This is a genomic window from Paenibacillus maysiensis, from assembly GCF_000520815.1.
Lineage (GTDB): Bacteria > Bacillota > Bacilli > Paenibacillales > Paenibacillaceae > Paenibacillus > Paenibacillus maysiensis.
In genome coordinates this window covers 1-57,671 of record NZ_ASRY01000176.1, presented here as the reverse complement: position 1 = coordinate 57,671, position 57,671 = coordinate 1, and the positions used below count along the sequence as shown (strand labels likewise).

The following is a 57,671-nucleotide window of genomic DNA, read 5'->3' as shown; positions in this document are numbered from 1 at the left end:
CAGGGCCTCGGTTTCCTCCGGGTCGATACCGAGCAGCACTGCGATATGTCTGCCGGTCATTTCGTTCTCGTTCACGCCCAGCATCGCGCTGGCTCGGCGGTTGACCAGAATAACCCGGCCATTGTCATCTGTAGCGACCACACCGTCGCTCATGTTGGTCAAGATGGAGGAGAGCTTCTCCTTCTCCTCTTCATTTTGCGACAACGCCTCGCGCAAGCGGCCTGTCATATAGTTAAAGGCCACACTGAGCCTGCCGATCTCATCGTCGCCAAACACAGGCATCTGCTGGTCGAATTTGCCCTCGGCAACCTCTGTCGCATGACGCGTCATCACCTTGATCGGGTGTGTAATCGTATGCGCCAGCACCACGCCCAGCACAGCCGTCAACGCCAATGCAATAAGCATGCCTGATAGAAACACATTGTTAATGCGTTTCATCGTATCGTACAGCTCGGTCATGGAGGCAGCGATATACACTGCGCCGACAATCTTGCCTTGGCTGATGACGGGCTTGGCAACGACCTTCTTGCGGACATTATCCTCGTCCACCATGTATTCCTCGTTGTCACGGATACCCTGGAGTGCGCGGCTGACCACCGTCTGCGTATTTTTGCGTCCGACATAATCGGCGTGTGAGCCTTGGGACGTAATCAGCACCTTGCCGCTGGCATCCAGCACCTGAATTTCTGCGCCGCTGAAATCAAACAGATTATTCACGCGTGCACGCAAACTTTCTACGCTGTCTTCCTCCATTTTACCGTCACTGCCGCTCAGATCCTGTTCTGCCAGCACGGACAGCATTTCCGCCCGTGCCTGCAAGTCCTGTGTAAAGTTACTCGTCAGAGAGTTCTTCATCGAGCTGACAAAATAGACCCCGATTAGCTGCATCGCCACCAAAATCAACAGCACATAAATAATAATCAGCTTCGCATGAATGGTGCGAAAGAAAGACAGCCATCTCATGCCCGCAGGCCACCTTTGCCCCCGCTAATAATATATCCGAGTCCACGTCGCGTCAGGATCGTCTCCGGCTTGCTCGGGTTTTCCTCAATCTTCTCGCGCAGCCGCCGGATCGTCACATCCACCGTCCGCACATCTCCGTAGTATTCGAAGCCCCATACCGCCTGGAGCAAATGCTCCCGCGTCATGACCTTCCCGGCATTTTTCGCCATATAATACAGTAGCTCATACTCCCGATGCGTCAGATCGAGCGGTGTACCGTTTTTGTAAGCTGTATACATATCCGTATCAAAAAAGAGGTCCGCCACGCGCAGCCCCTGCTTCTCTTCCTGCGAGCGGCTTTCCGACGTGCCTGCCCCGCCGCGCTGCTGTCTACGCATCTGTGCCTTCACCCGCGCCAGCAATTCCCGTGTGCTGAACGGCTTCGTCACATAATCATCTGCGCCCAGTTCCAGCCCCAACACCTTGTCGATTTCGCCGTCTTTGGCAGTCAGCATAATAATCGGCGTCTGTAGCTGATGCCCGCGCACCTCGCGGCACACGTCCATGCCGTCCATGCCCGGCAGCATCAGGTCGAGCAGAATCAGGTCAGGCTGCTGCTTGACCGCGATATCCACCGCGCTGATTCCATCGAAGGCGCAAATCACCTGATAGCCCTCTTTTTCCAAATTAAATTTCAAAATATCAGCGATAGGCTGTTCATCATCCACCACCAGAATCGTTCCCTGCATACAGCGCTCACCTCTTCTCACGGATCGTAATCTATATTGAACTTTCGCTTGTCAGTATCCATAAGATGCTTATTCTATTCTATCACACACACACGCCATTCCATTACTTCTTCGGACCCTTTCTTTACGCAGAAAAAAAACCATGCCTGCACCTGACTTTAAGCATGCAGAAAAACATGGTCTTTCCCCTTGATCCTCATGAATCATGTACATTTCTATATAAACAACAAATCTATCTTAAATACGTCATTGGATTTTGTGCTGTATTGTTTTTACGGATTTCAAAATGCAGATGTGTTCCTGTCGAGCGTCCTGTATTCCCCATAACCCCGATCGACTCGCCTTGTTGAACGACCTGTCCTACATGAACGCCAATGCTGCTCAAATGCCCGTACACCGTTTGGTAGCCGTTGCGATGATCGATCATAATGACATTGCCGTAGCCATTCTGTTGACCCGCAAATGTGACTACGCCTTCATCCGATGCGTGAATGTCAGGACTACCGACCAAATCGACACCCTCATGCATACGCCCCCAGCGTGCGCCAAAACTACTCGACATTGTTGCGCCGGACACCGGCCAAGCGAACTGTCCTGAGCCTTCTCCCACGACCTTCGTTCCTCTCAGAACCACCTCAGTAACAGACGGCTGCAATACCTTTTGACCGAGCCATTCTTCTTGCACAACCTCGCCGTTCTCCTTGGTCAGACGGTAATCCATTTCCTTCAAGCCCGCTTGTCCCGGTCTGACGACCTTGGTGACTCCTGCTTTCAGTTCGTCACTTTGGCGAACCTCAATCTCAGGCTCAATGGCAATCTGCTCGACGACCTTCTCCACCGTCCGGACCGTAACCGGAGCCTTTGGAGCCGTGAGCTTCAGTTCATCCCCGATTTGCAGATACCGCTCACGCGAGCCGGGGTTGTTCTGCTTAATCTCCCAAGCGGTCATATTAAATTTATTCGCAATCGACGACAAGGAATCGCCCTCCTGCACTGTGTACGTTACAGGTGCCTCACGCGCTTCGGTCAGCGCTTTAACCGCTTCCGCCTCTGTCAGCACCTTGTTCGGGTCTGCTTTTACAGGCTCGTATGCAATTTTCTCGCGAATACTGGCAGACTCCAGCCACGCTTTAGGGGTTTTGCTACCGGTACTTGCATGACTGCTGCCCACGGATGTTTTGCGAACCAGTCCCTTGATGCCTGTAGCCATACCTTCACCCGCAGGTGTGTATTTCTTCTGCACTTGCTTTAAAGCTGCCTGCGCAGTCGCTTTATCCTTTACAATACCGACCGTCTGGCCGTTGACCTTTACTTCTACTCCTTTGGCATATGCGGTCAGCAACCCGTCCAGCTTCTTCAGTGTTGCTCCGCTGTCGATATCCACTTTATACGCCTTTTCGATGCCTGTCGTTACCGCGCTCGTATTGAGCACCATGTCCACACCGGGATACTTGTCCTTATATTGCTTGCTCTTCGTTGTATACAATTGCTTTAGCTGTTGCTCATTGAGGATGCTTCCAACCTCGACACCTTTTACATACACTTTATAATAAGGGACCGTATTGGCCCCGACATATTGATTACCCGCAAAAATAAGGCTGCCTGCAATCACCACACCGCCTGCGGTCCAGCTCAACCATTTTCTCCGTCCGCTCCACCACTTTGCTATTTTTCCCGTTTCCCCAGCAGGCTTGTCTTCCATGCTCAAACCTTCATTCCTGCTGTCTGGTGAATGCTTCTCCTTCAAAACCTCCATGATTCTCTCCTTTTCAGCATATCTTATCTCTATATAAATGCGTTCGTTATTGGTCTTTCACCCTATGAATCTAGCCTGTATTTACAAGTATCTATGATATTAGTCGCTATCTCTCATTGCATAGTTGCGTAAAAGGTTTCAAAATTTTAACCTTTTCGCGACACTGTTTACTTTAACATAGCTTTTACAAAGAATTCAACTGCACTCCAGATCCTTCCTGACACGCAAAAAAATCCGCGCCCGGCGCGGATTCCACAGTCCTATTGTGAGCATGTCTATTTAAGCATACCCATCAGCTTGTTGTATTCCTCTTTGGTCAAATATTTGGCAAGCACCTGCTGAATATCCTGAAGCTCTTGCTCGGTCAGGCCGCCTTCCATCGCGGCCGATATTTTCTGCATTTCCTCCGGCGGTAGCTTATTCATCAGAATCGCAAAAATTTCCTGCTTCTGCTCTGCGGGTAAGCTATTCTTCTTTTCCGTCAAATTATCAGGCGTAATGACCAGCTCATGACCTTCAATACTCGTTTCAGGTGTAGTTGTACCTTCTGCCCGTTCCTGTGATGCGTTGCCAGATGCACCAGCCGACGAAGAACCGCCCTCCTGCGGGGTTTTCCCATTCGTTGCCCCACTGGTACCCGTGCCTCCCGTATCGCTCCCGTTCGCTTCCAAGCCCTGTCCCATGACAGGCAAAGCATCATCAGGCGGTTTTACACTTTCCGAACCGCCGCCCGTAGCTTTGTTTTTTCCCGTATCTGTACTTTTATCGGTACCAGAGCTTCCCTTCAGCCAACCCAATCCCCATACCGGCTGATGATCCAGCTGAATGTTAAACTGCCGCAGCAGCGATTGAATATAGGCATTTACGACCACACCTGTTCCCGCCAGCGTTAAAGCACTGACCAGCACCACCGTCATTCCTTTTTTAAGCAGCCATCCAAGCCACCTCATATCCCGTTACCTCCTTATACGCATCTTGCCATGTGTATCATCATGAAGTGCATATAGATCAGTATTGACGAGATATGACGATTTTTAACCCTTGGAATATGTAAAACTAGCACGATTGGATAGTAGATGTGATGCTTCCATGGATCAGCGCGTACGGCGCACCCAAAAATGGAAAATGTCGCTGCGGACATAATCCAGTGAATACAACACCTGTCTGTTCAGCTCATCGTAATGAAGCTGCTTGAGCAGTAACACCGTGGCCTGCGGATGCTTCAACAGACGCGTCATATGGGCATCGTCATGACTCGGGACGGTAAGCTCCGAATACGCGCCAACGATTCGTACCCCGGCTTTAAGTTCCAGGCTTTGAAAAAGCGAACCCGAAAAAGACCCACCCTCCAAAATCGAACCTGCCAATGTCTCCGGCATCCAATTGATAGAATGGGCTACCGCTTCTCCATCGGCTGTGCGAGTCCGCTCCAGAATGATCATGGGCTCATTCTCGGAAAACCTCATTCGTTCGGCAATATCAGGGGGACATACCGTCATCCTCTTGATAGATTCCAACTGCTCATCCTCCCGCAACCCTGCCGAACGGATCATGTCCCCGATGCTGTACAGGCAGTCCAGCGAGCTTGGAATGCTCGGCAGCGGGCAAGTAGCGAACGTACCACTCCCGTGCTTCACCAACAGCTTGCCTTCCGTTTCCAACTGGCGGACGGCTCCCCGTAGCGTCGCACGCGAGACGCAGAACAATCGGGAAAGTTCAGCTTCCGAAGGCAGCCTCTCGCCCGGCTCAATTTGGTTGACCTCTATATATTCCTCTATAAGCTGCTTAATGTTCTCTTGTTTTGTTGACACCGTCCAAAGCCCAGCCTTTCTATTATAGTGACCTGAGTTCAAGTGATATACATCGGATTTGTAAAGGCAATCATCGTGACGCAATCTTCCATATACCCATATAATTCGGCTCGCACCCAGCCTTTTCCTGTTGGATCTTGTAATGATAGCGTATATTCACCTGATTGAGCAGGGATATAAGTTTCGGAGCATACCCCCTGGGCGCTTGTCAGCAGAAGGCGAAGGTTCTGAGGCTCAAGGTTGTAATGGGCCGCTCTCGTTTCCACATCCAATTGAACCGTCACGGACAGTGAATCCTCCACAGCCAGCTCTACACATTCGCCGATACCATACCGTTTATCGCTGTCATTAATTTGTGCCGACATCGTCAGTAACGGCCCCATCGTAACCGACACCGAACCGAGGCGGATCGCCTCCACTGCCTGGTCGGCCAGACTCTCCTGCTGTTCTGTTTCATCATGAACGCCCAGATACGTCACAGCCGGAAGCGCATCATCCGGTTTGGATACATGCCAGTCCCGACCGCTTACCGCAGTGATGCGATACCCCTGATTCAATAAATCCGTCCACATGGCAAACGCCCGCTGGCTATCCCGCTTAATAGACGGCATGAGCGTCGACCAGACCTCAATATAATCGACCTCATGCCAGTCCTGAATGGTGTACTCCCAAAAGCACCCCGTACAGATCGGACTTCCGATCCTGAATGGATGGGCAAGCCCGGCAATGCCTCCCTGCTCATGCACCTGCCAGATTCCCTCATGAATGTCATCCGGTCCCAGCACACGCCAGTCGATAAAGCGCTCTACCCCCAGCGTCAGCATATGCCCGTAAAAGGTCGTCCACTCCATCCCTGAAATGATCGGGACACCGAACTGTCGCTGAACCCGTTCCTGATCCGCAAGTGCCGACTGCGTATTGTGATCCGTTATAGCGATGCATTCAAGCCCGAGATTTTTTGCGCTTTGGGCAAGCTCCTCCAGCGTTTGCTTTCCGTCGCTGTGAAGCGTATGGGTATGAAGCTCAGCCGGAATCCATTTAAACATATACCGCTTCCTCCCCCGATACGTGAATTAGGTAGGCAAGCGTCTCGGTCACAACGGCATGCAAACTGACGGTGATCCGCCACATGCCCGCCGGATTATCTCCTGCAAGGAATCCCGGCGAAGCCGCAGATGAACCGAGCCAATGCTCCTGCTGCATCTCGGGACGGTGCGCATTTCCACGGTGACGGAGAGGGTCATCGACAGACAACGTCAATAAATTTTGCAGCGGTATATACTTCTTCCACAGATCGGATGAATGCCCCGGCTCGTCGTATCCGTATTTGCTCATGCTTTCCTCAATGATTTCTCGCGCTTGCTCTTGATCCTCCAATAACTTGGGCGTGTAAGAGAAGTGAATACGGATCGTTTCAGTCGGCTGTGGAATGTGAAAAGAGTACGTAATATGACTCTGGGTGCAGGTTCTGTCGACCGTTCCTTCCACATACAGTAGTCTGCTCATGACTCTCCATCCTGACTTGTCGGGTCATCCACAGTACGGTTCACCATATGATTCACAGTATGATTGCCAGCACCCGCCCCGTCTTTGCCTGCTGCCCATAAAATACCCGCTGGTTGAAGCCGCGTTAGCTCAATCACCCGGTCCGTACGAATACCAGGAAACTGCGGCAGGTTTTCCTCGTTTAGCGTAAAAGCATACAGTCCAGCCACTTCCATGCTGTCCGCACCGCCCTCCAGCAATACGGCTCTGATTTCAGCTATATCCTCAAGCACAGCCTCTCCAGATAACTTGACCGTTGTAGAAAAATGCGACTCTGCACCCTCATAAGCAGCCCTGAAATCACCCAGTCGCAGATCATGATAGCACGATGAATACCACTGCTCCGAGCCGTGAAGGCGAAGCTCGATATCCACACAGGCATCTTCCTCGCGTCGGTTAAAGCCCGGCTTGGACGCTGGAGACGATTCACTGCTGGAATCCTTTAAGGGGCGTTTTGAAGTCTGGATAAATACATAGCTGCGCTGGTGGGCAAGCATAATGGAAGACGCATTTGACGGCATTTCCAGCTCCTGCTGACGCTCCATCTCCCATTGAGTTACCTGATAGGCAAAAGGAAAACGGCTCATGACTGCTTCACGCGGCTCTTCCTCTGGCTTCCACTGGAAAGCAGGCGGCAGCATAAAACGATAGTCCGATGAAATGTCATCCTTAAAGTTTCCATTGGTTGTTGCGGATTGGAGAACAGGATGCCCGCCCAGATCATAGTTGCCATTAAACGCAGTCGTAATATGATGTGCCCCCTGGAAAACAGCATCCAGAACATTGCCCCCGGCATCCAGCTCGACGCGGTACATCCATTCGATATCTGTGGTTCTCCCCCATTTGCTCATGAGCAGCGGTGCGGGCGTTCCTTCATCCTCATGGCTGTACATCATCTGGTATTCAATGACCGTTTTCCCCTCATTCTCTTCCACGGAGTAGAACAGAACAAGCGGTGTATCCGTAAAGCGGTTCTCATAGGGATGTGCCAGATTGCGACCGTATAAAAGTGGGGTGTGACGATAAATCAGCGATCTTGGAGACGAATCGGCCACACAGCGCAGTTCAACCCCGTCAATCCACGCTCTGGATACAAGCGGAGCCGATTCCAGCTCGCGAAATTCGGCGTACACCTCATAATCGCCTTCTTTTAGATACCCCAACAAACGTGTGTACACTCCCTGACTGCTGCCATAATACAAAATAACATCCTGATTATAGGCTTCGTTCAGGTAGAGGCGCACGAAAGCGGATTCCCGATCTGTAGCAGCCCAATCACTGTCCGATCTGGCGAGCAGATCAAGCTCTGCGAATCCGTCTTCCGGCATGGAAAACGTGAACCGGAATCCATTCCCCGGACTGAGTTCAACCTCCGCTTTGTGTAAGGAAATCCGATACCCGCAATCCAGCAGATCCTTTTCCCACACTCGCCCACTAAACCCGGTAATCTGCACCTCTGCTTGGCTGTTCATCCCTGTAACCTCCTTAGTGTATAGCGGCCGTCTAGCTCGCATCCGCATCCTTCACCATGGTCCGAATATAAAAGTAGCCCATAAAAGAACACAGCAAAAACATAAACACTGCCATTGCGCTGGCTGTATGCGTCTCCTGATAGCTGGAAAATACCTGCTGCATCGCGACACCCAGCACCTGCGGCGAGTTTGCACCAATCAGGAACGGAGCCGTGAAGCTGCCCATAATCCCCATAAAGATGAAGGTCACCGCAACCCACATCGTTTTGTAGGAAAGGGGTAAAATAAAGCGCCCAAACAGTTGCAGCGTGCTGGCTCCCGCGTCTCTGGCACTCTCTACAACAGCGTTTGGAATGCTGGCCAAGGCCGAGCTTAGGAGCATCGTGGCGAACGGAATGTTAAACCACAGATTAGCCAGCACCAGTCCTTTGTAGTCGTAAATAATCCTCGGAATGGTTTCAATACCCAGCGGCAACAAAAGGCGTGCAGCCCAGCCATGATTGCCGTACATCGTAATGATCGCATAGGTTGCAATTACGCCGGGAACGAACATCGGGACAAAATACAATCGGCCGATCCATTTGACGACAAAACCTTTTCCAAATCGCAGATAAATCGCCAAGGCATAGCTGATGACTAAGGTAAGGGCCGTCGAGACCAGCGTGACATTGATCGTATATATCATATTTTTTCGCATCGCAGGCTCCGTGAACAGGCGGATATAGTTCGCCAGCCCGTAGCCTGTTCCATGCTGATCTATCAGGCTTTCCTTTACGGCATAGAGAATCGGAATGATGACGACGACCAGCAAAATGAGAAAAGACGGGATGACCAGGGCAAGCCCCAGCATCCCCCTTTTGGACGATGAACTCATGATCAACCGCCCGCTACTTCACTTTGCCAGCGTTTGTAGATTTCCTGCTGAAGCTCGCCACTGTTGAAGCTGCGGTATCCAGAAGATACACTGTTGAATTTTTCTTGCAGTTCCCTTGGCATCAGATTCCACTTAATCCCTGGATAACCGTACATTTTGTTGATAACAACCGTTTGCGCTTCTGGCGTCAGCACGTAGTTCAGGAATTTTTGTGTTGCTTCTTTTTTGGAGGAAAGCGAAGGAACCATCAGATAAGAGGGACCGCCTGTAAAAGCAGGGTCAATCTGTGTCAGCTTCACCGTGTCTGGAAGCAGACCTTTAGCCAGTTGTTCGAGCGCCATATCGGACCAAGCCGGAACCATGTCCACCTCTCCACTTGCCAAAATATCAAGCGTACCTTGGTTCTTTTTCGGATAGACTCCCTTTTGGTACATCGAAGGGCCCAGGTCTTTGAGCAACGAGAAGCCTTGATCCCATTTCTTCATATTTGCCGGATCATCACTGTTCATCGCCTCTGGAGGAAGGAAATTATAGATAACCGTGTTCACAAACGAGCTACCCGATCCACCCGTGGACGGGTCGTTATAAGCAAATTTTCCCGGGTGCTGACGAATCCACGTATACAGCTCGTCGGCTGTTTTCGGAGGTGTCGCCACTTTTGCGCTGTTGTAGGCAAGGACAACCGAAGAGGCACGGTATGGAATGGCCTGATTGTTTACTTGCTTGAGATACGTTTCATCGACATTCTTCAAATTGGGAACCTTGGCAGTATCGGCTGTTTCCCACAGCTTTTCGCCTACCCCTTTGGTGATGTCGTCCAGACTGCCTTCGTACAGGTCGATATCTGTATCGGTTTGACCGCTTTTCTTGGCTGCGATCAGACGATCCAGCGTAGATGCGCCCCCGGTTCCCGCTGGCAAATACACCAGTTTGACCTTAACGTGATCATTTTTAGCTTCAAAGTCCTTGATTAACGTTTCCCACAGCTCTTTGACGTTCAAAGACCCGCCAGTGTACAAGGAAATTTCCGTCGTTCCCGTAGCTGCTCCCGCTTTTGTATCCTTGGCTTCCCCTGTAGCTGTAGCGGCATTACCACCGTTTCCACATCCAGCCAACAACGATAAGCTAAGCACCCCGGACAAAATCAGACCCATCTTCTTTTTCCCAAACACGTTGTTGCCTCCTTTAGATAGTTGCACAAGTTCGCAGCATCACCAGATGATGCGTTCATGATGGACATTGATGCGATGTAGAGGTTGATCGTGAATCTTCACTGTGCTGCTGGAAAAGTAACAATTTTACTGAAGCTGAATCTGATTTGCTCTCCACTGCGCAGCTCGGCCGCCCGTTCACGCGGCACAAACATTTTCAGATGATCGGTACCGCTATCCAGCGAAACCTCCGCATAATGCCCGAGAATCATCACTTGTCTGATCGTTCCAGCCAGAGAGCCGTTTTCTTCCGTCGTCAGAACAATATCCTCTGGCCTTACACCGACCATGGATTCACCCGTGTATTCATGCTCCTGTGCAAACGGTATTCCGCTCACAGAGACACTGCGACCTGTGCTCACCCCCTTTAATAAATTAATCCGGCCAATAAAGCCTGCTACAAAAAGCGATTGTGGCTTGTCATAAATCTCCTGCGGCGAAGAGAGCTGCTCAATTCGCCCCGCATTCATAACGACGATCCGGTCGGAAATGGACAGCGCCTCCTCCTGATCGTGAGTGACGAACACCATTGTCATTCCCGTCTGGGTCTGGATGTCGCGCAGCTCCTCCCTCATCTCCATGCGCAGCTTCGCATCGAGCGCGGAAAAGGGCTCGTCCAGCAGCAATACATCCGGCTTTAGCAGCAGAGCCCGAGCAAGTGCTACCCGCTGCTGCTGACCGCCCGAGAGCTGCCCCGGCGTTTTACGCTCTGCTGTCTCCAGCCGAACCAGCGCCAGTGCTTCCTTTACCTGACGGTCGATTTCCGCCTTTTTCACCTTGCGAATCTTCAAACCGAAAGCAAGGTTGTCATATACGGTCATATGCGGCCACAAATTATAGCTTTGGAACACCATAGCGGTCGGGCGCTTTTCGGGTGGCAGCTTGAGCACGCTTTTACCCTGAATCTCAATGTCGCCACTGTCCGGGTCCAAAAAGCCGCCAATGGAGCGAAGCACGGTTGTTTTACCACAGCCGGAAGGACCGAGTAGCGTTACAAGTTCCCCTTTCATTACGTCAAGTGAAATGCCCTTGACTCCGTCCCCCGTCTTAAAGCGTTTGGTTAACTCACGAATGGATAATTGAATGGACATTAGATTTGGCTCCTTTTTACCAATTGCGTTATTTCACCTGGAATCCCCCAGCCAGCACGTCCGCACTTACGAAACGCCTTGCTGCAAGCAGTAAGATCACCGTGGGCAAGGTCAAAATGACGGAGAATACTGCACCGGTTGTGCTCGGATAATCCGCAATAATGGAATACATGATGACGGGCATCGTTTTATAGTCCGGTGTCCCGACGAGCAGCGTTCCCTGCGCCTCATCTAATGAAGCGAGAAACGTAAAGATGGAAGCGACCACAATGCCGGGCAGCGCCATGGGGAACGTAATTTTCCAGAAAACCCGTAGCGGTCCCGCCCCGGCATCCCGGGCAGATTCCTCTTGAGCACGATGGACGCTGCGGAACGCAGAGGAAGGAATCCATGTCATGTACATCAGGGTGTTCACCATGTGGATCAATACAATGCCCGTAAAGGTGTTCATCAGCCCGAACTTGTAGAACAACACCGCGATGGACACGTACAATCCCATTTTCGGGAAAGCATGCGTGAGCAAAAATGAAAACAAAAACCACTTACTCAGCGGAAATGAAATCCGCGCGAAGGCGTAGGCAGCGGGAACACATACGATAATCGAGCAGACTGTAACGGTAATGGCGATCAGGAAGGATAGAGATATAGAGCTAAGCACATCATCCTGGGTTAATACAAACTTCCACCATTCCAGTGACAAGCTCTGTGGCAACGGTGCAGGATACTGCCATTTTCCCGAAACCGCCAGCAGCAACAGGTTAGTCAGAGGCCCCAGGAAAAAAATGACGAAAATAACGAGCACGATGAACTCCATAATTTTGCGTGTGCCAAGTGAGCGAAGATACCAGTTCATAATTCATCCCTCTCAAGACGTCTAGACGTCCGAATCTCTTTCTATCTGGATTATAGAGAGGGTTTGTTATCACAAATCGACATGGGCGATAAGATTTTGTAAAAGGGAGGGAAATCAGAGGAACGCTTTTTACATAAAAAAAAGGAGAGGGGGGCTTTTAACAGCCTCTCTCTCCTTGAACGTGCAGGAATAGCTATACAATTGAATAGGCATAACGCCTTAACAGATAAAACGATTCTGCTGGTTACAGGTAAATCGGAAGCACTTGGTTCGTTTGGTCACGGTTACGACCAACAGAGAAGATCGCAATTGGAATACCTGTCAGCTCAGATACGCGTTGTACGTAATTACGAGTAGTCTCAGGCAATTCCTCCAGCGTTTTCACGCCAGTAATGTCTTCGCTCCAGCCTGGCAGTTCCTCGTATACGGCCTCGCACTCCGCCAGCATTTTCAAACTAGCCGGATAATGCGTAATCACCTCACCGCGATACTTGTAGCCTGTGCAAATTTTCACCGTTTTCAGACCTGTCAATACGTCCAGCGAGTTCAAGGACAGACCTGTAAGTCCGCTGACACGACGGGCATGACGTACAACCACACTATCAAACCAGCCAACACGACGAGCACGACCTGTAACGGTACCGTACTCATGACCTGTTTCACGGATGTAATCGCCGATTTCATCATTCAGTTCCGTTGGAAACGGACCGTCACCGACACGAGTTGTGTACGATTTGGCTACACCAATGACCTGTTGGATCTTGGACGGGCCTACACCGGAACCGATACATACGCCGCCAGCCGAAGGGTTGGAGGATGTAACGTACGGATACGTACCTTGGTCGATATCGAGCATAACGCCTTGCGCGCCCTCGAACAGTACCTTTTGATTCGCATCAATCGCATCATTCAGCACAACAGACGTATCCCCTACATAAGGACGAACAAATTCTGCATACTCCAGGTATTGTTTCAGTATATCTTCCACATTCAGCGGCTCGCCGCCGTATACCTGTTCGATCACTTGATTCTTTTCCTTCACTTGAAGGCGCAGCTTCGTTTCGAATTCCTCTGCATCCAGCAAATCAGCAATACGAATACCGTTACGAGCAGCTTTATCCATATAAGCAGGGCCGATCCCTTTACGCGTCGTACCGATTTGGTTAGGTCCTTTGCGGTTTTCTTCCAGCACATCCAACGTGATGTGGTATGGCATAATAACATGTGCACGGTCACTAATGACCAGATTTTTCGTAGAAAAGCCATTATCGTGAATGTAAGTAATTTCTTCAATAAGAGCGGCCGGATTAACTACCATGCCGTTGCCAATGACACACTTTTTATCTTCATAAAAAACGCCGGATGGAATCAGGCTCAGCTTGTACTTTTTACCGTCAATGAGAATCGTATGACCAGCATTGTTTCCGCCTTGGTAACGGGCCACTACTTCAGCGCTTTCCGCCAGATAGTCCGTAATTTTGCCTTTGCCTTCGTCTCCCCATTGTGTTCCCACAACGACTACAGTTGACATGTTTCATTCCTCCGTGGAGTGCCACAGACACTCTGATTTTGAGCTGACGCGCTGCGCATATCCGACTTCAACCGCCTGAGCGGACAGATACGGAGCGTTCTTGGACAGCAGGAAAAAACGTCCGTCGCAGACATTCCGTAGGTACGGAAAGCCCCGGGCGTAATGATCTCCCCACTGCGTTGAAGCAGCACTATAAGTGTAACAGCACCATTTTTCAAAGTCAAATAAAAAGCGAACATTATATCACATGAAAATAGTATTGTTCGTAATTGAGAGTTTCGGCCTTTATATGAAAACTTATGAATATCGTATGTAAAAGGCCCCTTCGACATTGCGAGAACCGCGTCGAAAGAGCCTTTTTTCAAATATATCATTCCGTTATCCAGCGAACGCATCCGAATGAGCACGCTCGTAATTGGCGAATTTATTATAATTTTTGAGAAACACCAGCTCTACCGTACCGACCGGGCCGTTACGTTGCTTGGCAATGATAATCTCGATAATATTTTTCTTTTCCGTTTCCTGATTATAGTAATCATCCCGGTACAGAAACGCGACGATATCAGCATCCTGCTCAATGGAACCGGATTCCCGCAAATCACTCATCATCGGCCGCTTGTCCTGACGCTGCTCCACACCCCGGCTCAACTGGGAAAGGGCGATTACAGGCACTTCCAGCTCACGGGCAATTTGCTTCAAGGTCCGCGAAATTTCGGATACCTCCTGCTGCCGGTTCTCGCCCGACTTCCCCCGCCCATGAATGAGCTGCAAGTAGTCGATCACGATCATACCCAGTCCCTTTTCCGTCTTGAGACGGCGGCACTTGGCACGGATATCCGCAACCGTAATACCCGGCGTATCGTCAATATAGATCTCAGCCTCCGACAAGGCTGCAATGCCCATCGTCAGCTTCGCCCAATCGTCGTCGCCTTTAAAATCACCTGTCCGCATCACGTTTGCATCCAGATTGGCCTCGGCGCAGATCATCCGCTGCACGAGCTGGGCCGCCGACATTTCCAGACTGAAGATAGCAACCGTCTCCTTCGCCCGAACCGCAACGTTTTGCGCAATATTTAGGGCGAACGCCGTTTTACCTACGGATGGACGAGCTGCCACAATGATCAAATCATTGCGCTGGAAACCCGCCGTCATCTTGTCCAAATCAACAAAGCCGGATGGAATCCCGGTCGTATTGCCCTTGTTCTGGTGCAGCAATTCGACCCGGTCGAACACTTCCATCACGACATCGCGGATGGCAATAAAACCGCTGCCCGAACGCCCGTTGGATATCTCCATAATCTTGCGCTCGGCATCGCTCAGCATACCGGCGACGTCCTCGCCACCGCTATAGCCTTCGCTCACAATCTGCGTAGCTGCACGAATCAATCGGCGGAGCATCGCCTTTTCTTCAATAATCTGAGCGTAGTAATCCACGTTGGCCGCTGTCGGTACCCCGTGAGCCAGCTTCGCCAGATAACTGACACCCCCGATATCCTCCAACTGACCCTTGTCCTGAATTTTCGAGGTCAGGGTAACCAAGTCTATCGGCTGTCCGGATTCACCCAGCTCAATCATCGCTTCGTAAATCATCTGGTGAGCCTTATCGTAAAAATCCTCGGTCTGCACCCGCTCCATCGCTGTAATCAGTGCTTCGGACTGGAGCAAAATGGACCCGATAACCGCCTGTTCTGCCTCCAGGTTTTGCGGAGGAATCCGATCGAAAAATTCGCCGCCCATAATTATTCTTCGGTCACCTGTACCTTCAGCGTAGCTTTGACCTCAGGATGAAGCTTAACGGTCATTTGAGTCACGCCCAACGTACGAATCGGTTCTTCCAGCTCGATTTTGCGTTTGTCCAGCTTAATCCCCGTCGCAGCGACCGCTTCCGCGATTTGCTTGCTTGTAATCGCTCCGAACAGTCGACCGCCTTCACCAGCTTTTGCTTTAAGCTGAACAGTTGTGGATTCCAGCTTTTTGCCGAGTGCCTGCGCCTCTTCCTTTTCCTCTTGCTTGCGCTTTTCCTCAGCAGCGTTCTGGTTCTCCAGCGTCTTCATATTCCCTTCCGTTGCCGGGCGGGCAATACCACGCGGCAGCAGGAAATTCGCTGCGTAACCGTCCGATACTTCCTTAATTTGACCCTTCTTGCCTTGGCCCTTCATATCTTTAATAAAAATCACTCTCATTCAAATAACCCCTCTTCCCCATCAATTTCGGCCAGCACGTCGACCACTCTGCGTTTGGCTTCCTCCAGCGGACAATCCAGCTGAACCGCCGCATTCGTCAGATGTCCTCCGCCGCCTAGCCGTTCCATGACGACCTGTACGTTCATGCGTCCGAGTGAACGGGCGCTGATCCCCACCAGGCCGTCAGGACGTTCACTGACCACAAAGGAGGCCAGTACATCCGTCATATTGAGTAATGAATCCGCCACCTGAGCAATCAGGAGCTGCGGTATCTTCTGTCCGGGCTCTGTCACCGCAAGCGCGATGTGCCCATATATCATTTTAGCATGCTTAATAATTTCCGCCTTAGCAATATATTCATCCAGGTCCTCTTTTAACATGCGCTGGATCATGACTGTATCCGCCCCGCTACGCCGCAAAAAACCGGCTGCTTCAAACGTACGTGAGCCTGTATGCAGGGAAAAATGCTTGGTATCCACCGTAATCCCCGCAAGCAACGATGTCGCCTCCAGCGGCGTCAGTTGAACCTTCTCATGAATATATTGCAGCAGCTCTGTCACCAGCTCACATGCCGACGACGCGTACGGCTCCAGATAAATCAAAACAGAGTCGTTAATAAACTCCTCGCCCCGACGATGATGATCTACAACGACCACCCTGCTCGCCGTCTGCACCAATTTCGGCTCAATTGTCATCGAGGCCTTGTGCGTATCCACCACGACCAGCAGGCTATGCTCGGTCATCAGCTGGAGCGACTGCTCCGGCGTCATGAGCGCTTTCGACAGATTCTCGTCCTTGTTCACCTGCTCCATCATCCGGTCGATGGACGGATTAGATTTATCCAGCACGATGTGTGCCTCTACGTTGTAGAGCGCTGCGGCCTTCCATACCCCGATGGCCGCCCCCAGTGCGTCCATGTCCGGTATTTTGTGCCCCATGATCAGCACGCGGTCACTCTCCTGCATCAGATCACGCAGCGCATGCGCAATGACCCGCGCGCGCACCCGTGTACGCTTTTCGACAGCATTGGACTTGCCGCCATAAAAAGATAGACGCTGTCCCGCCTTCACCGCCGCCTGGTCGCCGCCCCGTCCGAGCGCCATATCCAGACTGGACTGAGCCAGCTCGCCCAGCTCCTTGATGCTCTCCGCGCCGAAGGACAAGCCGATGCTCAGTGTCATCGGCACCTTCAAATCGGCCGTCATTTCCCGTACCGTATCCAGAATGACGAATCGACTTTGCTCCAGCTCCTGAAGCGCCTTGTGATTCAGCATGATGAGATAACGCTCGGATGACAAACGACGCAAATAAATATTGTACTGGTTCGCCCATGATGTAATCTCGCTCGACACCTTCGCAATAAGCGCGGTACGCTGCTGATCGTCCATTCCCTGAGCAGCTTCATCCATATTATCAAGCATAACGATGCCGAGCGCCAGCCGCTCGTTCTCATACTGCTTGTGCAGCACCGCCAACTCCGTCACTTCATACAAATAAATCAGACGCTCATCCAGCACGATGAGGAAATGATAATAGCGCTCATCATGCTGTAGCTCTACCATTAGCTCACGAACAGGCTCCTTCGTTTCCTTTTTGGCACCCAAAGCTCCTGCCAGCTGGGGAAAGAGGTCCTGGAGCGGCTCGCCTATCAGTGACTGGTCCTCGAACATTTCCCCAGCGAACCGATTGTGCCATTCTACCGTTCGATTTTCGCTGTATAAAATGATGCCGAACGGCAGTGAGCTGACCGCTTCCCCTTCCACCCGCTTGATGCGAAATGAAAGGCCGCTGATATATTGATTCAGTTCCCGACGGAAATCCAATTCCGTCTTCAGCATCAGCCCGCCGAGCAAGAATGACAGCACCAGTCCCATCACACCCAGTTCCCAGTTATACATGGAAATACATATGACAAGCACCAGCAGCAGTAAAAACGCCCAGACGGTATGATAGCCGTGCCAGCGTTTTTGTAGAAATTTAGGCATGACTGTTCACCCTATTTCTTTGATCTTGTAATAGCTTCACGCAGCGGAAAGGCCAAATCAATAATACCGATAATACGGAGTGGCTGGAACACCAGAACGACGAGCGACAGCAGCACCGCGATCACCGGGCTCATGTTACGGCTATGAGTCCAGAAGTAAATAAATCCGATCGTCTGGATAATAAAGCACGCATGGATCAGCGGCAACATACTAACAGAAACCGCCTGAACCCAACTGCTGTCAGAGGACATGGCCATCCACTCAAACACAATCGCCAGCAGGTAATACCAGATGAGCGCGCGTGGCAGCCTCCATTCTCGGGCAGGCTTCATTTTGCGTACAGGCACATCAAGGCTGCTCAATGCCGGACGCGCCAGAGCATGCGTGATCACAGCCAGTAAAAACGAGGTCAGGATCAGCACATATGGAACTTTGCCGATCATCATCGTACCGAGTCTCTGTGTATCTTCTGCTGTCCATTTCATGCCCGGAAGCATCGGATTATTATTTATAATCTGTTGTACCAGATTTGCCGATATAGCAGCCTGATCACGAAGATATTGCGAAAGATCAAACCCGAAGGCATACGTAGCAATGAGTAGCACAACCAACAACTCGGCTAAAATCACACCCGCTCCGGTCATCAAAGCCTGAAAGGCAGGGGCTCCCTTTTTATATACCCGTCCCATTAGCAAGGCTGGGATCAGAAAATAAATCGCGGGAAGCAGTAAATATACATCTTGTAGCGCTATAATCAACAGCACCGGTATCACATGAATCAGAAATCCTTTGAAAGGCAGCGATGAAAACAATACAACGCCAGGCACAATCAGCAAAAATACGGTAAAGATTCTTAAGGGTGTCAATAGAGACAGCAGCAGCAGCAAATAAATAACGCTCCATGCTACAGTTGCCAAGCGGAATTTCAAAGTTTTCACCTCTTACGCATATGTTCTTCCAGTGCGGAAATGTCCTGATACCAATCCTCCAGCTGGTGTCCTTCTTTTCTGTGCTTTCTTAGCTTGTCAATGAGGAGATCATCCAATTCACGGTAAGACACCCCAAGGCGTCTTCCCAAAATATAGCTGCTCATTATCAGGCTCGCCAGACAATCGCCAATGCGGGCTGTACTACCTTCCCACATCGCTTTAAACAGACGGGATACCTGGTCAAGTACCTCTGTTTTGAGCCATTCAATCACCTTGGCCCGCTTAACTACATCCAGTTCTTTAGGCATATGATGAAGAGTCACACCCCTCTGAAAAAGCTTTATTCTCCATTATAGCATATCCTATGCTGAAAATAATTGTTATCCGTAGGCAAATTATTATTGTTCAGAGCAACTATGCTGCTTGCTTTAAGATGACGAGTTAAGTGATTCTCTCGACACAAATTTTTCACAATATTCAATAATCTGGCTACGGCGGACAATGCCGATAAACCGTTCCATATCATCCACAACAGGGACAAAGTTCTGCACCTTCGCCAAATTAATTAAATCCTCCATATTGGCATCAATGGACACAGGCTTTATCGAAACCCGAAGCGGAACGTCCTTGAGCATGAACTTCGAAGCGTTTTCAAAGGTGATTTTTCCCTCAGATTCCTTCATATGCCACAGCAGATCACCCTCTGTAACCGTGCCGGTATATCTACCTTCCTTATCCAAAATCGGAACCGCCGTGAAACGGTGATACTCCATCCGCTCCAACGTTTGCCGTAAAGTTGCATCCGCCGTGACAAAAGCAACCTCTTGTTTGGGAAGCAAGAAAAAAGCGATATTCATGAGAAACGAATCCCCCTCAAAATCAATTGTAAAATCAAATGATTACTCACTGAATGTCCTGCTTGTCGGGAAGCTTCAGCGTCTGCGGGGTTGTGCCGGAATCCAGCCAGTTTGCGATCATAAGTCTGGCGTATTCGAGTTCCTGTTCATTGGCCCGGTCATAATACAGGCCCTTCTTCTTGAAACCTTCCCCCGTAATCGTAAAACTCGAAATTTGTGGTTGACCCTGCAAAATGGCCTGCTTGCCAAGCCTGGTAATAAAAGTAGGCTCCATATCCGTCTTGAAATTGGCTCCCATAATATCGAGTAGCTCCGGAATCTTGGAAATCCCGTTGATATTCAGCAGCTTATCCGCCATTGCATTCAGAAAAATTTGCTGCCGTTTGGTACGATTAAAGTCGCTGTCTTCCCTATATCTAACATAATACATTGCTTCTTCACCATTATAAAGCGGCTTGCCCGCCTCGATGCGGAACTTGATATGCAGCGGGTTTTTATTCTCAATCGGCTTATCAATAGGAAGTTCAACCCCGCCCACCACATTTACAGCATCCTGAATACCTTGAAAATTAATCGTAGCATAATAATCGGCCTTATGCTCCATCAGCTTCTCTACCGTAGCCATGGACATATCTTCGCCTCCGAATGCATAAGCATGCCCCAACTTATCAAAATCATCCTCACCGTCATGATTTGGATCATGTCCGGCAATCTGGACATACGTATCCCTTGGAAGGGAAACCAGAAGCACACGCGATTCCGCAGGCCGTACAGCCGCATAAATTACCGTGTCCGAGCGGCCACGCGCCTTCTCATTCGGCCTTTGGTCCGTTCCAAGCAGCAGCACCGAAAACGGCTCTTTCCGATAAGCAACCGGCTCTGGCTGCTTCTGTCCCTCCGACTGGCGCGGCTGAAAGGACTTCTCCAGCTTGCTCTCCAACGTCGGAGATACGAACCAGTCAAAGGCCACCAGTGTCAGCTGTTTACGAAACAGATATCCTCCCGCCGCAATCAGAAACAAAACAATACATGAAATATATAGAGCGGTAAACCTTTTTTTCTTCTTAGGCTTTCCGCCTGTCCTTCTCCTATGTCTTCTCTCCATAACAGGTTCCTTCCTTCTTTACTTCAATAAATCCATCTCTTCATTAAACCGAATCAGGCCCTTATGAAGCGGAAACTTCCCCTCACAGCATAAAAGGTCTGCTACCTTGTTGTCAAAAGTGCCATGTCGTAGACAGCCCCTCGCCACCACATTCACGCCAAAAAAGGCTTCGCCCTCACGGTCAAAGCCTTGCTTGATGTTTATAGCCCGTAGTATCCTATGTAGCTTTTAAAGTCGTTCCTTACCTTAGCGCGGAGCCAGCTTCACCAAATTCTGCACCCTTACCGGGAAAGAGGTAGACAGAGCGAAGCCATAATCGAACAGCTTCCGTGTCTGCTCGAACCGTTCCTCCTTACTCGGTGCCCCCAGCACCACAGCTACCAGCCTTCTGCCATGCTGTTCGGCTGTGCCAGTGAAGCAATATCCCGCATCGCTGGTGTATCCCGCTTTCAGCCCATCCGTTCCTGCGTAAGAGTAGGGCCCCGCCAAGGAAGGCAGCATCCAATTCGTATTACTAATATAGATGCCCTTATCCTTCAATTCCATCTGCGTACGGCTGGACGTTCTCAAAATCTCCGGATGCGACGTTATCAGGTAGGAGGCTAGCTTCGCCGTATCGCTTGCCGTCATTTGCGTTTCTCCCCGAATATTCTCGGGATGGTTAGGACCCAGCTCACTCTGTCCCGCTCCTGACGCATTGCTAAATCGGCTGTAGGACGTTAATCCAATCTTAGCCGCCTTGTCGTTCATACGCTTCACAAAAGCCGGTTCATTGCCTGCTGAGCGTTCCGCCAGTGCCACAGCCGCGTCATTAGCCGAATACACAACCATACTCTGGAACAGTTCGGACACCGTCAGCCTTTCACCATACCGAAGTGACAGATTTACTCCACCCACCGTACTTGCATAACGACTAATTTTCACTTCATCATTCCAGCCTAACCGCCCGGCACGAATATCCTCTAGAACCAGCAGCTCGGTCATGAGCTTGGACATATTTGCGGAAGGCATAGGCGTATCGCCATTCACATCCATCAACAATTCTCCCGTCTGCATGTCCATCAGCACCGCAGCTCCTGCGTGCACATCTGGCTTACCGACCAGTAGTCGGGGTCCAAGTGTAATAAAAATCAATATAATAAGTACCGGGACCACAATAGCCCAACGTAACCAGTATTTTTTCATCATCGTAATAACCCCCATACTTTATTAGACGATGAAAAATCCATTTTGTCTGCAACTTTTCGAAAAAAAGATGCAATTTTTTTGTTTTTTCCACTCCACAGCAAAAAATCCGCCATTTCCTGCTTGCAGGCTGACAGATTTTTATAAGTCGAATGATTCAAAAAGGCTTTCTACTATGTTTCTAGGCAAAATGACAGGCTACATAATGCTGATCGCCTGCATCCCGATACGCCGGAATTTCTATTTTACAACGGGCCTCCGCCATAGGACAGCGCGTATGGAACTTGCAGCCTGACGGCGGATTCGCCGGAGAAGGAATGTCCCCTTTTAGCACAATCCGTTGTCTCTTGATCGTCGGATCGGGAATGGGAACCGCCGACAGCAGCGCCTTCGTATACGGATGAAGCGGATTTCGGAACAGCTCTTCCTTGGAAGCCAGTTCCACCATCGAGCCCAGATACATCACACCGATGCGGCTGCACAAATGCTCGACCACACTCAGATCATGCGAGATGAACAGATACGTCAATTGCCGTTCCTGCTGCAAATCACTTAACAAGTTAATAATCTGAGCCTGAATAGACACATCGAGTGCAGATACCGGCTCGTCAGCCACGATAAAATCAGGATTCAAAATCAAAGCCCGTGCAATCCCGATACGCTGGCGCTGACCGCCGGAGAACTCATGTGGATACCGATCATAATGATAAGCAGATAATCCGCAGATATCCAGCGTCTCGTTAACCTTTTTCCGCAGCTTACTATGTTCAATCAATCCGTGATCCAGCAGTGCTTCCCCGATGGCTTCACCCACCTTAATTCTCGGATTCAATGAGCTAAAAGGGTCCTGAAATACAATTTGCAGCTTCGGACGAAGCGCACGGATCTGCTCCTTGCTTAACGCATGCAAGTCCTCTCCCTTGTATCGCACCGATCCCTCGGTCTTATCCATCAGCCTGAGAATCGTACGCCCAATCGTGCTTTTGCCGCAACCGGATTCTCCTACCAGACCAAAGGACTCTCCCTTATGGATGTTAAAAGATACATCATCGACCGCTTTCACATGTCCCACGGTACGCTGAAAAATCCCACCTGTGATCGGGAAATATTTTTTCAGACCTTCCACTTGAATTAAAGGCTCGCTCATCCCCGTTGCCCTCCTTCTTCCTCATATAGCCAGCAGGCAACCTTATGACCGTTCTTCTTTTCACGCAGGGGAGGGGCCTGATCCTTACAGATTTGCATACAATGTGCACACCGATCATGAAAATGACAATTTTCCTCCAGCTCAATCGGGTTGGGAACCTGACCGGGGATCGAATACAGCCGATCAATCTTCTGATTAATGACAGGCTTCGCCTTCAGTAACCCTTGTGTATACGGATGCTGCGGATTTTTGAACAGCTCAATGACCGGAGCCTCTTCAATAACATTCCCGGCATACATAACGACCACGTAATCGGCCATTTCCGCCACGACGCCCAGATCATGCGTAATCAGCATAATGGACGTTTTGAGCTTATCCTTCAAATCCCGCATCAGATCGAGGATTTGCGCCTGAATGGTAACATCCAGCGCCGTTGTCGGCTCATCTGCAATCAGCAGCTTCGGATTACAGCTCAATGCAATAGCAATCATGATTCGCTGACGCATACCGCCGCTCAGTTCATGCGGATACGAATGAAATATTTCCTCCGAACGCGAAATCCCCACCAGATTGATCAGCTCAATCGCCCGGGTACGTGCTTCCTTTTTACTCATTAATGTATGCATCAGTAGCGGTTCCGTAATCTGTTCTCCAATGGTAAGCACGGGATTCAGCGAAGACATCGGCTCCTGAAAAATAATTGAAATGTCATTGCCGCGAATTTGCTGCATTTGACCTTTATTCAGCGTTAACAGGTTTTTGCCCTCAAACCAGATTTCACCGTCTGAGGTGTGTGGGGAATCAATCAGCCGCATCATCGTCATGGCTGTTACACTTTTGCCGCAGCCGGATTCACCTACCACACAGAGCGTTTCACCCTCACGTATTTTAAAACTGACGTCATTGACCGCTTTGACAGTTCCGCTAGAGGTATGAAAGTGGGTTTTCAGGTTACGAAATTCAATCAAAGCATTTTCCATAAACGTTCGTCTCCTACTTCTTCATTTTAGGGTCCAGTGCATCGCGCAAACCGTCGCCAATCAGGTTAATCGCTACAACCGTAATCAGAATACACATTCCCGGTGGAACCCATATCCAGGGCCGCTTGCGAAAGTCGATCAGATTATTCGCAGCCGAAATCATATTTCCCCACGAAGGTGTGGGAGGCACAACGCCGATTCCCAGGTAACTGAGCGCAGACTCCGTTATAATCGCCCCAGCTACTCCAAGCGTAGCCGTTACAATAATAGTAGGAATCGTATTCGGCAGCAGATGGCGGAATATTTTACGACGATCTCTCAAGCCGAGCGCTTCCGTCGCCTGCATGAACTCCTGTTCACGCAGCGTAAGAATTTGCCCCCTGACCAGACGGGACAAGCTCGTCCAGCTCAAGATCCCGATAATGAGCATTAGAAAATAAATCCGGTTCTTTGGATCAACCTTCAAATCTGACAGAACGGCACCTAAAATAATCAACAGCGGCAATGTAGGCAATGCCATAAAAATATCGGCAATCCGCATAATGATCGTATCCACGCCTTTACGATAGAATCCTGCCAGTGCACCCAACGTCGCACCGATCACGACCGAAATAAACGTGGCCACCAGCCCCACCGTCAAAGAAATACGGCCAGCCAGCATTGTACGCAGCAAAATATCTCTGCCAAACTTATCCGTACCAAGCCAGTACTGGGCATTCGGAGCTAAATTTTTATCAGATAGCTTATAATCATCCAGATGATAAGGTGAAATCATCGGTCCAAATATACAAATGACAACCATAAGAATCAATATAATGAGTCCGGCCAAAGCCAAATGATTCTGGTTAAAACGGCGAACGGCGATTCTCCACGGAGACGCTTCAGGACGGATCGCCGCCTTTGGACTGGTTTCAATCGTGACTGTTTCTGCGGGCAATAGTATCCCTCCTACTTCAAGCGAATTCTTGGATCTGCCATACCATACAATACATCCGAGAGCAAATTACCGATGAGCGTAAGGACCGCCAGAAAAATAGTGAAGCCCAGCATAAACGGATAATCCCGCATACTGATCGACTCCAGATAGACCTGACCCACACCCGGCCACACAAATACCTTTTCCAGAATCATTGCCCCGCCAAATAAAGCCGGAAGCTCAAAGCCAAGCAGCGTGATGGCTGGAATCAGTGCGTTGCGCAGAGCATGCTTGAAAATAACCGTCCGTTCCTTCAAGCCCTTAGCGCGTGCGGTGCGAATATAATCCTGACGAATAACCTCCAGCATACCTGTACGGAAATACCGGGTCAGACTGCCTGTGCTCAGCATCGTGAGAACGAGCGTTGGCAGGAACATATGCTTGAGAACATCCACGATATAAGCCCATGAGCCCGGCTCCATCCCCGCTGTTGTCATGCCGCCAACTGGAAGAATGCCCCATTCCAGTGCAAATATTTTGATCACCAAAAGACCGATAAAGAAAGACGGCAACGACATACACAAAAATATGAACAGCGTGACAAACTTATCGAATAACGAGTATTGGAACTTGGCTGAAAATACCCCGGCAAAAACTGCAATCAGCCAGCTGAAAATAAGACTGAAAAAAGCGATAATAAAAGAGTTCCATACATAATTGCCAATGACCTTCGTTACCGGCTGCTTATGCTGTAATGAATCCCCCATATTACCCTTCAACATATTGCCCGCCCATATAAAATAGCGTTGGTACTCCGGCTTATCCAACCCGTAGATATGTCGTAGCTGCTGTGCCTTTTCGGCGGTCATATTCGGGTTCTGCTTGGCTGTAATATAATCACCCGGCACCATGGCTGAAATCGCAAATACGATAATGGATATGCCAATGAGTGTGGGGATGAGTTGCAGCAGTCTTCGAATAATATACTGCTTCATAATCATTCCTCCAGACAAATAAAGAAGTGATATGCTCAGCCCGTGAGAGCTGAGCATACGATTGGCAATCCTTATTGAGCGAGTTGAGCGTTATACAGACTGAATTCAAAATCTTTGTATGGTGTAATTTCCAAGCCGGATACACGTCCATTAACTGGCCACATATCTCTGCGCTGATACATAAAGATGGCTGGCAGATCTTTGTTCAGCTCTTGATACAGCTCCTTGTAGATCACTTTACGTTTCTCTTGATCCAATTCCTTTTTACCAGCAAGCGTCAACTCATCGACCTTTTTATTGGAATAGCCGACATCATTTTGTGCGCCGTTCGTAAGATAGACCGTTGTATCCGGATCAGGTGTCAATCCCCAAGCCGCAAAGAACATATCGAACTTGCCTGTATCTTTCTTATCCATAATCGCATTGAAATCCAGTGTTTCGGAATTCAGCTTAATGCCCAGTTCCTTGTAGTTGTTGGACATAATCGGTAGCAAGGCCTCTACTACTGGGTTATCCGCAGTCGCAGAGAAGTTAATGGTAAACTTTTCACCATCCTTCTCACGGATACCGTCCGCTCCAACCTTCCAACCAGCCTCATCCAGCAAAGCCTTTGCTTTAGCTGTATCAAACTCATATTTGTTAATGCCTTCATCTGTATAAGACCAAGCTTCTGTAGATTGTGGAATGTTAATGACATTCGCATACGGACCGTACACCCCTTCCACAATCTCCTTCCGGTTCAAACCGATGGTCAGAGCTTGGCGTACCTTAGGGTCCTGAAATTTCTTTTCTTTGTGATTAAATGCAATATATCCGTAGCCGTTGGTCGGCATAATATTCACGTCCAGGAAGCCCAGAGACTTCAATTCCTCTACGTTATCTTCTGTAACCGTAACATTGTCTATATCGGTCTCACCCGTTTGCAGCATAGACAAGTTGGTTTCGTCTGTCGTGGTTTTGAAAATAACCGATTTTACCTTCGGTGCGCCCTTAAAGTAGTTTGGATTAGCTTCAAGTACGACTTGTTGACCCGGGGAAAAGCTTTTCAGCACATACTGACCGGAGCCGAGTGGCTTATTATTAAGCGCCTTGATGCTGTCCAGGTCACCCTTTTTGAACCCTTTTCCGTAATAAGCTTCTGGCATGAAGTATTGCTCACCCAGAAAATCCTTTGTATAAGCTGTTGCTTCTGTAACGGTTACCTCTACCGTATTATCATCAATGACCTTGATACCGGAGATATCATTCGCCTTGCCATCGTGATATTCTTTACCGCCTTTAATCTTAAAAGACAAAACATCCGTTTCTCCATCATAATTCGGATCATGCAGTACCTTGAGAACAAAGGCATAATCCTTCACTGTTACTGGCGTGCCGTCACTATACTTCACACCTGGTTTCAGGTGGAACGTGTATTTCAAGCCATCCTGCGACACATCAACCTTGTCAGCCAAGCTATTTTCGTATGTACCATCCGCTTTCACCTGTAAAAAGGAATCAAATACGGTTCTGACTACATATAGATCGTAGGTCGTTTGCCAGAACAACGGGTTAAATACCCCTTTAGGTGACGTCATACCTACCACTATGTTATCCTTCCGGTTTGTAGCTCCCGGCGGATTTTGGGTCAGATCACTTGCTTTAATAACACCCTCCGTAACAGGTGCACTTCCTTCATTTCCCTCTGTTTTTTTGTCCGCATTGCCTTGCTGTGGCTGTGCCTCATTAGCACCTCCGCTACATCCTGCAAACAGAACACCAACGATCGTAAGCACCATAAGCAAAGAAACCCATTTCTTCGTTTGCATCATCCTGTTAATCCCCCTTAGTCGGTTCTTTTTTTAACAGCCTGTCTCTTTCCTGCGTTGATTCATTAAAGCCTGAGGTCTGAAAATGAAGTCTGTGCATCCTCCCTTACGGTTACCAATGATAACGCAAACACGTGTTTTTAAACCTTTGGTCAATTTAGGGTGCTGATAACCATTACATTTTTATTAAGGTTTATCTTAAGTGTAAAATAATATCACGTCAATATCTTTTTTTGTGTAATATAAAAATGCAAAATATCTATTTTTGTAAAGTTTATGAATTTTATTCGAAAAAATACCGATAATCTGAATTTTCATGTAATATAAAATAACATTTCAGCAATCTGAAATGTTTACTCTGGCGAGTTGGGGAACGTGCGATCACAAATGGGACCATAAAAGCTGAGCTACGCTTAATGGTTAAACATGGATTGTATTATTAGTAAGTTACAATACATGGGACTTGTTGTCAACCAGAAAAATCACAAAAAAAGGCGCTCCCGAAATCGGGAACGCCTCTTTTGCTCTTCCATCAAACTACTATTCAGTAGTGTAAGGAAGCAATGCGATTTGACGGGAACGTTTAACCGCGATTGTCAACATACGTTGATATTTCGCGCTTGTTCCAGTCACACGACGAGGAAGAATTTTTCCACGTTCGCTGATGAATTTTTTAAGCAGGTCTGTATCTTTATAGTCAATGTGAGTAATTTTGTTCACAGTGAAGAAACATACTTTACGACGTTTGTTGCGACCACCACGACGAGCTGGTCTTTTGTTATCGTCTCCGCCTTCTCTTTGTCTGAAGCCCATTCTTTGTCAGTCCTTTCCCAATTAAAATGGTAAATCATCATCCGAAATATCGATCGGTTTTCCGTCATCGGAAAAAGGATCCTGATTGTTTCGCGAGTTATTATTCCCGCGTCCACTATTGCTGTTACCGCCTCCGAAAGGAGACTCCTCACGCGCAGCTCCACCGCTATTGCCGCCACCGTTACCGCCATCGCGGTTAGATTCCAGGAAACGCACATTATCAGCTACAATTTCAGTCACGTATACACGTTTTCCTTCATTGTTCTCATAATTACGAACCTGAACACGGCCTTCAACAGCCGTTAAACGACCTTTGCGAAGATAGTTAGCGCATGTTTCAGCAAGCTGACGCCAGGTTACGATCGGTAAGAAATCCGCTTCCCGTTCGCCGCCTTGACTCGTAAACGGACGGTCTACAGCCAGGGTGAACTGGGTTACTGCTACACCAGACGGTGTATAGCGCAGCTCTGGATCTTTGGTCAAACGACCGATCAGAATGACACGGTTCAACAATCCAATCCCCTCCTTTGAGCGTTGTTCATTACATAATCACGTACAATAATTAAGCTACGTCGTTCGTAATGAGATAACGAATTACTTCGTCAGAAATTTTCATGAGACGCTCAAGCTCAGCAACTACAGCAGGTTCTGCTGTGAAGTTTACCAGAACGAAAGAACCATCACGGAATTTCTTAATCTCATACGCAAGACGACGTTTAGTTACATCGTGACTCGTAATTTCGCCACCGCCGTTGGAGATGACACCTTGGAATTTATCGACTGCCGCTTGAACAGCTTCTTGTTCAATGTCAGGACGAATAATGTACATTACTTCATATTTGCGCATTCTTTACACCTCCTTATGGACATAAGGCCCTCAATCTTGGTTGAGAGCAAGGAACGAGCCTAAACTCGCACTAAAACAGTTTACCAAATCCAGCAACTGATTGCAACCAGCAATTGAGTTCATGGGATGTAAATCCGTTAAATTAGCTGCACACCTCCCATTTTCTATGATTTTATAGGTACAGTATAATTTATCTATATATAGGAAATAACTCAATTTTCTGAAATCCCGTGTTGTTGTTCCCGCATGTTTCTGCTCATGTCAGCGCACAATAACCGTTGCAGTTCAAATCCATGCAGTAAAGGAGGAGTAATCTTATGGGTGAAAAAACCGAATTTGAGCCAGGCGACAAAGCGCCAAATGACGGCGTATATATGGAAGTCGGAGAAAAAAGCTTTCATACCGAAATTCAAAACCCGCAGCAAGTGACACTCGAAAGAGGCGAAACTTTTCCGGAGACGACCAACCATAATCGCAAATGGAAGAAAAAAACGAAAGCCCGCGTTCATTAATGTATATTTTCTCGACATTCGGGCCATATTATAATCAGGCGATACAACAGAGAGGTGTGGTTCCGTTGGATGACGTAGCCGGACAAACTGTTAGGAGATCCATTCCGGGCATTAGAAGCGTTAGGTTTGTGTAAGAGGACACTGTCTTTTCAACACTGGTATTGCTTGTCAGTACACCGAGTTTCGTGATGTGATTGGACAGATCGTATCCTGTTAAAAATGTATCGCCTACGATGGAGGACCTTTGAGGTCCTCCTTTGTTGCATTATCGGACTTTTTGCATATACTGGTAAAATGCAGATTAATCCGGCTCCTTCTGCTAGAATATATCCAAGTACAAAGACCTACTATCTACGGAGGTTTAAAGATGAGCTATTCTCGAATATTAAAGTGGATATCAGGTATATTCGAATTGGTGCTTGCCGTACCGATTGTGGGAGGAGCTATTGTCATGGGGACCGGTTACTCGGCTCTGGGATTCATGCTTGTCCTGCATGCAGTGACACTCATCCTGTCGTTACGCAATCAGGAAGCGATCTATGGCTCTGTATGGGGGATATTGACCTCTTTACTGGCCTGGATACCTGTTCTGGGCTGGATTCTCCATTTGATCGCAGCAATCCTTCTGATGATCTCCGGCTCGAAAAAAACAAAACGCTATAACTACCCGCCAAACCAGCTATAACAACAAAGGGGTGCTCTTGGACAGATGATATCCTGTCACTGTTCAAGGGCACTTTCTTTATTGTATACGTGCCTCAATGTTCATCCTCTGTTCCTCAAAAGGTCCAGTTCCATATCTTCCCTCCCCGGCAGACAAAGTAATTCATCGAATAAAAAAGCCAGTCCGCTCTTATCTCTCCAGTACCGAATAATGTCCGTGACAACCTCCGTAATTTCACGCTGTACCCCTCTCGCCAGTTGAAGCCCTCCATACTCTCCTTCTACATAAAGGTGCGTATGATACGACTTTTCCACCTTTTGTACATGACGTAAGCACAAAGCGCCATTTTCGAGATAAAAGAAATAACACCCCTCATAAACAACTCCCTCGAATATCTCGTACACATGTGGCAGATCATAAGGTCCATACACCATAGCCGCCTGTTCCAGTTTTAATGAATCCATATATAAAATCTCCTCTCTCTTTCAAAATCGTTCATTCTTCCCTAAAGAAAGTTAACACTTTACTTAGTTAGTAATACTTTATTAGTAATAACATAGTACTACTCTGTAAGTAGTACGTCAATAGAATATACGAAAAAAGTTTTACGATAAAGGGAGGATAGGATATAATAACAACATCAATAGGAAAACTAATTTAATAACTTATAAAGTTGCAATTTATTCTCAAGGAGGCTTGTGTCATGGGTCAAATCAACTTTAGATTAAGTGAAACGCTCGAAGAGATCGGAGCTACGAGGAACAAAATAGCAGTTGAATCCAAAACACGACCTGCGACTATTCTTGATCTGGCAAGTGGTGATACGAAAACCATTAAGCTAGATACGCTGGTAAATATCTTAAACGCGATTAATGAATTTGCTCATAGCCACGGTGTGGAAAAAACTTTTGGTATTGAAGACATCATTCAGTACGTTCCTAAAAACATAGAGAATGAGCGCTAACCCGCTTTGGGGCAGCGCTCATTTTTTTTCAGTTTACATAAATTTATTACATGATGAATAAGCTAAACTTAAAAATGCACATTTAAAACGGAGTAGGCGGAATGGTGCTGTACAAGCGAAGCGGTGGCGATGGGAAGCACTATCCAACTGCGCAGTGGCGGCGTAGGTAACTTTTAAGTTCAGTTTATACAGCTATATATTTTTTCTATAAAACAAAAAATCTCCTACGCCCAAAGGCATAAGAGATTAGTTTATGATTTAATGAAGTTAGTGGCGGAAAGAGTGGGAGTCGAACCCACGCACGCCTTGCGACGCCTAACTGATTTCGAGTCAGCCCCCTTAGACCTCTTGGGTACCTTTCCGCAGCAAGGATTATTATATCATCATTGTGCCCATGATGCAAGTTCATTGTTACCCAGAATCACTCAGTTACCCCGGCTCAATTCGTTTCTGAATTCTGCCCGTCAGCGTTGGCTTTTGAACGCAGCACCTTCTTCATATTCTTTTCGAACTTGGCACGCGGAATCAGCACACTGTGCTGGCAACCGACACATTTGATCCGAATATCCATACCCATGCGGATAATTTCCATTTCATTCGTTCCGCAGGGATGGGGCTTCTTCATCTGCACAATGTCCCCCAGTTCAAACGACTTACGCTCCACCCTTCTCTCCCCCTTTTCTTTCCTGCTCGTCTTCCTTCTCGAGGGTTACCGCCGTCTCCAGCGCGCTCTGACGATGTTCCTCATCCTCTAGTGCCTTCTTGATGTTATTCTGAATATCACGCTCTACCGCAGCACCTGTATTCGGCATACACTCCGCCACAATACGCACAATATACTCAGATGTCGTCATGGATTGGACCCCCAGAACATCCGGTATATTCAGCACCTGTACATTGGATTCTTCAATTCCTCGAATCGCATGTTTTACCAAATCAACAGCTTCCTCCAGAGTACGTTCTGCCTTCATCGGTACATCTACCACCGCCAACGAATTGGACATGGAAAAGTTCGTAACCGTCGTAATGGAGCCGTTAGGTAAAATGTAAACCTCCCCTTTCCAGCTCACCAGCCTGGTTGTACGTAGCCCAATCACTTCTACTGTACCTTTGAAGGTTCCTGTCTGAATAACGTCTCCTACGGCAAACTGATCCTCGAAAATGATAAAGAACCCGGTAATCACATCCTTAACCAAGCTCTGCGCGCCAAAACCAACGGCCAATCCAAGCACTCCGGCTCCGGCAATCAGAGGTCCGAGATTAATACCCATTTGAGACAATACCAGCATAATCAGAATAAAATTGAATACGATATTGGTTACATTTTTCAGTAGTTCCCCAACGGTAGTTAACCGCCGGGTATTCAATCGAAATCTGCCGTTCTCTCCCTTTTGCTGCATCGACTTATCTATAATTTTATTAATAACCCGAATAAAGATACGTGTAATGATGAAAATAATAGCAATCTTCAAAATCACAAACAACAAGGTCGACCACATCGCACTATCTGTAAGCCATCTCCATATAACATCCTTCCAGTATATCGCATCCTTTACAACAGTAGCCGTCCCTGTATTGTTCTCCAACCAACGCATTAAGGTCATTCTGTTGCTCCTCCTTACACAAGGGACCTACTCTTCTGGGTTCCCAAATTCTATTTTCTACTACATAAGCCCATCTACTGCCTTCATTCATGTTGCTATGAATAATCTACTCCCCCCGAGTATAAAACCCCAAACTTATCCATATACTAGCTACTATCTTGAGAATAAATGTTACCCGCAGGCTAATTGTTATTCTCTAAGGCAGTTTACTGCTGGTTTTCATCTCTGATCAATGCGATGCCAACAGCTAACGGTCTATATAAAGCGAGCGCAACCTGCACACTCCATTACAGAGCGAAAGGAAGATTCCATGACTCATCCATCTGACTTCATTCCGGGGCAAGAACCCCTTAGCTTAAAAATATCACACACCGACCCCGGGATCCAATCAGCCATCATCCATCGTTTGCTGTTCCATTTGCATCAGGCGCCCAGTCTGGAAAATATCGTTATTATTTGCATCGGCACCGACCGTTCTACTGGAGATTGTCTCGGCCCACTCGTAGGTACTCATTTGTCTCGCTATAAAAGCCCGCTCTTTCACCTTTACGGAACATTGGAGGAGCCTGTACATGCTATGAATCTGCAAACAACACTAGACGGCATACACATCCGGTACGACCAGCCCTATATCATCGGCATAGACGCATGTCTTGGACAAACTTCCAGCGTCGGATGTATTCAGGTTGCGGACGGGCCTTTGAAGCCTGGAGCAGGGGTAAATAAAGAATTACCGCCGGTCGGCGATATCCATTTGACAGGCATCGTTAACGTCGGCGGCTTTATGGAATACTTTGTGTTGCAAAATACAAGACTAAATCTGGTAATGAAATTATCAGATATCATTGCTGGCAGCTTATACTCTGCGATTAAGGAGTGGCATTACCGTTCCGTCCTGCTTGCTGCGCAAGAGTAACGGCTTCTTTCTCTTCAGGAGATAAGGAATAGGATGACTGCCCCGCTTCCAGGGGCTTGGCATACACATAAGAGCCATCCCGGTTATAAATACCGGTTAATACGATACCATCCTGATTGTCATCTACAATAGCCAAGGAGAAGCTCAGATCGCTTCCACGCTCGCCAAAGGCATTATAGCGTTTGATGCCTATATGTCCTTTCAGGCCTGTCAGTTTACTGCGTAGAGATTTCATACTTGCACGATGGGCTTCCTGCTCATCCTCAATCGTATCCATTTGCACCTTCAAATCAATCAGCAGCGTTTCCAAATTTTCAACACCGCTGCCTGCCATCATGGTTTCATACTTTCGCCGCATCTTCTTCAACTTTGCACCCTGCACAATGATAACAATCAACAGGATGAGCAAAATCAGCACAATTCCTGCAACGATTCCGGCAAGCTGTTCCATGATTAGTCTGTTCAATTCAGCCATATGCTTGCTTCTACTCCTCTACCTCAAAAATCATGTCACTGCATACCTCTTATTTTATACGTTTGAGTTTATCCATCCAGACTATTCTGATTCCTACACATCCAGACAAAGCAAAGACATATCTCGCTTCCCGTTTCGACCAAGGAGACATGTCCTATTTCATACAGACTACTGTAATAGTTCCAGTAATCTTTCCAAATCCTGCTGGCTGTAATAATTCAATTCGATTTTACCTTTATCCTTGTTATGCTTAATTTTTACAGTTGTTTTAAAACGCTCACGCAAGGACTCTTCCATATGATCAATAAAAGGGTCCTTTTTTCTCACCTTGGGCTTGGCCTTCGCTTCACCAGACTTATGATCCAACTGCTGTACAGCTTCTTCCAGCTCCCGGACACTCCACTGCTGCTCAATACATTGTGTCGCCAGCTGCTTCACCATGTCCGGATCTTTGAGCCCAACAATCGCTCTGGCATGTCCCATAGATAATGTTCCACGTGAAACATGATCCTTAACTTCCTCCGGTAATGCAAGCAAACGAAGGAAATTCGCAATATGAGAGCGCGACTTGCCCACTTTCAAGGACAATTCCTCTTGAGTTAACGAGAACTGATCCATTAATCCCTGATAGGCTACTGCTATTTCCATCGCATTCAGATTTTCACGTTGCAAGTTCTCAATCAGGGCAATCTCCATTACCTGCTGATCCGTAAAATTGCGAACAACCACAGGTATCGTCGAATTCCCACAATATTGGGAAGCCCGGTATCTTCTTTCACCTGCAATAATTTCATAGCCTCTTAATACACTACGCGCAATAATAGGTTGAATAACACCGTGCTGACGAATGGATTCTGCCAGTTCTTTAATCGATTCCTCATCAAACGTTTTTCGAGGCTGGTATGGATTTGCACGCAACTGACTAAGCGGAATGTCAACAACCTTGTCCTCATCATTGACCGTAAGGGAGGGAATGAGTGCATCCAGCCCTTTTCCCAACCGTTTACTCATAAGATGCCACTTCCTTTGCCAACTCAATATATACCTCTGCCCCACGGGAGCGGGGATCATACGTAATAATGGACTGGCCATGTGATGGTGCTTCACTGAGTCTCACATTGCGTGGAATAATCGTCTGATAAACCTTGCTTTGAAAATACTTTTTCACTTCTTCAATCACCTGAATACCCAAGTTGGTACGGGCATCAAACATCGTCAGCAGCACGCCTTCAATTTGCAGTGAGGTATTCAAATGCTTTTGCACCAATCGCACAGTATTCAGTAGCTGACTTAAACCTTCCAATGCGTAATATTCACATTGAATGGGGATAATGACCGAATCAGAGGCCGTTAAAGAATTAAGTGTCAAAATCCCTAACGATGGAGGGCAATCAATCAATATATAATCATACTTATGCTTGACGAGCTGGAGTGATCTTTTTAACCTGAGTTCACGAGAAATGGTCGGCACCAGCTCGATTTCCGCTCCTGCCAGTTGAATGGTGGCTGGAATAATATCCAGACCCTCAATCTGTGTACTGACAATCGCTTCGCTAGGATCAACCTCATTAATGAGTACATCATAAATGCAATTTGCCACATCCGCCTTATTGATACCCACACCGCTCGTTGTATTACCTTGCGGGTCGATATCCACGAGCAATACCCTTTTGCCGAGGGAAGCAAGTCCGGCGCCCAAATTCACGGAAGTAGTTGTTTTGCCCACTCCGCCCTTTTGATTGGCTACGGCTATTATTTTTGACACTTCATTCACCTCATACTTTAATCGGAATCCTGCTATATTTCTTTATTGCAAAATCCTTTATTAAGACGATTCTCCATTATTAGCTTACGGATAACGGCAATTTTATCAATAGAATACGAGTATGCTGCGGTTTTAATTGGCGTTAGACAGAAAAAGCGGCAATTGCTGCCGCCTATACGCTTCACCCTTACTTACGTTTGGGAATTTGAATGACAATCTCATAGTGATCCTCATGATCGGATTCCTTGGTCTTGATATCCAAGCCGGAGCCAGACACCATATCAATGGATTGACGAATCGTATTCAGCGCAAGCCGGACATCCTTGGTAAAGGAAATCCGCTTGGATTTCTTCATCGTGGACACTTGTTTATAAAAGGCGACTCTCGCCTCTGTCTGCTTCACATTGAGTTCCTTGGCGATGACTTCATCCAGAACCTTATACTGTAGCTCTTCGGTCCCTAATGACAATAACGCACGGGCATGACGCTCGGACACTTTCCGTTCCATTAGAGCATTTTTCACTCTCTCTGGCAAATGAAGCAGCCGTATCTTATTAGCAATAGTGGATTGGCTTTTGCCAAGTCGCTGAGCGAGACTTTCCTGGGTGAGCTGATGCAGATCAATCAGCTTCTGATAAGCTACAGCCTCTTCAATCGATGTTAGCCCTTCCCTTTGAAGATTCTCAATCAACGCGATAGAAGCAGCTTGTGAATCATTAAACTCACGAACAATGGCTGGAATGGTATTCATCCCCAGCCTGGTGACAGCCCTCCATCGACGTTCCCCTGCTATAATTTCGTATTGTCCATTACGGAAACGAACGACAATCGGCTGAATTACACCATGCGTCTTGATGGTCTGGCATAGCTCATCAATCTTCTCGTCGTCAAATATGGTGCGGGGCTGATAAGGACTGCTGACAATATCCCGAACTGGAATTTGTTTTATTTCGTCCCCAGTAGATCGCTCCGTCAAACCAAATAGCTTGGAAAATTGTTCTTTCATTCCGTATAATACCACCTAATTTCATAATAGCACCATACTAACAGCGCTTCGTGAAAAACAGTTCCTTACGCGGATCGTAGACCCTTTTATATGAAACAGCGCCGTAACCGGGTACACTCCACGTATATTCCCTGGCATTGTTGTCCCGCTCCCCCTTATGTATATCTGAATTGAACGGTACGGGAAGCAGTCAACTTACATCAAAAACGATTATCTCTATTCTATCACTTTTCCAGCCATAATCCTATCGTCTCTACCAGCTTTTCGGAAGGATCAGAGAATAAATTGTACACCCAATCAGATGCCTATTTATCCATGTTTCTCTACGCCCTAAATAAAGACCTTCTGCATCTATACGTTATTTATGTTAAGAGCATTGTAAGTCATAAAAAAAAGTGAATGTTTCACGTGAAACATTCACTTTCTTTCAATGGGTTACACTAACGGTGTTTTTAAAGGCGTACCCGGCTTACGCGGATATTTCCGTGGTGTAGCTGCTCTTTTTTCAATAATAATCATATGCCTGGCTGCATCCTCCACAGGTAACTGAAAAGCCTGAATATGCTTAATCTTCCCTTTAAGCTCTTTCAAGCTATAGGAAGCTTCCTTGATCTCTTCCGTCGGATCACTGCCCTTCATCGCAGCAAAATGACCCCCTTCACGGACAAAAGGCAAGCAAAATTCATTCAGTACCGCAAGACGGGCAACGGCTCTGGCGGTGACCAGATCGTAGCTGTCGCGGTATCCCGTTTTACGACCCAATTCCTCTGCCCTGCTATGGACCAGCTCCACGTCTTCCAATCCTAGCTGCTCTACCACATGCGCCAAAAATTGTATGCGTTTATTCAACGAATCCACAATGGTCAACTGAATCTGCGGAAAGCATATTTTCAAAGGAATACCTGGGAACCCCGCTCCCGACCCGATATCCGCCAAGCTTCCCACATCATTTAACGGAACATAAAAGGCCAGCGAAAGAGAATCGTAAAAATGCTTGGTGTACACCGCATCACGCTCTGTAATGCCCGTCAGGTTCATCTTTTCATTCCACTCAACCAGCACACGGTAATACGTTTCGAACTGCTCTAGCTGACTGTCATTAATCACAATGCTATGCTCTGCCAGTCGCTGCTTAAATTGCTGTTGTATCGCGTCCATTATGATCCCCTTGCTGCCGTTACGCGATTATAATGCTCCAGATAAACGAGCAAAATGGAAATATCCGCAGGAGTCACGCCCGAAATACGGGATGCCTGACCAATCGACATCGGACGAATTTTTGTAAGCTTCTGCTTGGCTTCAATTGCCAAACCCTGAACCTCATCGTATACGATATCCTCTGGAAGCTTTTTCTTCTCCATTTTTTGCAGACGTTCTACATGCAGTAATTGCTTCTCAATGTAGCCCGCATACTTAATCTGGATTTCCACCTGCTCCTGTTCTTCCTCAGTCAGAGCTACAGCCGAAGGTGAAATTTGTGCCACTTGCGCATAGCTGATCTCTGGTCGACGCAGCACGGTTAACAAATTACTGCCATCCTGTATCGGTGCAGATCCACCTTGCTCCAGCATCTCATTTACATCAACCGGACGCACCTTCGCCAGACGCAAACGCTCAATCTCTTGCTCTACCTTTTGCTTTTTATCCAAAAAGCGCTCGTACCGTTCATTTGTAATTAGGCCGATATCATGCCCGATTGGAGTCAATCGCAGATCCGCATTATCATGACGCAGCAACAGACGGTATTCTGCACGGGATGTTAGCAAACGGTAAGGCTCATTCGTACCCTTGGTCACCAGATCGTCGATCAGAACCCCGATATAGCCTTGTGAGCGGTCCAGCACGACAGGTTCTTTGCCCTGCACCTTACGAGCCGCGTTAATGCCTGCCATAATCCCTTGGCCCGCAGCTTCTTCATAACCGGAAGTGCCGTTAATTTGACCCGCCGTGAACAGGCCTGGTACTCTTTTCGTTTCCAACGTTGGCCACAATTGCGTAGGCACCATGGCATCATACTCAATAGCATAGCCGTTACGCATCATTTCTACCTTTTCCATCCCCGGAATCGAGCGCAACACAGCTAATTGCACATCCTCAGGCAAGCTGGTCGACAAGCCTTGAACATAGTATTCAGATGTGTTTTTACCCTCAGGCTCCAAAAAGATTTGGTGCTTCGGCTTATCACTAAAACGAACCACTTTATCTTCAATAGATGGGCAATAGCGCGGTCCCGTTCCTTCAATCAGTCCGGAGAACATCGGTGCACGATGCAAATTATCATTAATAATCTGATGAGTTTCCACTGAAGTATAGGTCAGCCAGCAAGGAAGCTGTTCATTATCCGAAGACTTCGTTTCATACGAGAAAAACTTCGGTTGATCGTCCCCCGGCTGAATTTCAGTTTTGCTAAAATCAATCGTGTCCTTATGCACGCGCGGCGGCGTACCTGTTTTGAAGCGGACCAGATCAAAACCCAGCTCACGCAAATGCTCAGACAGTCTCAACGAAGGCTGTTGATTGTTCGGGCCACTTTCATACATCAGCTCACCCATAATGATTTTACCACGTAAATAAGTGCCTGTAGTCAATACAACTGCTTTGCTTCGGTACTCTGTGCCCGTCTTCGTGATGACACCCACGCAATGACCGTCTTCAATAATCAGCTCTTCCACCATTCCCTGGCGCAAGGTCAGATTCGGTTCCTTTTCCATCGTTTCCTTCATCGCATGCTGATAAGAGAACTTGTCAGCCTGCGCGCGCAATGCGTGGACCGCAGGCCCTTTACCTGTGTTCAGCATCCGCATTTGGATAAACGTCTTGTCGATGTTCCGGCCCATTTCGCCGCCCAAAGCATCAATTTCACGCACCACATGCCCCTTGGCAGGACCGCCAATCGACGGGTTGCAGGGCATGAACGCGACCATATCCAGGTTAATCGTAATCATCAACGTACGACAGCCCATCCGGGCTGCTGCCAAGGCGGATTCCACACCCGCATGGCCCGCGCCTACGACAATTACGTCATAGTCGCCTCCTTGATATACCATATCTCTCTTACCTCCTTATACATTCCAGTCTTCACGCCGAATATGTTCTTATATATCTATAACGATAGCAGGCTTATATCAGCCATGCTTCAATGTCCCTATTTACCCAGACAGAATTGTGAAAATATTTGATCGATTAACGCATCATGCGCAGTATCGCCTACAATCTCGCCCAAATGCTCCCACGCCAGCCGTACATCAATCTGAATCATGTCAATCGGAACGAATTGATCAGCAGCTTCATAGGCATCTACCAACGATTGGCGAGCCTTCTTCAACAAAGCAATATGCCGTACATTGCTGACATATGTCATATCGGCAGATTCCAGCTTACCACTAAAGAACAACTGCGATATGGCCTGCTCCAGCCGATCTGCTCCCTCATTTTCCTTCACAGACATCGGTACGATAAGCTCTTCAGGAACATAGCGCAGCAGCAAATCCCGGTCTACTTGGGCCGGTAAGTCCATTTTATTCATAATGACAATCGCTTGTCTACCGCGGATTTGTTCCATTAATGCCATTTCATCCTCATGCAGTGGTTCATTGGCGTTAATCACGATGAGCAGCAGATCTGCTTCACTAACCGCTGTTCTCGAACGCTCTACCCCGATCCGTTCCACGACATCCATCGTTTCCCGAATGCCAGCCGTATCCAGCAGCTTCAGAGGAATGCTGTTAATCGTCACATATTCCTCAATAACGTCACGGGTCGTGCCCGGAATATCGGTCACAATCGCCCGCTCGCCCTGAGCCAGTGTATTCAGCAGCGAGGATTTCCCCACATTCGGTCTTCCAACAATCGCTGTGGTCAGGCCCTCACGTAAAATTTTCCCCTGCTCCGCTGTATGCAGCAGCCGATCAATTTCCGCCATGACCTGACTACTCTTATCCTTGATCAGTTCAGATGTAAAAGATTCCACATCATGCTCAGGATAATCAATGTTCACTTCAATATGAGCCAGTGTCTCTACCAGAACATGCCGCAAACGGCGGATATTCTGTGACAGTTGTCCATCCACTTGCTTCAAAGCTACTGAAAAAGCTTTATCCGACTTCGAGCGAATCAGGTCAATGACTCCCTCCGCCTGACTCAGATCAATACGACCGTTCAGAAAAGCACGCTTCGTGAATTCGCCCGGCTCGGCCAAACGTATATTTTGCAGCAATAGTAAATCCATCACCCGTTTGACGGCTACAACCCCGCCATGTGTACTGATTTCTACGACATCTTCTGTTGTAAAAGAGCGTGGCGCTCGCATAACCGTAACTAGAACTTCCTCCACCTTTTCATGGCTTTGAGGATCTATAATATGTCCATAGTGTACCGTGTGAGATGGAGCCTTGCTTAGAGGCGTTTTGCTCCGGAACAAAGCTTCCACTTCCGTAACAGCTTCCGGGCCGCTGACCCGTACAACCGCAATCCCTCCTTCGCCAACAGCTGTTGCAATGGCAGCTATGGTATCGCTCAGCATATGATTTCTACCTCCTATCAAGTAGAAACGGCATTGCCGTCCTTGATCAAGGACGGCACCCGTTTCAGCAAGAAATATAAAAAGCAATGGCTTCTGCACCTTGCAGAGAGCCATTGCGTCGGATTATTTTTTGGCAATGACGACGCGCCGATTCGGCTCGTCCCCCTTGCTGTATGTTCTAACCAGCGCATGCTGTTGAAGCTTGGCGTGAATCAGCTTCCGCTCCTGTGACGGCATTGGCTCCAGCACTACTTCCTTGCCGTAACGAATAGCCTGATTTGCCAGCCGATCTGCCAAATCCTCCAATGTTTTTTGCCGACGTGCGCGAAATTGCTCGGCATCCAGCACAATCCGAATGAATTTGTCAGAATGGCGGTTGGCAACGATATTTGTCAGGTATTGCAACGCATCTAGCGTCTGTCCCCGGCGGCCGATTAGCATGCCGAGCGACGGACCGGATATATCCAATATGCTTTCATCCTTGCGGTGACGGACATCCACTTCCACATCCAATCCCATTCCCGCTGCTGTTTCGTGGATAAAACGTACAGCTTCTTCATAGGGATCTGTGTGGCCCGTAGAGGCTTCCTTACTTGTACGTACTTCCTGGATAACAGATTCCACTTCCGGAACAACAGTCTGTCTGACGGCAGGCGCTTGAGCCGATACATGATGTTCAGCCGCGTGTGTGGTTTCGGGAGACGGATCAGATAGCAGCGTAAGCTCTACCTTCGCCTTTTTGACCCCCAGCCACCCCAGGAATCCTTTTGACGGCTGTTCCAACACGTTTACGGTTACCCGTTCACGGCTTACTCCCAACTGGGAGAGTCCTTGTTTTACAGCATCTTCAACGGTTTTTCCTGAAGTCACGACTTTGGTCATCTCGACTTTTTAGCCCCCTTCGAGTTTCTGCCACCTTTTCTCTTGTTATTGCTATTGGAGGAACCTGTTTTCGTAAGACTGGCTGTTTTCACATTTGCCAGCGCAACTTCTTTATCCTTATTCCGATAAAGGAAATAGTTTTGAATAATCGTGTAAATATTACTGTAGAACCAGTATAACGGCAAAGCAGATGGGAAGTTATACGACATGAACAGAATCAGCACCGGATAGACGTACAGCAAAAATTGCATGGGTCCCTGCTGCGGAGTCGGATTCATTTTCATCATCATCCAGGTTTGGACGAATGTTGTGATTGCTGCCAGAATTGGCAGGATAAAGAAGTGATCCGGTTTACCTAACTGGAGCCACAAGAAATCATGATCCCGCAATGCCGAGTTATAGTAAATGGCATTATAGAGCGCGATAAAAATAGGCATCTGAACGACCAAAGGAAGACAGCCCGCCATCGGGTTGACCTTGTTTTCCTGGAATAGCCTCATCGTCTCTTGCTGGACTTTCTCAGGCGTATCCTTGTATTTCGCTTGAATTTCTTTTAATTGCGGCTGAATAGCCTGCATAGCTTTAGAACTGCGTACTTGCTTGAGTGTAAGCGGCAAAATAATGGTTCTCACGATAATCACCAGAATCAGTACGGCCAGGCCATACTCTCCTGAGAACCATTGGGCAAATGTATCCAGCGCATACGAAAACCAGTAAACGACATATCTTTGCCACCAAGATCCATTGGCCAAGTCTGCCGTCGTGTAAGAATTGTGGGCCGTCTGGGCACATCCCGACAGCACAGCAACAAGTGCCAATAAGGCAATCAGGAGGAACCATTTCCCCCGTTGAGTCTTCAAACGCGACACTTCATAACCCCTTTCTTAACCAATCCATTCCAACGTAAATCATACCATATCCCGTAGGACAAAGATACTGACTATCGACGTGAAGACTTGAGCAGCGAGGCTTTGCGCAGAACGTGCAGCACGCTTTTCTCCAGCTCCTGATACGACATTGTAACCGCTCCCTTGCGGACGATAAAAATCAGGTCAATTTGCTCCACCAATTCATGCTCATGATGACGCACAATTTCCTTGACAATTCTGCGCATCCGGTTACGGACTACGGCGTTGCCGATCTTCTTGCTGGCCGAAATTCCAACGCGGAACTGCTCTACCTCTCTGCGGCGGAACCAGTACACCACAAACTGATGGTTGGCAAAAGATTTGCCATGGCGGTATACGCGCCCAAAGTCCGCCCGGTTTCGTAGACGCAATTTTTTTTGCACGGCGCTTCTCCTTGCTCATCTCTTTTACACATGCCGGCAAGCCAATCCTTACCTCTTATGTAGTAAGAAGTATGGACAACATTCCGCCATGGTAATCTCGCTTATTTTACATTCATTTTCAAAAGCTTCATCTAATATAGAGCAGGACGCGGTGCTTCTCCCTCTTTTTTCACTGCATTTCTACAGACACAGGGAAAGCGATCCGGCCCATGAATACCTTCACTATGAAAAAAAAGACCACCGTAGTGGTCTTTATGCACGCATTACGCACTCAATACTTTTCTGCCTTTTTGGCGACGAGCTGCCAAAACTTTACGGCCATTCTTTGTGCTCATTCTTTTACGGAAGCCGTGGACTTTTTTACGTTTGCTGACATTCGGTCTGAAAGTCGGTCTCATTGTACTGCACCTCCTTACAAGGAATACGTTTTATATGGAATATACCTAACATAGCAATCTCCACAAAAAACACCTTTGTACATTTAACCATAAATAGCGGCCAAAGTCAATGTACAGCTTAATCCCCTCCCCCAAAATCATGCAATCCTCTCCCTCTTTTTTACGCCCAGAGATTTTGCTCTTTCATCCAGTCCACTTATTCCACGCTCTTTTGCTCTTTTTTATCGTGAATTTTCTTCGACCTTCCTTCTTCAATATCAGCTTGTCTACATTTTGTGTTCCTTCCACCACTGCTGTTCCTTACGGTTCGTTCTTCCTTCCTACTTCCTAATTTCTTTACATCGTCTTTTATTTTGTGATCGGCATATTTCCAAGCACCGTAATCGGATCATTAAAAACATTGTCGGAAACGTTACCGGAAATTTTCAACAGAAAAAACGACCTCTGTGACCAAAAGGCAACGGCTGTTATGCACAGATCCACAAAAAGAGCTGAATTGTGATTTAAATGGTCATAACCTGTGCATAACATTTTGAGACGAAAAAGAGTTATTGTCGAAAACTGAACAAATTATAAACAATATCTTGTGTTGTGAATAAAAATTGTACACAACAGATTGAATTTGTGGATAAATAACCACGAGTCATTGAAATACAAGGCTTCTTTTGCTATGATGATATTACTTTTGAATGTGAATATGTTGTTTTACCCTCCATATTATCAACACCCTGTGGATAAAGTTGTGAACAAGTTCAATTTATCCATCTTTTTATTTTTGTGCGGATTCGGGATTCTGGGGATATATTCTACATTTTTCATTTGATTTCGACATATTGAAGTCCCGTTTTGGCCTGCGGGATCAAGAGAACGGATCGTGCCGCACATTCCCTCCTGAGAAATATCGCCTTCTTCTGCCGATCAGCAGCGGATTTTTCCATTAGCTTTTTTTCAGGACCATTTTGTGCTGCGTTCTCTCACCACACTGCCGCATGATTCAGGCGGCGGTATGTCTTTTTATGGCCTTCAACAACATTTTTGGGATTTTAGGCATTTTGCCGAAGCGCCGGGAGCAGCTCTCTGCAGCTTAAACGGCAAAATGTCAGGATTTAAAAGGAGTGACGTCTGTGGACAGCCATACCTCTGAACTATGGCAGCAAATTCTATCCATCATACAAACCAAGCTGAGTAAGCCGAGTTACGACACTTGGTTTAAGGCTACCAAGGCAGCGAAACTGAATGACCACTCCATTGTGATTTCCGCACCAACAACTTTTGCCGTGGAATGGCTTGAAAGCCGCTATACCAAGCTAGTCGGGGCAACGGTTTATGAAATTTTGGGCAAGCAGCTGGAGGTCAAGTTCGTCATTGAAGAGAACAAGCCAGCTGAGTTCGACCTTCAGCAACAACCTCAGCAGCAGCCGGTCGTACATGAAGAAGCCGTTTCCCATATGCTGAATCCCAAATATACATTCGATACGTTCGTCATCGGATCGGGGAACCGTTTTGCCCATGCAGCATCGCTGGCCGTCGCCGAGGCGCCGGCCAAAGCTTACAACCCGCTGTTTCTGTACGGCGGCGTAGGTCTGGGCAAAACGCATCTGATGCACGCCATCGGGCATTATATTTTGGAACACAACCCGGCCAGTAAGGTCGTGTATTTGTCGTCGGAGAAGTTCACTAACGAATTTATTAATGCTATTCGGGACAACCGCGGGGAAAGCTTCCGGAACAAATATCGCAATATTGATATTTTGCTCATTGATGATATTCAGTTTATTGCAGGCAAAGAGTCGACGCAGGAGGAATTTTTTCACACGTTCAATGCGCTTCATGAGGAACGCAAACAAATTATTATCTCAAGCGATCGTCCGCCTAAAGAGATTCCAACACTGGAGGAACGGCTGCGTTCCCGCTTTGAGTGGGGATTGATTACGGATATTCAGCCGCCGGATCTGGAAACGCGAATTGCAATTCTTCGGAAAAAGGCAAGAGCGGAAAACCTGGATATTCCCAATGAAGCCATGATGTATATTGCTAACCAGATTGATACGAACATCCGTGAGCTGGAAGGGGCGCTGATTCGCGTTGTCGCCTATTCCTCCCTGACCAATCAGGATGTGACAAGTCATCTCGCGGCCGAGGCGTTAAAGGACATTATTCCTTCCAGTCGTCCCAAAATGATTACCATTCAGGATATACAGCACCAAGTCGGGGAATTTTACAATCTGCGCCTGGAGGATTTCAAAGCACGCAAGCGGACGAAGGCTGTTGCTTTTCCACGGCAGATTGCTATGTACCTGTCCCGCGAGCTAACCGACTATTCCTTGCCGAAAATCGGAGAAGCCTTTGGCGGACGCGACCATACAACTGTCATTCATGCGCACGAAAAAATCTCCAAATCCATTCAAGTGGATCAGGAGCTGTTCAAAGTTATCAACAGCCTAATCGAAAAAATCAAAAATCCAACCTGAACAAGTTCAGAGCCTATACACAACTTATACACATGTGTATAGGCTTGATTTTATTAGGCTTACACCGACTTATCCACATATTCAGTGCGCCTATTACTATTACTAATAGATTTTAAAGATATACATCACCTAAATAAGGCCCGCGTCAACGCGTGCTTGAAGGATTAAAACCCGTAGGAGGAACTTATGAAGATCAGCATTTTGAAAAACGTATTGAACGAGGCTATACAACATGTATCCAAGGCCATATCAAGCCGGACCACGATTCCAATTTTGAGCGGTATTAAGCTGGATGTGAATCATCAGGGAGTAACCTTGACTGCCAGCGATACTGACATCTCCATTCAATCCTTTATTCCGATGGAGGATGGTGACCAAACCGTCGTTCAGGTCGAACAACCAGGAAGTGTTGTACTGCCAGCCAAGTTCTTCGTCGAAATTATCAAGAAGCTGCCGTCTCAGGAGATCCGCATGGAGGTAAAAGACCATTTCCAAACCTTCATCTCATCCGGTGCAACCGAAATTCAGATTGTGGGTCTGGACCCTGAGGAATTCCCGGTGCTTCCAAGCATTGAAGAAAATCAGGTTATCTCTGTACCAGGAGATTTGCTCAAAAACATGATCAAACAGACGGTTTTCTCCATTTCCACTCACGAAACGACACCTATTTTGACAGGGGTATTGTGGAATTTGGCTGAGGGCGAATTAAAATTTGTAGCAACGGACCGCCACCGCCTCGCCACCCGCAGCGCCCGTTTGGAAACGTCCGAAGGCTTGCGCTTCAGCAATGTTGTCATTGCAGGTAAAACGTTGAACGAACTGAGCAAAATTATTCCGGATCAAAATATGCTTGTGGATATCGTCGTAGCAGACAACCAGGTACTATTCAAAATTGACCGGGTTCTGTTTTATTCCCGCATTTTGGACGGAACGTATCCGGATACTTCTAGAATTATTCCAACCTCCTACAAAACAGAACTGATTGTGGATACAAAAAGTTTGAGCGAATCCATCGACCGTGCTTATTTGCTGTCTCGTGAGGAAAAAACAAATATTGTAAAAATGCAGTCGCTGGAAAACGGTGGCCTGGAGATTTCCTCCAGCTCCTCCGAGCTGGGTAAAGTGCGTGAGGAAGTCACAGTCTCCAAATTTGAGGGAGAGCCGCTCAAAATCTCGTTCAACTCGAAATATATGCTTGATGTGCTGAAGGTGATTGACAGCGAGCAGCTGACGATTGCTTTTACCGGCATTATGAGCCCGATCATTTTAAAACCGGCGGACTCCAGCAATGCGCTGTATATCATCCTGCCATATCGCACCACCAACTAACGTCTAGCGTTACCCACCCGAAAACAAGCGAAAGGATGAATAAGCCTTGAAACGGATATCTATACAGACCGAATACATCAAGCTCGATCAATTTTTAAAATTAGCCGATTGTGTTTCTACAGGAGGAATGGCCAAAGCTCTGTTGCAGGAGGGACAAGTTCGTGTCAACGGTGAGCAGGAAGAACGACGCGGAAGAAAACTGTACCCGGGCGATATCGTAGAAGTAGAGGACAACGGAAGTTTCGAGATCACGGCAGGAGCATGATCGCCTGGTTGGCAAGGACTCCTTTTAGGTGCGGAGTAACAAGGGGGACCCTATGTGTTTGTGAACAATATTGTTTTGCAGCAATACCGGAACTATGAACAGCTGGAGCTGAATGAATTTGGGCCCGTTAATTTGCTGATCGGACAAAATGCGCAGGGCAAAACGAACCTGGTAGAGGCGATTTTTGTCCTGGCTTTGACCAAAAGCCACCGGACGTCGCGCGACAAGGAGTTAATCTCTTTCGGGGCTACCTCCACTCATCTGGCTGCGGATGTGGATAAAAAATACGGGAAAATCAGGCTGGATCTGTCGTTATCCACACAAGGGAAAAAAGCAAAGATCAACGGCCTGGAGCAGCGAAAGCTGAGCGATTTTATTGGTTCGCTGAATGTCGTTATGTTTGCACCTGAGGATTTGGAGATCGTCAAGGGAACACCGGGGGTACGCCGCCGGTTTCTTGACATGGAAATTGGACAGGTTGCTCCGGGATATCTGTACCATTTGCAGCAATACCAGAAAGTGCTGGTCCAGCGTAACAACCTGCTCAAGCAAGCATGGGGCAAAGATATGGCTTCCGTACAGCTCATGCTGGAGGTATGGAATGAGCAACTTGTTGAGCACGGTGTTAAAATTGTTAAAAAGCGGAAACAATTTATAACAAAGCTGCAAAAGTGGGCTCAGGCCATTCATGAAGGGATCGCGGGAGGTACTGAAGAGTTAAAATTAACTTATGTTCCCTCCTTCAGTGAGCCGGAGGAAGAAGATGAAGCTGTCTTATTGGAGCGATTTATGATAAAGTTATCCCAAATGAGGGAACAGGAAATCCGCCGTGGTATGACTTTGGCGGGGCCCCATCGTGATGATTTGGCCTTTGCCATTAACGGCAGGGAAGTGCATACGTATGGCTCTCAGGGGCAGCAGCGGACGACGGCCCTGTCCTTGAAGCTGGCTGAAATTGAATTAATCCATGAGGAAATTGGTGAATATCCTGTCCTGCTTCTGGATGATGTTCTATCCGAGCTGGACCCCTACCGTCAGACCCAACTGATCGAGACCTTCCAGAGCAAGGTGCAAACCTTTATCACGGCAACCGGCATTGAGACCTTGAATGCAGAACGACTCAAGGATGCCAGCATTTATCACGTCCACGACGGGCATGTGGAACACTAAGGAGTGAGTGACTGCTATGTATATTCATCTGGGTGGAGAAAAAATCATCCGCTCGTCAGAGCTTGTGGCTATTTTCGATATCTCGATTAAAAAATCCTCTAAAATCTCCAAGCAGTACGTGAACCACGCCCAACAGCAAAAGCATGTCGAGATGATTGGTGAAGAGGAAGCCAAGTCCATCGTGGTGACTCAAAATACGGTGTATTATTCCCCCATCTCCTCAACAACTCTCAAAAAGCGGGCAAACCAGTTTGTTGCCAATGCTTAACCATAGAATCTATAGAAGTAGGTGAAAGGCATGTCTATGAATCAACCGTCTTATGATGCGGGTGAGATTCAGGTCCTGGAGGGCCTGGAGGCGGTTCGGAAACGTCCCGGGATGTATATCGGCTCCACCAGTGCCAAAGGGCTCCATCATCTGGTCTGGGAAGTTGTGGACAACAGCATTGACGAAGCGCTGGCAGGTTATTGTGACAGCATTCAAGTTGTCGTTCACGAAGATAACAGCGTTACCGTTACAGATAACGGACGTGGTATTCCGGTAAGCGAACACGCCAAAATGAAAAAATCTGCGCTGGAAGTAGTTATGACTGTACTTCACGCAGGTGGTAAATTCGGAGGCGGAGGGTACAAGGTATCCGGCGGTCTGCACGGTGTTGGTGTATCCGTAGTAAACGCCCTCTCCAGCAAAATGATCGTTCACGTCAAACGGGATGGACATCTGTACGAGCAGGAATACCACCGCGGTGTTCCGCAGTATGATGTCAGAGTCATTGGCGACACGGACGAAACCGGTACCCAAACGACATTCTACCCGGACGATCAAATTTTTACAGAAACGACCGTATATGACTATGATACGCTCCAAACGCGGATTCGCGAACTGGCCTTCCTGAACAAAGGAATTGCGATTAGTTTGACCGATGAACGGACTGGCACCAGTGATACGTTTCACTACGAGGGCGGAATTAGTGAATACGTGCAATTTTTGAATCAGAAAAGAGAAGCGCTACATGAGCAGCCGATTTATGTTGAAGGCTCGCGTGATATGATTCAAGTCGAAGTTGCGCTGCAATATAACGACAGCTATACCGAAAATATTTATTCTTTCGCCAACAACATCAACACCCACGAAGGTGGAACGCATGAATCCGGCTTCAAGAGCGCATTGACACGGATTATTAACGATTATGCGCGTAAAAATGGCTTTATCAAGGACAATACCGCCAACTTGACGGGTGACGATGTGCGTGAAGGACTGACAGCAATTATTTCTGTCAAAATCCCGGAGCCACAGTTTGAAGGTCAGACCAAAACCAAGCTGGGTAACAGTGAGGTGCGCGGGATTGTCGAATCCCTGTTCGCAGAGAAACTTCAGGAATTTCTTGAGGAAAATCCGTCTGTCTCCCGCCGCGTGGTTGATAAATCATTACAAGCAGCCCGTGCTCGTGAGGCTGCACGTAAAGCGCGTGAGCTGACTCGCCGTAAAAGTGCGCTGGAAATCAGTTCCCTCCCAGGTAAGCTGGCAGACTGTTCTTCCAAGGATGCGTCGATTAGCGAACTGTACATCGTCGAAGGCGATTCAGCGGGCGGATCGGCCAAGCAAGGCCGTGATCGTCACTTTCAGGCTATTTTGCCGATTCGCGGTAAAATTCTGAACGTCGAGAAGGCACGTTTGGATCGTATTTTGTCGAGTGATGAAATTCGGTCAATGGTAACGGCTATGGGAACGGGGATTGGCGACGATTTCGATATTGCTAAAGCTCGTTATCACAAGGTCATTATCATGACCGATGCGGACGTCGACGGAGCTCATATTCGGACGCTGTTGCTGACATTTTTCTATCGGTACTTACGTAAAATTATTGACGCCGGCTATATCTATATTGCTCAGCCGCCGCTGTTTAAGGTAGAGCGCAATAAGGTCGTACGTTATGCAAACTCTGAAGCGGAACGTGATGCTATCATCAGCGAATTCGGAGAAAATGCGAAGTACAACGTGCAGCGTTATAAAGGTTTGGGTGAAATGAACGCGACCCAGTTGTGGGAAACGACAATGGACCCTGAGAGCCGTACAATGCTTCAAGTTACCATCAGTGATGCCATGCTGGCTGATACGCTGTTCGATACCCTAATGGGCGATAATGTTGAACCGCGTCGCGACTTTATTCAGGAGCACGCCAAGTACGTGAAAAATCTTGATTTTTAATTTGCATTATTCCATCATGGGCGGTTGTATTAACTGCTTGCATTGATGGATTTTGAGAGAATTTACCAAGGGGCGCTCAGATTGAGCGTCCCTTTTCTTGTCATTAACCCGTCGGGGAGAATTTGAATATTTAATATCAAAGCTTACGCCTTTTTCTTAGCGCGTGCAGGCTTACCCGTGGATGCTGTGTAACGGCCGTAGCCTACAGCATATCTGAATATTTTATGATATAGGCTTTTGTTGGGCAGGGAAGAGAACACTTTAATCGCTGGTCTCGTATTCACCTCCAAAATCCACGGATAGATTTGCTGATCCAGTCCTATATCCAATCCAATTTCCCTCAAACGGGGATATCTTTTTTGCAGCTGCCAAGCTACCCGCTCGCCCATTTTTGATAATTTTTGCTCCAGCCGTACCGCTTCCTTTACATCCAGATACGGAGCTAACAATTCATTGTAAAAGCGCACTGAGCCCCCGCTGTGGTGATTGGTGACGACTTTGTCAGGAGCAGCTACGCGTCCTATGATAAGCGTCGTCTCCCAGTGCTTCCTCAAGTTCATCTGTGTTAATACCCGTAGATCAAAGGGACACGCATCATGATGAAGAAGGGGAATTCCTCGTTGAATTAGATAAGGGCGCTTCCGTATGCGGTTAGAAACTGCATTATGCAGGTCCTCCAGGTTTTCGAAGGTGTGGGTCTCTACCTCATAACGAAGGATGTACCACGTCCTCTCCCCGATGATTCCTTCTTCAGTCGGTGGAAGCGGTTCAGTGAGTCTCTCTGCACGCATAACCCCTTTCCCATAAGTACCGTTATCCGGCTTAATATAGACGGTTCCGTACATTGCCAACATTTCATTCAAGTGCTCCATTGCATACAAACGTGTTTCCGGTACATAAGCGGACAACATCGGATTGGGGAGAATGATATTTGTTTTGGTCCACTTACTGGATACTCGTTGAATAGACAAGTATTCTCATCCCTTTCTTTTGAAAATGTAAGTCATGTTCCATGGAATTCAAAACGCTTAACAAAACAAGGGAAACTAAAGGACAAGTGCGTAAAACAATGATATAATAGAGGAATACGGCGTTTTTTCGGAATTGTGCTCAGTTAGCCCTGACCGTATACGTATTGTATGTGGAAAAGGCCTTTAGGGTGGGGGCTAATCCCCAGTTCGGGGGAATTTGTCATGATCAGGACCTGTGACCGTAAGATGCCTGGGTCATTCTGCTGCTCACAGAAGGGCAATCTCTGAGAGATTTACGCTGTAAAGCGGACAGATGCGTTTAATTGTGCTCTTTTTGTGAAAGTAATATAATTATACAGATGAGGATTTCAGCCAAAATCCTGCTTACAGAGCGGAGTATATAGGCAGTATCTTGTTAGGCTTTTCACATAGAGAGTAATGAATGAAGGACGAGAAGGAGGACCAGCATGGCGGATCAAAATAACTCGCAAATCATCAATAGGGATATCGGAGTGGAAATGCGCGAATCCTTTATGGATTATGCCATGAGTATTATTGTCAGCCGTGCCTTGCCTGATGTGCGGGACGGACTGAAGCCGGTACACCGTCGTATTTTGTACGCGATGTCCGAACTGGGCATGTCGCCAGACAAGCCTTACAAAAAATCAGCAAGAATCGTCGGTGAAGTTATCGGTAAATATCACCCACATGGTGATACGGCCGTATACGATACGATGGTTCGGATGGCGCAGGATTTTTCCTTGCGTTATATGCTGGTGGATGGACACGGTAATTTTGGTTCCGTTGATGGAGATATGGCGGCTGCGATGCGTTATACCGAAGCACGATTATCGAAGATTGCAATGGAAATGCTGCGTGATTTGAACAAAGAGACCGTTGATTTCATGCCAAACTACGATGGCGAAGAGAGCGAGCCAGTCGTGTTGCCTGCACGTTATCCTAATCTGCTGGTGAACGGTGTCGGCGGGATTGCAGTCGGAATGGCAACCAATATTCCTCCCCATAACTTGGGAGAGGTTATCGATGGTGTACAAGCACTAATCGAAAACCCTGACATTACGCCAATGGAACTGATGGATTATATTCAAGGGCCCGATTTCCCCACAGCAGGTTATATCTTAGGGCGGTCTGGCATTCGTCAGGCGTACCAGACTGGTCGCGGATCTGTGACCATGCGTGCCAAGACTACCATAGAAGAGATTGGCAATAAAGCACGGATTATCGTGCATGAGTTGCCTTACCAAGTCAATAAGGCTCGTCTGGTCGAAAAGATTGCTGAATTAGTACGCGAGAAGCGTATTGAAGGCATTACCGATCTGCGGGATGAATCGGACCGTACGGGTATGCGTGTCGTTATCGAGTTGCGCAGGGATGTGAACCCGAACGTTGTTTTGAACAATTTGTTCAAGCATACGGCAATGCAGTCCACTTTCGGCATCAATATGCTCGCGATTGTAAATAACGAGCCGAAGATTCTGAACCTGAAAGATGTTCTGTATCATTATCTCAAGCATCAGGTTGAAGTTATTCGTCGTCGTACAGAATTTGATCTGAAAAAGGCTGAGGCCAGAGCACATATTCTGGAAGGCTTGCGTATTGCCCTCGATCATCTGGATGAGGTTATTTCACTGATTCGTTCCTCCCAAACTGCCGAAGCGGCACGCGAAGGATTAATTGAGCGCTTCTCGCTGTCTCTGGAACAGGCTCAGGCGATTCTTGATATGCGTCTGCAACGCCTGACCGGCTTGGAACGTGAGAAGATTGAGAACGAATATAATGAGTTGCTGCAAAAAATTGCGGAATACCGTGAAATTTTGGCCAACGAACATCTAGTACTCAGCATTATCAGCGATGAGCTTAATGAGCTCAGAGGACGTTTTGCAGATGAGCGCCGTACTGAAATCACAGTGGGTGAAGAGAGCATTCTGGATGAGGATCTTATTCCGCGTGAGGATGTTATCATTACTGTAACCCATACTGGATATATTAAACGTCTTCCCGTGACTACTTATCGTAGTCAAAAACGCGGCGGTCGTGGTGTAGTGGGGATGGACACCAAGGATGAGGATTTCGTAGAGCATCTATTCATTACGAATTCACATCATCATTTGTTATTCTTCACCGACAAGGGTAAGGTATATCGGATTAAGGCTTACGAGATTCCTGATCTAAGCCGGACAGCCCGTGGGACACCGATCATTAACCTGATTCAGATTGAGCAGGGCGAGTCGATCAATGCGGTCATTCCAATTGAGGAATTTGTAGAGGACAGCTATCTGTTCTTTGCTACTCAGCAAGGGATTATCAAGAAAACACCGCTTGATAACTATGCTAATATCCGCAAGGGTGGTCTGATCGCTATCAACTTGCGTGAAGATGATGCCCTGATCGAAGTGAAGCTGACCGATGGACAGCAAGAAATGATCATTGGTACGGCGCAAGGCATGTCGATTCGCTTTCCTGAGAGCGATGTACGCTCCATGGGCCGTAGTGCTACCGGGGTTAAAGGTATTACTCTTGATAAGAGTGATGCTGTAATAGGCATGGATATTGTTGATACCAGCCTGGATATCCTGATCGTAACGGCCAAAGGCTATGGTAAACGTACTCCTGTAGTGGATTACCGTATCCAAAGCCGTGGAGGTAAGGGTATCAAGACGATTAACGTCACAGATAAAAATGGCCCGGTTGTCGGCCTCAAGGTTGTAAAAACCGAAGAGGATCTGATGATCATTACAGCCAGCGGAACCTTGATTCGGACCAGCATGGAGGAAATTTCCACGATGGGTCGGAATACACAAGGGGTAAGGTTGATCAACATCCGCGAAGATGATTCAGTTGCTACTGTATGTCGTGCAAACAAGAATGAGGAGCAGGATGAATTGCTCGGTGAACTGCTCGAGGAGCAGGATGCTAACCAAGAAATCGGTGAGGGTGAATCTCATTCACCAGCTAATTCAGCTCTTGGCACGGATGTAGAAAATGCAGAAGGTAACGATTCTGAGCCTTCTGAAGACAAATAACAATCCACCAAAATAAACAGTGGTATTGGTTTTTAAATGACGGGGAAGACTCCTTGGCCATTGGGTCAGGGAGTCTTTTTCTATTGCCGACAGATGAATACAGTAAGTATGCTGCAAATCATATAAAATGAATGTACAGGAGCAGGTTCAAGTAATATAATGACATAATAAAAACTGGCAGCTGGAGCTGCTGTTATGAGAACAGAGAGGTTGACCATGACAACAGTACCCGTATCCGAATTAAAAGCAGGACTTAGATTGCAAAGCGACGTATTTACTGAAATGGGCAGCTTGCTGCTTCCGAAGGGCCGTATTCTGCTACCGCGTGATTTGGAGATTTTACAAGCGTTCCTGATCCAGCAAGTAGAAGTAGGGCCTGATGGTTCGGCAAAAGCTGGTGTAGATCATGCTACTGCTCGAGCTGGAGCGCCTGAAGCGCAATTCCCTTCATTAGAGGAGCGGGATGAGTCCGTTTTATTCCAGGAAGAGTACGACAAAATGGTGATGCTCGTAAAAAATGCATTCCAATCGGTACTCGTATCTAATCTATCCATATATGAGTTGCGGGGCCAGTTGGAAGCCTTACTGGTATACATCCAGCGCTATAATGTAATGACAAGTACTCCGCGTGCCATGATTGAGGTTGATTATATTTTTCACAATGCGGTACTAACCTCTCTGACTTCGTATTCTATTGCCCAATGGATTGGCTTGCCCCAAAAGGACTGGATGCAGGTTGCTTTTGCTGGATTGCTCCATGATATTGGTAATGCTAAAATGGACCCGGCCATCCTGTACAAGCCCTCTAAATTAACGTGGGAGGAGCAGGAAGAAATTCGCCAGCACACGTCATTAGGCTACCAGTTACTCAAAAATGTGAAGGCCATTAATGAAGGGGTGCGTTTGGCAGCTCTTCAGCATCATGAGAAAGTGGATGGTACAGGATATCCGTTGCGACTCAAAGGGGAGCAAATCCATATTTACGCTAAAATCGTTGGAGTGGCTGATGTATTCCACGCCATGACATTGGAGAAGACCTACCGACCAGCGCAATCTCCATATCTGGTACTGGAGCAAATCAAATCAGAATCATTTGGTAAGCTGGACCCGGGTGTTGTACAGGTTTTCATTCAAAAGCTCACTCAATTCAATAATGGAACCAAGGTGCGTCTCAATGATAACCGTATAGGGGAAATTATATTTGCCGATCGAGACCATCCGACTCGTCCGTTGGTGCAGGTAAACGGGGAAATCATTAACTTAATGCTTCAAAGAGAGATATATATAGAGTGTATTGTTACTTAAGTAAGTTTTTTTTGAAAAAACAGTTGCATGATATAATAAAAGTATGATATATTATTTCTTGTCGCTTCAAGTGTTATCAAATAGAGCGAAAAACACTTTCAAAAAAAAGTGTTGACACGACTGAGAGATACATGATATACTATAAAAGTTGCTGAGGGGATGAAAGAAACCCTGAAGCGAAAAAGAAATGTTTGATCTTTGAAAACTGAACAACGAGTGAGTAAATGATTTTGTTCGCAAAATCAACCGCGAAGATTTCGGTACATGCCGTAAGGTTGTATGAAATCGGAGTGTAAAAGAGATATTTTATCTCGTCAGTTTCA

The 57,671-nt window shown here is 47.5% G+C and carries 56 protein-coding genes and 1 tRNA gene (1 of these 57 running past the window's edge); 12 read left to right on the top strand and 45 right to left on the bottom strand.

Annotated features, from left to right (window positions below; all coding sequences use genetic code 11):
- From walK to rpsF, 29 genes are all read right to left on the bottom strand, one after another.
- A protein-coding gene (walK, locus tag L696_RS0111305) for a cell wall metabolism sensor histidine kinase WalK (RefSeq protein ID WP_425339316.1) crosses the window boundary here: on the bottom strand, window positions 1-888 show its 5' portion. Its footprint begins 867 nt before the window's first position; only the first 888 of its 1,755 coding nucleotides appear in the window; the start codon lies at window positions 886-888; the stop codon falls past the left edge of the window.
- A 71-nt stretch (window positions 889-959) separates the two neighbouring features.
- Window positions 960-1,691 carry a response regulator YycF gene (gene yycF / locus L696_RS0111300; RefSeq protein WP_014278963.1) on the bottom strand — a complete coding sequence of 244 codons (732 nt, stop codon included), beginning with the start codon at window positions 1,689-1,691 and terminating at the stop codon, window positions 960-962.
- A gap of 232 nt (window positions 1,692-1,923) precedes the next feature.
- A complete protein-coding gene (locus L696_RS0111295) occupies window positions 1,924-3,447 on the bottom strand; it encodes a M23 family metallopeptidase (RefSeq protein WP_025683721.1) in 1,524 nt (507 codons plus the stop codon).
- A gap of 275 nt (window positions 3,448-3,722) precedes the next feature.
- Window positions 3,723-4,397: a hypothetical protein gene (locus tag L696_RS0111290; RefSeq protein ID WP_025683720.1), complete on the bottom strand. Its 675-nt coding sequence runs from the start codon at window positions 4,395-4,397 to the stop codon at window positions 3,723-3,725.
- A gap of 144 nt (window positions 4,398-4,541) precedes the next feature.
- The gene (locus L696_RS0111285) at window positions 4,542-5,258 is read right to left on the bottom strand and encodes a GntR family transcriptional regulator (RefSeq protein WP_025683719.1); all 717 of its coding nucleotides are present in this window, start codon (window positions 5,256-5,258) and stop codon (window positions 4,542-4,544) included.
- A 38-nt stretch (window positions 5,259-5,296) separates the two neighbouring features.
- Entirely contained in the window at window positions 5,297-6,304 is a 1,008-nt protein-coding gene (locus L696_RS0111280) for a CehA/McbA family metallohydrolase (protein WP_025683718.1), read from the bottom strand.
- On the bottom strand, window positions 6,297-6,764 hold the full coding sequence (locus L696_RS0111275; RefSeq protein ID WP_025683717.1) for a hypothetical protein: 468 nt from the start codon (window positions 6,762-6,764) through the stop codon (window positions 6,297-6,299). The genes L696_RS0111280 and L696_RS0111275 overlap by 8 nt, the downstream gene beginning before the upstream one ends.
- Window positions 6,761-8,275 carry a hypothetical protein gene (locus tag L696_RS0111270; protein WP_025683716.1) on the bottom strand — a complete coding sequence of 505 codons (1,515 nt, stop codon included), beginning with the start codon at window positions 8,273-8,275 and terminating at the stop codon, window positions 6,761-6,763. The genes L696_RS0111275 and L696_RS0111270 overlap by 4 nt, the downstream gene beginning before the upstream one ends.
- 31 nt (window positions 8,276-8,306) lie before the next feature.
- Window positions 8,307-9,149: an ABC transporter permease gene (locus L696_RS0111265; RefSeq protein ID WP_025683715.1), complete on the bottom strand. Its 843-nt coding sequence runs from the start codon at window positions 9,147-9,149 to the stop codon at window positions 8,307-8,309.
- A gap of 2 nt (window positions 9,150-9,151) precedes the next feature.
- Window positions 9,152-10,321, bottom strand: coding sequence for an extracellular solute-binding protein (locus tag L696_RS0111260; protein WP_025683714.1), 1,170 nt, complete (start codon window positions 10,319-10,321; stop codon window positions 9,152-9,154).
- A 98-nt stretch (window positions 10,322-10,419) separates the two neighbouring features.
- The gene (locus L696_RS0111255; protein WP_025683713.1) at window positions 10,420-11,451 is read right to left on the bottom strand and encodes an ABC transporter ATP-binding protein; all 1,032 of its coding nucleotides are present in this window, start codon (window positions 11,449-11,451) and stop codon (window positions 10,420-10,422) included.
- A 28-nt stretch (window positions 11,452-11,479) separates the two neighbouring features.
- Window positions 11,480-12,304, bottom strand: a complete 825-nt coding sequence (locus L696_RS0111250) for an ABC transporter permease (protein ID WP_025683712.1) — start codon at window positions 12,302-12,304, stop codon at window positions 11,480-11,482.
- 244 nt (window positions 12,305-12,548) lie between these two features.
- A complete protein-coding gene (locus L696_RS0111245) occupies window positions 12,549-13,835 on the bottom strand; it encodes an adenylosuccinate synthase (RefSeq protein WP_025683711.1) in 1,287 nt (428 codons plus the stop codon).
- A 378-nt stretch (window positions 13,836-14,213) separates the two neighbouring features.
- The gene (gene dnaB / locus L696_RS0111240) at window positions 14,214-15,572 is read right to left on the bottom strand and encodes a replicative DNA helicase (RefSeq protein ID WP_014278975.1); all 1,359 of its coding nucleotides are present in this window, start codon (window positions 15,570-15,572) and stop codon (window positions 14,214-14,216) included.
- A 2-nt stretch (window positions 15,573-15,574) separates the two neighbouring features.
- Entirely contained in the window at window positions 15,575-16,018 is a 444-nt protein-coding gene (gene rplI, locus L696_RS0111235; RefSeq protein WP_014278976.1) for a 50S ribosomal protein L9, read from the bottom strand.
- Entirely contained in the window at window positions 16,015-18,003 is a 1,989-nt protein-coding gene (locus L696_RS0111230) for a DHH family phosphoesterase (protein ID WP_025683710.1), read from the bottom strand. The genes rplI and L696_RS0111230 overlap by 4 nt, the downstream gene beginning before the upstream one ends.
- 11 nt (window positions 18,004-18,014) lie before the next feature.
- Window positions 18,015-18,932, bottom strand: coding sequence for a DUF2232 domain-containing protein (locus L696_RS0111225; protein WP_025683709.1), 918 nt, complete (start codon window positions 18,930-18,932; stop codon window positions 18,015-18,017).
- Between the two features lie 5 nt (window positions 18,933-18,937).
- The gene (locus L696_RS0111220) at window positions 18,938-19,240 is read right to left on the bottom strand and encodes a MazG-like family protein (RefSeq protein WP_025683708.1); all 303 of its coding nucleotides are present in this window, start codon (window positions 19,238-19,240) and stop codon (window positions 18,938-18,940) included.
- 120 nt (window positions 19,241-19,360) lie between these two features.
- On the bottom strand, window positions 19,361-19,789 hold the full coding sequence (locus tag L696_RS0111215) for a CBS domain-containing protein (protein ID WP_025683707.1): 429 nt from the start codon (window positions 19,787-19,789) through the stop codon (window positions 19,361-19,363).
- 46 nt (window positions 19,790-19,835) lie between these two features.
- Window positions 19,836-20,894, bottom strand: a complete 1,059-nt coding sequence (locus L696_RS0111210) for an LCP family protein (RefSeq protein WP_025683706.1) — start codon at window positions 20,892-20,894, stop codon at window positions 19,836-19,838.
- A gap of 246 nt (window positions 20,895-21,140) precedes the next feature.
- Entirely contained in the window at window positions 21,141-22,082 is a 942-nt protein-coding gene (locus L696_RS0111205; RefSeq protein WP_025683705.1) for a D-alanyl-D-alanine carboxypeptidase family protein, read from the bottom strand.
- 178 nt (window positions 22,083-22,260) lie between these two features.
- The gene (locus tag L696_RS0111195) at window positions 22,261-23,226 is read right to left on the bottom strand and encodes an ABC transporter ATP-binding protein (protein WP_025683704.1); all 966 of its coding nucleotides are present in this window, start codon (window positions 23,224-23,226) and stop codon (window positions 22,261-22,263) included.
- Window positions 23,223-24,206, bottom strand: a complete 984-nt coding sequence (locus L696_RS0111190) for an ABC transporter ATP-binding protein (RefSeq protein WP_025683703.1) — start codon at window positions 24,204-24,206, stop codon at window positions 23,223-23,225. The genes L696_RS0111195 and L696_RS0111190 overlap by 4 nt, the downstream gene beginning before the upstream one ends.
- Window positions 24,207-24,219: 13 nt before the next feature.
- Entirely contained in the window at window positions 24,220-25,143 is a 924-nt protein-coding gene (gene opp4C / locus L696_RS0111185; protein WP_025683702.1) for an oligopeptide ABC transporter permease, read from the bottom strand.
- A gap of 11 nt (window positions 25,144-25,154) precedes the next feature.
- Complete coding sequence (locus L696_RS0111180; protein ID WP_025683701.1) at window positions 25,155-26,117, bottom strand: ABC transporter permease; 963 nt, start codon at window positions 26,115-26,117, stop codon at window positions 25,155-25,157.
- A 71-nt stretch (window positions 26,118-26,188) separates the two neighbouring features.
- Window positions 26,189-27,928: an ABC transporter substrate-binding protein gene (locus L696_RS0111175; RefSeq protein ID WP_025683700.1), complete on the bottom strand. Its 1,740-nt coding sequence runs from the start codon at window positions 27,926-27,928 to the stop codon at window positions 26,189-26,191.
- A gap of 537 nt (window positions 27,929-28,465) precedes the next feature.
- Window positions 28,466-28,738, bottom strand: coding sequence for a 30S ribosomal protein S18 (gene rpsR, locus L696_RS0111170; protein WP_013312800.1), 273 nt, complete (start codon window positions 28,736-28,738; stop codon window positions 28,466-28,468).
- Between the two features lie 21 nt (window positions 28,739-28,759).
- Complete coding sequence (ssb, locus tag L696_RS0111165; protein WP_013312801.1) at window positions 28,760-29,251, bottom strand: single-stranded DNA-binding protein; 492 nt, start codon at window positions 29,249-29,251, stop codon at window positions 28,760-28,762.
- A gap of 49 nt (window positions 29,252-29,300) precedes the next feature.
- Window positions 29,301-29,585, bottom strand: a complete 285-nt coding sequence (gene rpsF, locus L696_RS0111160) for a 30S ribosomal protein S6 (protein WP_025683699.1) — start codon at window positions 29,583-29,585, stop codon at window positions 29,301-29,303.
- Between the two features lie 317 nt (window positions 29,586-29,902).
- Between rpsF and L696_RS0111155 the strand changes: the two genes are divergently transcribed.
- Together L696_RS0111155 and L696_RS0111150 are read left to right on the top strand one after the other, a co-directional pair.
- On the top strand, window positions 29,903-30,097 hold the full coding sequence (locus L696_RS0111155; RefSeq protein ID WP_025683698.1) for a YjzC family protein: 195 nt from the start codon (window positions 29,903-29,905) through the stop codon (window positions 30,095-30,097).
- Window positions 30,098-30,464: 367 nt separating this feature from the next.
- On the top strand, window positions 30,465-30,782 hold the full coding sequence (locus tag L696_RS0111150) for a hypothetical protein (protein WP_025683697.1): 318 nt from the start codon (window positions 30,465-30,467) through the stop codon (window positions 30,780-30,782).
- 80 nt (window positions 30,783-30,862) lie between these two features.
- Here the strand turns inward: L696_RS0111150 and L696_RS0111145 are convergent, their stop codons facing one another.
- Window positions 30,863-31,225, bottom strand: a complete 363-nt coding sequence (locus tag L696_RS0111145; protein WP_025683696.1) for a hypothetical protein — start codon at window positions 31,223-31,225, stop codon at window positions 30,863-30,865.
- A gap of 239 nt (window positions 31,226-31,464) precedes the next feature.
- On the opposite strand from L696_RS0111145, the gene L696_RS0111140 reads away from it, so the two are divergent.
- The gene (locus L696_RS0111140; RefSeq protein ID WP_025683695.1) at window positions 31,465-31,725 is read left to right on the top strand and encodes a hypothetical protein; all 261 of its coding nucleotides are present in this window, start codon (window positions 31,465-31,467) and stop codon (window positions 31,723-31,725) included.
- Between the two features lie 271 nt (window positions 31,726-31,996).
- Here the strand turns inward: L696_RS0111140 and L696_RS0111135 are convergent.
- From L696_RS0111135 to L696_RS0111125, 3 genes are all read right to left on the bottom strand, one after another.
- Window positions 31,997-32,087: transfer RNA gene (locus tag L696_RS0111135), tRNA-Ser, on the bottom strand.
- Window positions 32,088-32,164: 77 nt separating this feature from the next.
- Window positions 32,165-32,389 (bottom strand): DUF951 domain-containing protein, encoded by a 225-nt coding sequence (locus tag L696_RS0111130; protein WP_025683694.1) that lies wholly within the window; start codon window positions 32,387-32,389, stop codon window positions 32,165-32,167.
- Window positions 32,379-33,329, bottom strand: a complete 951-nt coding sequence (locus L696_RS0111125) for a mechanosensitive ion channel family protein (RefSeq protein WP_025683693.1) — start codon at window positions 33,327-33,329, stop codon at window positions 32,379-32,381. Before L696_RS0111125 ends, L696_RS0111130 begins: the two co-directional genes overlap by 11 nt.
- Window positions 33,330-33,639: 310 nt before the next feature.
- On the opposite strand from L696_RS0111125, the gene yyaC reads away from it, so the two are divergent.
- On the top strand, window positions 33,640-34,245 hold the full coding sequence (yyaC, locus tag L696_RS0111120; RefSeq protein WP_025683692.1) for a spore protease YyaC: 606 nt from the start codon (window positions 33,640-33,642) through the stop codon (window positions 34,243-34,245).
- On the opposite strand, the gene L696_RS0111115 is transcribed toward yyaC, so the two are convergent.
- The 11 genes from L696_RS0111115 to rpmH form a co-directional block, all read right to left on the bottom strand.
- Window positions 34,199-34,720 (bottom strand): DUF4446 family protein, encoded by a 522-nt coding sequence (locus L696_RS0111115; RefSeq protein WP_025683691.1) that lies wholly within the window; start codon window positions 34,718-34,720, stop codon window positions 34,199-34,201. The two genes, yyaC and L696_RS0111115, sit on opposite strands and share 47 nt — an antisense overlap.
- A gap of 168 nt (window positions 34,721-34,888) precedes the next feature.
- Window positions 34,889-35,731 (bottom strand): ParB/RepB/Spo0J family partition protein, encoded by an 843-nt coding sequence (locus L696_RS0111110; RefSeq protein WP_025683690.1) that lies wholly within the window; start codon window positions 35,729-35,731, stop codon window positions 34,889-34,891.
- A complete protein-coding gene (locus L696_RS0111105; RefSeq protein ID WP_025683689.1) occupies window positions 35,724-36,485 on the bottom strand; it encodes a ParA family protein in 762 nt (253 codons plus the stop codon). The genes L696_RS0111110 and L696_RS0111105 overlap by 8 nt, the downstream gene beginning before the upstream one ends.
- 187 nt (window positions 36,486-36,672) lie before the next feature.
- Window positions 36,673-37,491: a nucleoid occlusion protein gene (gene noc / locus L696_RS0111100; RefSeq protein ID WP_025683688.1), complete on the bottom strand. Its 819-nt coding sequence runs from the start codon at window positions 37,489-37,491 to the stop codon at window positions 36,673-36,675.
- A 435-nt stretch (window positions 37,492-37,926) separates the two neighbouring features.
- On the bottom strand, window positions 37,927-38,649 hold the full coding sequence (gene rsmG / locus L696_RS0111095) for a 16S rRNA (guanine(527)-N(7))-methyltransferase RsmG (RefSeq protein WP_025683687.1): 723 nt from the start codon (window positions 38,647-38,649) through the stop codon (window positions 37,927-37,929).
- On the bottom strand, window positions 38,649-40,538 hold the full coding sequence (mnmG, locus tag L696_RS0111090; RefSeq protein WP_025683686.1) for a tRNA uridine-5-carboxymethylaminomethyl(34) synthesis enzyme MnmG: 1,890 nt from the start codon (window positions 40,536-40,538) through the stop codon (window positions 38,649-38,651). Before mnmG ends, rsmG begins: the two co-directional genes overlap by 1 nt.
- Window positions 40,539-40,636: 98 nt before the next feature.
- A complete protein-coding gene (mnmE, locus tag L696_RS0111085; RefSeq protein WP_025683685.1) occupies window positions 40,637-42,013 on the bottom strand; it encodes a tRNA uridine-5-carboxymethylaminomethyl(34) synthesis GTPase MnmE in 1,377 nt (458 codons plus the stop codon).
- Window positions 42,014-42,136: 123 nt separating this feature from the next.
- Window positions 42,137-42,895 carry an RNA-binding cell elongation regulator Jag/EloR gene (jag, locus tag L696_RS0111080; protein WP_025683684.1) on the bottom strand — a complete coding sequence of 253 codons (759 nt, stop codon included), beginning with the start codon at window positions 42,893-42,895 and terminating at the stop codon, window positions 42,137-42,139.
- Window positions 42,892-43,764, bottom strand: a complete 873-nt coding sequence (locus L696_RS0111075) for a YidC/Oxa1 family membrane protein insertase (RefSeq protein WP_025683683.1) — start codon at window positions 43,762-43,764, stop codon at window positions 42,892-42,894. The genes jag and L696_RS0111075 overlap by 4 nt, the downstream gene beginning before the upstream one ends.
- 71 nt (window positions 43,765-43,835) lie before the next feature.
- Window positions 43,836-44,186 (bottom strand): ribonuclease P protein component, encoded by a 351-nt coding sequence (gene rnpA, locus L696_RS0111070; protein WP_013312817.1) that lies wholly within the window; start codon window positions 44,184-44,186, stop codon window positions 43,836-43,838.
- Window positions 44,187-44,449: 263 nt separating this feature from the next.
- Complete coding sequence (gene rpmH, locus L696_RS0111065) at window positions 44,450-44,584, bottom strand: 50S ribosomal protein L34 (RefSeq protein WP_007433250.1); 135 nt, start codon at window positions 44,582-44,584, stop codon at window positions 44,450-44,452.
- Between the two features lie 1,124 nt (window positions 44,585-45,708).
- Between rpmH and dnaA the strand changes: the two genes are divergently transcribed.
- The 6 genes from dnaA to gyrB all read left to right on the top strand — a co-directional run bounded on the left by dnaA (window position 45,709) and on the right by gyrB (window position 52,028).
- Window positions 45,709-47,055 (top strand): chromosomal replication initiator protein DnaA, encoded by a 1,347-nt coding sequence (gene dnaA, locus L696_RS0111060; protein ID WP_014279007.1) that lies wholly within the window; start codon window positions 45,709-45,711, stop codon window positions 47,053-47,055.
- 186 nt (window positions 47,056-47,241) lie between these two features.
- Window positions 47,242-48,384, top strand: coding sequence for a DNA polymerase III subunit beta (gene dnaN, locus L696_RS0111055; RefSeq protein ID WP_025683682.1), 1,143 nt, complete (start codon window positions 47,242-47,244; stop codon window positions 48,382-48,384).
- Between the two features lie 46 nt (window positions 48,385-48,430).
- Window positions 48,431-48,649, top strand: coding sequence for a S4 domain-containing protein YaaA (gene yaaA / locus L696_RS0111050; protein WP_025683681.1), 219 nt, complete (start codon window positions 48,431-48,433; stop codon window positions 48,647-48,649).
- Window positions 48,650-48,703: 54 nt separating this feature from the next.
- On the top strand, window positions 48,704-49,819 hold the full coding sequence (gene recF, locus L696_RS0111045) for a DNA replication/repair protein RecF (RefSeq protein WP_025683680.1): 1,116 nt from the start codon (window positions 48,704-48,706) through the stop codon (window positions 49,817-49,819).
- A 16-nt stretch (window positions 49,820-49,835) separates the two neighbouring features.
- On the top strand, window positions 49,836-50,087 hold the full coding sequence (gene remB / locus L696_RS0111040; protein WP_025683679.1) for an extracellular matrix regulator RemB: 252 nt from the start codon (window positions 49,836-49,838) through the stop codon (window positions 50,085-50,087).
- A gap of 30 nt (window positions 50,088-50,117) precedes the next feature.
- Window positions 50,118-52,028, top strand: a complete 1,911-nt coding sequence (gene gyrB, locus L696_RS0111035; RefSeq protein WP_025683678.1) for a DNA topoisomerase (ATP-hydrolyzing) subunit B — start codon at window positions 50,118-50,120, stop codon at window positions 52,026-52,028.
- Between the two features lie 143 nt (window positions 52,029-52,171).
- Here gyrB and L696_RS0111030 read toward each other — a convergent pair whose 3' ends face one another.
- Window positions 52,172-52,999, bottom strand: coding sequence for a YheC/YheD family protein (locus tag L696_RS0111030; protein ID WP_025683677.1), 828 nt, complete (start codon window positions 52,997-52,999; stop codon window positions 52,172-52,174).
- A 467-nt stretch (window positions 53,000-53,466) separates the two neighbouring features.
- Between L696_RS0111030 and gyrA the strand changes: the two genes are divergently transcribed.
- On the top strand, window positions 53,467-56,043 hold the full coding sequence (gene gyrA / locus L696_RS0111025) for a DNA gyrase subunit A (protein ID WP_025683676.1): 2,577 nt from the start codon (window positions 53,467-53,469) through the stop codon (window positions 56,041-56,043).
- 216 nt (window positions 56,044-56,259) lie between these two features.
- Window positions 56,260-57,348 carry an HD-GYP domain-containing protein gene (locus L696_RS0111020; protein WP_025683675.1) on the top strand — a complete coding sequence of 363 codons (1,089 nt, stop codon included), beginning with the start codon at window positions 56,260-56,262 and terminating at the stop codon, window positions 57,346-57,348.
- Window positions 57,349-57,671 lie beyond the last annotated feature (323 nt).

What these genes read in the sequence shown, in the direction of transcription:
- L696_RS0111210 (WP_025683706.1), bottom strand. Translation starts at nt 20,894, where the DNA reads ATGGAGAGAAGACATAGGAGAAGGACAGGCGGAAAGCCTAAGAAGAAA.
- L696_RS0111115 (WP_025683691.1), bottom strand. Translation starts at nt 34,720, where the DNA reads ATGGCTGAATTGAACAGACTAATCATGGAACAGCTTGCCGGAATCGTT.
- L696_RS0111180 (WP_025683701.1), bottom strand. Translation starts at nt 26,117, where the DNA reads ATGAAGCAGTATATTATTCGAAGACTGCTGCAACTCATCCCCACACTC.
- gyrA (WP_025683676.1), top strand. Translation starts at nt 53,467, where the DNA reads ATGGCGGATCAAAATAACTCGCAAATCATCAATAGGGATATCGGAGTG.
- noc (WP_025683688.1), bottom strand. Translation starts at nt 37,491, where the DNA reads ATGAAAGAACAATTTTCCAAGCTATTTGGTTTGACGGAGCGATCTACT.
- L696_RS0111175 (WP_025683700.1), bottom strand. Translation starts at nt 27,928, where the DNA reads ATGATGCAAACGAAGAAATGGGTTTCTTTGCTTATGGTGCTTACGATC.
- remB (WP_025683679.1), top strand. Translation starts at nt 49,836, where the DNA reads ATGTATATTCATCTGGGTGGAGAAAAAATCATCCGCTCGTCAGAGCTT.
- L696_RS0111140 (WP_025683695.1), top strand. Translation starts at nt 31,465, where the DNA reads ATGGGTCAAATCAACTTTAGATTAAGTGAAACGCTCGAAGAGATCGGA.
- L696_RS0111290 (WP_025683720.1), bottom strand. Translation starts at nt 4,397, where the DNA reads ATGAGGTGGCTTGGATGGCTGCTTAAAAAAGGAATGACGGTGGTGCTG.
- L696_RS0111250 (WP_025683712.1), bottom strand. Translation starts at nt 12,304, where the DNA reads ATGAACTGGTATCTTCGCTCACTTGGCACACGCAAAATTATGGAGTTC.
- rpmH (WP_007433250.1), bottom strand. Translation starts at nt 44,584, where the DNA reads ATGAGACCGACTTTCAGACCGAATGTCAGCAAACGTAAAAAAGTCCAC.
- dnaN (WP_025683682.1), top strand. Translation starts at nt 47,242, where the DNA reads ATGAAGATCAGCATTTTGAAAAACGTATTGAACGAGGCTATACAACAT.
- L696_RS0111220 (WP_025683708.1), bottom strand. Translation starts at nt 19,240, where the DNA reads ATGCCTAAAGAACTGGATGTAGTTAAGCGGGCCAAGGTGATTGAATGG.
- L696_RS0111230 (WP_025683710.1), bottom strand. Translation starts at nt 18,003, where the DNA reads ATGCCTAAATTTCTACAAAAACGCTGGCACGGCTATCATACCGTCTGG.
- L696_RS0111125 (WP_025683693.1), bottom strand. Translation starts at nt 33,329, where the DNA reads ATGACCTTAATGCGTTGGTTGGAGAACAATACAGGGACGGCTACTGTT.
- L696_RS0111110 (WP_025683690.1), bottom strand. Translation starts at nt 35,731, where the DNA reads ATGAGTAAACGGTTGGGAAAAGGGCTGGATGCACTCATTCCCTCCCTT.
- mnmE (WP_025683685.1), bottom strand. Translation starts at nt 42,013, where the DNA reads ATGCTGAGCGATACCATAGCTGCCATTGCAACAGCTGTTGGCGAAGGA.
- L696_RS0111255 (WP_025683713.1), bottom strand. Translation starts at nt 11,451, where the DNA reads ATGTCCATTCAATTATCCATTCGTGAGTTAACCAAACGCTTTAAGACG.
- L696_RS0111145 (WP_025683696.1), bottom strand. Translation starts at nt 31,225, where the DNA reads ATGGATTCATTAAAACTGGAACAGGCGGCTATGGTGTATGGACCTTAT.
- yyaC (WP_025683692.1), top strand. Translation starts at nt 33,640, where the DNA reads ATGACTCATCCATCTGACTTCATTCCGGGGCAAGAACCCCTTAGCTTA.
- L696_RS0111150 (WP_025683697.1), top strand. Translation starts at nt 30,465, where the DNA reads ATGAGCTATTCTCGAATATTAAAGTGGATATCAGGTATATTCGAATTG.
- L696_RS0111205 (WP_025683705.1), bottom strand. Translation starts at nt 22,082, where the DNA reads ATGATGAAAAAATACTGGTTACGTTGGGCTATTGTGGTCCCGGTACTT.
- L696_RS0111190 (WP_025683703.1), bottom strand. Translation starts at nt 24,206, where the DNA reads ATGGAAAATGCTTTGATTGAATTTCGTAACCTGAAAACCCACTTTCAT.
- rsmG (WP_025683687.1), bottom strand. Translation starts at nt 38,649, where the DNA reads ATGGACGCGATACAACAGCAATTTAAGCAGCGACTGGCAGAGCATAGC.
- L696_RS0111265 (WP_025683715.1), bottom strand. Translation starts at nt 9,149, where the DNA reads ATGAGTTCATCGTCCAAAAGGGGGATGCTGGGGCTTGCCCTGGTCATC.
- L696_RS0111295 (WP_025683721.1), bottom strand. Translation starts at nt 3,447, where the DNA reads ATGGAGGTTTTGAAGGAGAAGCATTCACCAGACAGCAGGAATGAAGGT.
- L696_RS0111245 (WP_025683711.1), bottom strand. Translation starts at nt 13,835, where the DNA reads ATGTCAACTGTAGTCGTTGTGGGAACACAATGGGGAGACGAAGGCAAA.
- L696_RS0111280 (WP_025683718.1), bottom strand. Translation starts at nt 6,304, where the DNA reads ATGTTTAAATGGATTCCGGCTGAGCTTCATACCCATACGCTTCACAGC.
- gyrB (WP_025683678.1), top strand. Translation starts at nt 50,118, where the DNA reads ATGTCTATGAATCAACCGTCTTATGATGCGGGTGAGATTCAGGTCCTG.
- rpsF (WP_025683699.1), bottom strand. Translation starts at nt 29,585, where the DNA reads ATGCGCAAATATGAAGTAATGTACATTATTCGTCCTGACATTGAACAA.
- dnaB (WP_014278975.1), bottom strand. Translation starts at nt 15,572, where the DNA reads ATGGGCGGCGAATTTTTCGATCGGATTCCTCCGCAAAACCTGGAGGCA.
- mnmG (WP_025683686.1), bottom strand. Translation starts at nt 40,538, where the DNA reads ATGGTATATCAAGGAGGCGACTATGACGTAATTGTCGTAGGCGCGGGC.
- L696_RS0111155 (WP_025683698.1), top strand. Translation starts at nt 29,903, where the DNA reads ATGGGTGAAAAAACCGAATTTGAGCCAGGCGACAAAGCGCCAAATGAC.
- rplI (WP_014278976.1), bottom strand. Translation starts at nt 16,018, where the DNA reads ATGAGAGTGATTTTTATTAAAGATATGAAGGGCCAAGGCAAGAAGGGT.
- L696_RS0111020 (WP_025683675.1), top strand. Translation starts at nt 56,260, where the DNA reads ATGACAACAGTACCCGTATCCGAATTAAAAGCAGGACTTAGATTGCAA.
- L696_RS0111195 (WP_025683704.1), bottom strand. Translation starts at nt 23,226, where the DNA reads ATGAGCGAGCCTTTAATTCAAGTGGAAGGTCTGAAAAAATATTTCCCG.
- rpsR (WP_013312800.1), bottom strand. Translation starts at nt 28,738, where the DNA reads ATGGGCTTCAGACAAAGAGAAGGCGGAGACGATAACAAAAGACCAGCT.
- L696_RS0111270 (WP_025683716.1), bottom strand. Translation starts at nt 8,275, where the DNA reads ATGAACAGCCAAGCAGAGGTGCAGATTACCGGGTTTAGTGGGCGAGTG.
- L696_RS0111275 (WP_025683717.1), bottom strand. Translation starts at nt 6,764, where the DNA reads ATGAGCAGACTACTGTATGTGGAAGGAACGGTCGACAGAACCTGCACC.
- L696_RS0111215 (WP_025683707.1), bottom strand. Translation starts at nt 19,789, where the DNA reads ATGAATATCGCTTTTTTCTTGCTTCCCAAACAAGAGGTTGCTTTTGTC.
- jag (WP_025683684.1), bottom strand. Translation starts at nt 42,895, where the DNA reads ATGACCAAAGTCGTGACTTCAGGAAAAACCGTTGAAGATGCTGTAAAA.
- yycF (WP_014278963.1), bottom strand. Translation starts at nt 1,691, where the DNA reads ATGCAGGGAACGATTCTGGTGGTGGATGATGAACAGCCTATCGCTGAT.